Origin of the sequence: Variovorax sp. OK212 (assembly GCF_900112425.1) — a bacterium.
In the GTDB taxonomy this organism is placed as follows: Bacteria; Pseudomonadota; Gammaproteobacteria; order Burkholderiales; family Burkholderiaceae_C; genus Variovorax.
In genome coordinates, this window is record NZ_FOLP01000025.1 from 1 (window position 1) to 57,671 (window position 57,671).

Annotated in this window: 42 protein-coding genes and 1 pseudogene (1 of these 43 running past the window's edge); 23 read left to right on the forward strand and 20 right to left on the reverse strand. The window is 68.3% G+C overall.

The genetic code is table 11. From position 1 onward, the window contains the following. The 9 genes from BM004_RS35550 to cydX form a co-directional block, all read left to right on the forward strand. The coding region (locus BM004_RS35550; RefSeq protein ID WP_218152769.1) for an electron transfer flavoprotein subunit alpha/FixB family protein at window positions 1-384 on the forward strand (384 nt) is incomplete at its 5' end. 74 nt (window positions 385-458) lie between these two features. Continuing rightward, window positions 459-2,249, forward strand: a complete 1,791-nt coding sequence (locus tag BM004_RS35555; RefSeq protein WP_093220772.1) for an acyl-CoA dehydrogenase — start codon at window positions 459-461, stop codon at window positions 2,247-2,249. A 104-nt stretch (window positions 2,250-2,353) separates the two neighbouring features. Further along, a complete protein-coding gene (locus BM004_RS35560) occupies window positions 2,354-3,316 on the forward strand; it encodes an NAD(P)H-dependent flavin oxidoreductase (RefSeq protein ID WP_093131709.1) in 963 nt (320 codons plus the stop codon). A 56-nt stretch (window positions 3,317-3,372) separates the two neighbouring features. Next, on the forward strand, window positions 3,373-4,500 hold the full coding sequence (locus tag BM004_RS35565) for an acyltransferase family protein (protein ID WP_093220775.1): 1,128 nt from the start codon (window positions 3,373-3,375) through the stop codon (window positions 4,498-4,500). 156 nt (window positions 4,501-4,656) lie between these two features. Next, window positions 4,657-6,363 (forward strand): thiol reductant ABC exporter subunit CydD, encoded by a 1,707-nt coding sequence (gene cydD / locus BM004_RS35570; protein WP_093220777.1) that lies wholly within the window; start codon window positions 4,657-4,659, stop codon window positions 6,361-6,363. After that, window positions 6,360-8,069 (forward strand): thiol reductant ABC exporter subunit CydC, encoded by a 1,710-nt coding sequence (gene cydC, locus BM004_RS35575; RefSeq protein ID WP_093220780.1) that lies wholly within the window; start codon window positions 6,360-6,362, stop codon window positions 8,067-8,069. Before cydD ends, cydC begins: the two co-directional genes overlap by 4 nt. A gap of 39 nt (window positions 8,070-8,108) precedes the next feature. Then, window positions 8,109-9,737 carry a cytochrome ubiquinol oxidase subunit I gene (locus BM004_RS35580; RefSeq protein ID WP_093131717.1) on the forward strand — a complete coding sequence of 543 codons (1,629 nt, stop codon included), beginning with the start codon at window positions 8,109-8,111 and terminating at the stop codon, window positions 9,735-9,737. Further along, complete coding sequence (gene cydB / locus BM004_RS35585) at window positions 9,734-10,888, forward strand: cytochrome d ubiquinol oxidase subunit II (protein ID WP_093131719.1); 1,155 nt, start codon at window positions 9,734-9,736, stop codon at window positions 10,886-10,888. Before BM004_RS35580 ends, cydB begins: the two co-directional genes overlap by 4 nt. A gap of 14 nt (window positions 10,889-10,902) precedes the next feature. Further along, window positions 10,903-11,052 (forward strand): cytochrome bd-I oxidase subunit CydX, encoded by a 150-nt coding sequence (cydX, locus tag BM004_RS35590; protein ID WP_093131721.1) that lies wholly within the window; start codon window positions 10,903-10,905, stop codon window positions 11,050-11,052. A 25-nt stretch (window positions 11,053-11,077) separates the two neighbouring features. On the opposite strand, the gene BM004_RS35595 is transcribed toward cydX, so the two are convergent. Then, complete coding sequence (locus BM004_RS35595) at window positions 11,078-11,656, reverse strand: GbsR/MarR family transcriptional regulator (RefSeq protein ID WP_093131723.1); 579 nt, start codon at window positions 11,654-11,656, stop codon at window positions 11,078-11,080. Between the two features lie 285 nt (window positions 11,657-11,941). Between BM004_RS35595 and BM004_RS35600 the strand changes: the two genes are divergently transcribed. Then, window positions 11,942-18,022 (forward strand): autotransporter outer membrane beta-barrel domain-containing protein, encoded by a 6,081-nt coding sequence (locus BM004_RS35600; protein ID WP_093220782.1) that lies wholly within the window; start codon window positions 11,942-11,944, stop codon window positions 18,020-18,022. On the opposite strand, the gene BM004_RS35605 is transcribed toward BM004_RS35600, so the two are convergent. Beyond that, complete coding sequence (locus BM004_RS35605) at window positions 17,988-19,091, reverse strand: AraC family transcriptional regulator (RefSeq protein ID WP_093220785.1); 1,104 nt, start codon at window positions 19,089-19,091, stop codon at window positions 17,988-17,990. The two genes, BM004_RS35600 and BM004_RS35605, sit on opposite strands and share 35 nt — an antisense overlap. Window positions 19,092-19,201: 110 nt before the next feature. Here BM004_RS35605 and BM004_RS35610 point away from each other — a divergent pair, with 110 nt between their 5' ends. The 8 genes from BM004_RS35610 to BM004_RS35645 all read left to right on the forward strand — a co-directional run bounded on the left by BM004_RS35610 (window position 19,202) and on the right by BM004_RS35645 (window position 25,852). Further along, a complete protein-coding gene (locus tag BM004_RS35610) occupies window positions 19,202-20,761 on the forward strand; it encodes a long-chain-fatty-acid--CoA ligase (protein ID WP_093220787.1) in 1,560 nt (519 codons plus the stop codon). Between the two features lie 73 nt (window positions 20,762-20,834). Then, window positions 20,835-22,019: a lipid-transfer protein gene (locus BM004_RS35615; RefSeq protein ID WP_093220790.1), complete on the forward strand. Its 1,185-nt coding sequence runs from the start codon at window positions 20,835-20,837 to the stop codon at window positions 22,017-22,019. A 19-nt stretch (window positions 22,020-22,038) separates the two neighbouring features. Beyond that, window positions 22,039-22,479 (forward strand): MaoC family dehydratase N-terminal domain-containing protein, encoded by a 441-nt coding sequence (locus BM004_RS35620; protein WP_093131734.1) that lies wholly within the window; start codon window positions 22,039-22,041, stop codon window positions 22,477-22,479. Between the two features lie 17 nt (window positions 22,480-22,496). Continuing rightward, window positions 22,497-22,916: a MaoC family dehydratase gene (locus BM004_RS35625; RefSeq protein WP_093131736.1), complete on the forward strand. Its 420-nt coding sequence runs from the start codon at window positions 22,497-22,499 to the stop codon at window positions 22,914-22,916. 29 nt (window positions 22,917-22,945) lie between these two features. Further along, a complete protein-coding gene (locus tag BM004_RS35630; RefSeq protein ID WP_093220793.1) occupies window positions 22,946-23,776 on the forward strand; it encodes an SDR family NAD(P)-dependent oxidoreductase in 831 nt (276 codons plus the stop codon). Next, window positions 23,776-24,570: an enoyl-CoA hydratase-related protein gene (locus BM004_RS35635; RefSeq protein ID WP_256220201.1), complete on the forward strand. Its 795-nt coding sequence runs from the start codon at window positions 23,776-23,778 to the stop codon at window positions 24,568-24,570. Before BM004_RS35630 ends, BM004_RS35635 begins: the two co-directional genes overlap by 1 nt. A 116-nt stretch (window positions 24,571-24,686) precedes the next feature. After that, entirely contained in the window at window positions 24,687-25,313 is a 627-nt protein-coding gene (locus tag BM004_RS35640; protein WP_093334584.1) for a hypothetical protein, read from the forward strand. A 98-nt stretch (window positions 25,314-25,411) separates the two neighbouring features. After that, window positions 25,412-25,852 carry a hypothetical protein gene (locus tag BM004_RS35645; RefSeq protein WP_093220798.1) on the forward strand — a complete coding sequence of 147 codons (441 nt, stop codon included), beginning with the start codon at window positions 25,412-25,414 and terminating at the stop codon, window positions 25,850-25,852. A gap of 203 nt (window positions 25,853-26,055) precedes the next feature. Here the strand turns inward: BM004_RS35645 and BM004_RS35650 are convergent. The 11 genes and pseudogenes from BM004_RS35650 to BM004_RS35700 form a co-directional block, all read right to left on the reverse strand. After that, window positions 26,056-26,331: pseudogene (locus tag BM004_RS35650) on the reverse strand (IS30 family transposase); the annotation flags it as partial. Between the two features lie 525 nt (window positions 26,332-26,856). Beyond that, a complete protein-coding gene (locus BM004_RS35655; protein WP_093220800.1) occupies window positions 26,857-27,366 on the reverse strand; it encodes a GNAT family N-acetyltransferase in 510 nt (169 codons plus the stop codon). A 30-nt stretch (window positions 27,367-27,396) separates the two neighbouring features. Beyond that, window positions 27,397-28,635 carry a PP2C family protein-serine/threonine phosphatase gene (locus tag BM004_RS35660; protein ID WP_093220803.1) on the reverse strand — a complete coding sequence of 413 codons (1,239 nt, stop codon included), beginning with the start codon at window positions 28,633-28,635 and terminating at the stop codon, window positions 27,397-27,399. Continuing rightward, window positions 28,595-29,485, reverse strand: coding sequence for a patatin-like phospholipase family protein (locus tag BM004_RS35665; RefSeq protein ID WP_093220804.1), 891 nt, complete (start codon window positions 29,483-29,485; stop codon window positions 28,595-28,597). The genes BM004_RS35660 and BM004_RS35665 overlap by 41 nt, the downstream gene beginning before the upstream one ends. After that, window positions 29,482-29,826: an STAS domain-containing protein gene (locus tag BM004_RS35670; RefSeq protein WP_177206724.1), complete on the reverse strand. Its 345-nt coding sequence runs from the start codon at window positions 29,824-29,826 to the stop codon at window positions 29,482-29,484. Before BM004_RS35670 ends, BM004_RS35665 begins: the two co-directional genes overlap by 4 nt. A 16-nt stretch (window positions 29,827-29,842) precedes the next feature. Continuing rightward, window positions 29,843-30,322 carry an ATP-binding protein gene (locus tag BM004_RS35675; protein WP_093220808.1) on the reverse strand — a complete coding sequence of 160 codons (480 nt, stop codon included), beginning with the start codon at window positions 30,320-30,322 and terminating at the stop codon, window positions 29,843-29,845. Then, window positions 30,319-31,653 (reverse strand): ATP-binding protein, encoded by a 1,335-nt coding sequence (locus BM004_RS35680; RefSeq protein WP_093220810.1) that lies wholly within the window; start codon window positions 31,651-31,653, stop codon window positions 30,319-30,321. Before BM004_RS35680 ends, BM004_RS35675 begins: the two co-directional genes overlap by 4 nt. Further along, on the reverse strand, window positions 31,650-32,012 hold the full coding sequence (locus BM004_RS35685) for a response regulator (protein WP_093220812.1): 363 nt from the start codon (window positions 32,010-32,012) through the stop codon (window positions 31,650-31,652). The genes BM004_RS35680 and BM004_RS35685 overlap by 4 nt, the downstream gene beginning before the upstream one ends. A gap of 4 nt (window positions 32,013-32,016) precedes the next feature. Beyond that, a complete protein-coding gene (locus BM004_RS35690) occupies window positions 32,017-33,345 on the reverse strand; it encodes an ATP-binding protein (RefSeq protein WP_177206723.1) in 1,329 nt (442 codons plus the stop codon). A 99-nt stretch (window positions 33,346-33,444) separates the two neighbouring features. Further along, window positions 33,445-40,917, reverse strand: coding sequence for an autotransporter outer membrane beta-barrel domain-containing protein (locus BM004_RS35695; protein WP_177206722.1), 7,473 nt, complete (start codon window positions 40,915-40,917; stop codon window positions 33,445-33,447). Between the two features lie 148 nt (window positions 40,918-41,065). Beyond that, complete coding sequence (locus BM004_RS35700; protein ID WP_177206721.1) at window positions 41,066-42,049, reverse strand: Bug family tripartite tricarboxylate transporter substrate binding protein; 984 nt, start codon at window positions 42,047-42,049, stop codon at window positions 41,066-41,068. 93 nt (window positions 42,050-42,142) lie between these two features. Here BM004_RS35700 and BM004_RS35705 point away from each other — a divergent pair, with 93 nt between their 5' ends. Further along, complete coding sequence (locus BM004_RS35705; protein ID WP_093220824.1) at window positions 42,143-43,231, forward strand: LacI family DNA-binding transcriptional regulator; 1,089 nt, start codon at window positions 42,143-42,145, stop codon at window positions 43,229-43,231. Window positions 43,232-43,930: 699 nt separating this feature from the next. Here the strand turns inward: BM004_RS35705 and BM004_RS35715 are convergent. From BM004_RS35715 to BM004_RS35730, 4 genes are read right to left on the reverse strand one after another with little or no spacing between them, the layout of a single operon-like run. Continuing rightward, on the reverse strand, window positions 43,931-44,659 hold the full coding sequence (locus BM004_RS35715) for a site-2 protease family protein (RefSeq protein ID WP_093220827.1): 729 nt from the start codon (window positions 44,657-44,659) through the stop codon (window positions 43,931-43,933). A gap of 34 nt (window positions 44,660-44,693) precedes the next feature. After that, complete coding sequence (locus BM004_RS35720; RefSeq protein ID WP_093131757.1) at window positions 44,694-45,710, reverse strand: DUF2167 domain-containing protein; 1,017 nt, start codon at window positions 45,708-45,710, stop codon at window positions 44,694-44,696. 52 nt (window positions 45,711-45,762) lie between these two features. After that, window positions 45,763-46,449, reverse strand: a complete 687-nt coding sequence (locus BM004_RS35725) for a Fe2+-dependent dioxygenase (protein ID WP_093220829.1) — start codon at window positions 46,447-46,449, stop codon at window positions 45,763-45,765. Window positions 46,450-46,469: 20 nt separating this feature from the next. Continuing rightward, complete coding sequence (locus tag BM004_RS35730; protein ID WP_093220832.1) at window positions 46,470-48,791, reverse strand: TonB-dependent receptor; 2,322 nt, start codon at window positions 48,789-48,791, stop codon at window positions 46,470-46,472. Window positions 48,792-49,101: 310 nt separating this feature from the next. Between BM004_RS35730 and BM004_RS35735 the strand changes: the two genes are divergently transcribed. From BM004_RS35735 to BM004_RS35750, 4 genes are read left to right on the forward strand one after another with little or no spacing between them, the layout of a single operon-like run. Beyond that, window positions 49,102-50,226, forward strand: coding sequence for an AAA family ATPase (locus BM004_RS35735; protein ID WP_093220835.1), 1,125 nt, complete (start codon window positions 49,102-49,104; stop codon window positions 50,224-50,226). Then, on the forward strand, window positions 50,223-50,669 hold the full coding sequence (locus BM004_RS41675) for a bpX5 domain-containing protein (protein ID WP_093220838.1): 447 nt from the start codon (window positions 50,223-50,225) through the stop codon (window positions 50,667-50,669). The genes BM004_RS35735 and BM004_RS41675 overlap by 4 nt, the downstream gene beginning before the upstream one ends. Further along, a complete protein-coding gene (locus BM004_RS41680) occupies window positions 50,666-52,561 on the forward strand; it encodes a hypothetical protein (RefSeq protein WP_177206720.1) in 1,896 nt (631 codons plus the stop codon). Before BM004_RS41675 ends, BM004_RS41680 begins: the two co-directional genes overlap by 4 nt. Next, window positions 52,545-55,508, forward strand: coding sequence for a bpX6 domain-containing protein (locus BM004_RS35750; protein ID WP_093334583.1), 2,964 nt, complete (start codon window positions 52,545-52,547; stop codon window positions 55,506-55,508). Before BM004_RS41680 ends, BM004_RS35750 begins: the two co-directional genes overlap by 17 nt. Before the next feature lie 5 nt (window positions 55,509-55,513). Here the strand turns inward: BM004_RS35750 and BM004_RS35755 are convergent, their stop codons facing one another. The 3 genes from BM004_RS35755 to BM004_RS35765 all read right to left on the reverse strand — a co-directional run. After that, window positions 55,514-55,936 (reverse strand): cupin domain-containing protein, encoded by a 423-nt coding sequence (locus tag BM004_RS35755; RefSeq protein WP_093131771.1) that lies wholly within the window; start codon window positions 55,934-55,936, stop codon window positions 55,514-55,516. Window positions 55,937-56,053: 117 nt separating this feature from the next. Then, a complete protein-coding gene (pip, locus tag BM004_RS35760) occupies window positions 56,054-57,007 on the reverse strand; it encodes a prolyl aminopeptidase (protein WP_093220846.1) in 954 nt (317 codons plus the stop codon). 66 nt (window positions 57,008-57,073) lie between these two features. Further along, window positions 57,074-57,671, reverse strand: the 3' portion of a protein-coding gene (locus tag BM004_RS35765) for an IclR family transcriptional regulator (protein WP_093220848.1). 239 nt of this gene lie beyond the right edge of the window; only the last 598 of its 837 coding nucleotides appear in the window; its start codon lies beyond the right edge, outside the window; the stop codon is at window positions 57,074-57,076.

Genomic DNA, 57,671 nt, shown 5'->3' on the forward strand with positions numbered 1-57,671 from the left:
ACGAAGAGCGAACGCCCTGAACTGACGGCCGCCAAGATCATCGTCTCCGGTGGCCGTGCCTTGGGCAGCGCAGAGAAGTTCCAGGAAGTCATGGCTCCCTTGGCCGACAAGCTCAACGCAGGCCTGGGCGCGAGCCGAGCAGCCGTCGACGCGGGCTACGCCCCGAACGACTGGCAAGTGGGCCAGACCGGCAAGATCGTCGCCCCCCAGCTCTACATCGCAGCGGGCATCTCCGGCGCGATCCAGCATCTGGCCGGCATGAAGGACTCCAAGGTCATCGTCGCAATCAACAAGGACGAAGAAGCACCGATCTTCTCGGTGGCCGACTACGGCCTCGTCGCCGACCTGTTCGTGGCCGTGCCCGAACTGGTGAAAGCGCTCTGACCGCACTGACGCAATGAGCCAGAGGGCATCGTTCGCGATGCCCTTTTCGTATCCGCTGTATCTGGAGACAAGACATGAGCTACACCGCCCCCCTCAAGGACATGCTGTTCGACATCGAGCACCTGGCCAACATCGGCGAGATCGCCAAGCTGCCGGGCTTCGAAGACGCCGGCCTTGAAACGGCACAGGCCGTGCTCGAGGAATGCGCGCGTTTCAACCAGGACGTGGTGGCGCCGCTGAACGTGGCGGGCGACCGCGATCCTTCGTCCTTCAAGGGCGGCGTGGTGACCACCACGGCCGGCTTCAAGGAAGCCTTCGCGCAGTACGTGTCGGGCGGCTGGCAGGGCCTGCAGCATCCGGCGGACTTCGGCGGCCAGGGCCTGCCCAAGACCATCGGCGCGGCCTGCGGCGAGATGCTCAACTCGGCCAACATGAGCTTCGCGCTGTGCCCGCTGCTGAGCGACGGCGCCATCGAGGCGCTGCTCACGGCCGGCTCCGACGAGCTCAAGGCGGTGTACCTCGAAAAACTCGTGAGCGGGCAGTGGACCGGCACGATGAACCTCACCGAGCCGCAGGCCGGCAGCGACCTGGCCATGGTGCGCAGCCGCGCCGAGCCGCAGCCCGACGGCACCTACAAGGTGTTCGGCACCAAGATCTTCATCACCTACGGTGAGCACGACATGGCCGAGAACATCGTGCACCTGGTGCTGGCCCGCGTGAGCGGCGCGCCCGAAGGCGTGAAGGGCATCAGCCTGTTCGTGGTGCCCAAGTTCATGGTCGGCAAGGACGGCGCACTCGGCGAGCGCAACGACGTGCACTGCGTGAGCATCGAGCACAAGATGGGCATCAAGGCCTCGCCCACCGCCGTGCTGCAGTACGGCGACAACGGCGGCGCCGTCGGCTACCTGGTGGGCCAGGAGAACCGAGGCCTCGAGTACATGTTCATCATGATGAACTCGGCGCGCTACGCCGTGGGCATGCAGGGCATCGCGATTGCCGAGCGGGCCTACCAGCACGCCGTGGCCTACGCCAAGGACCGCGTGCAGAGCCGCCCGGTCGACGGCTCCATCAACGCCAGCGCGCCCATCATTCACCACCCGGACGTCAAGCGCATGCTGATGACCATGCGCGCCTACACCGAAGGCTGCCGTGCGATGGCCAGCGTGGCCGCTGCCGCCTACGACGCCGCGCACCACAGCGCCGACGCCGACGCGCGCAAGCAGAACCAGGCCTTCTACGAATTCATGGTGCCGCTGGTGAAGGGCTACAGCACCGAGATGAGCCTGGAGGTGACCTCGCTGGGCGTGCAGGTGCACGGCGGCATGGGCTTCATCGAGGAGACGGGCGCGGCGCAGTACTACCGCGACGCCAAGATCCTGACGATCTACGAAGGCACCACCGCCATCCAGGCCAACGACCTCGTGGGCCGCAAGACGGCGCGCGACGGCGGCCAGACGGCCAAGGCCATCGCCGCGCAGATCGAGAAGACCGAAGCCGAGCTCGCCAAGAGCGACCACCCCGCAGCCGCCGCCGTGCGCAAGCGCCTGACGGCCGCGCGCCTGGCGTTCATCGACGTGGTCGACTTCGTCGCGGGCCAGACCAAGGCTTCGCCCAATGCGGTGTTCTCGGGCAGCGTGCCCTACCTGATGCTCGCGGGCAACCTGGTGGCCGGCTGGCAGCTGGCGCGCTCGCTGATCATTGCGCAGGACCTCGCCTCGCGCAGCTTCGACACCGACTTCATGCTGGCCAAGATCGCCACCGCGCGCTTCTATGCCGAGCACATCCTGAACAAGGTGCCGGGCCTTCGCGACAGCATCGTCGACGGCGCCGAGAGCGTCACGGCGATGGCGCTCGACGCGTTCTGATAACGGCCATGCGCCTTTGAGCCCGCGCGCCGCTTGTCGCTAAGTCGACCGGTGCGCGAGCCGATTCCTCTTATAAAACCGCACACACCAAACCCGGAGACACCATGTCCAAGCTGCCCCCCGTGCTCGCGAACCTGCCGCTGCCGATCATCGGCTCGCCGCTGTTCATCATCAGCAACCCCAAGCTCGTGATTGCGCAATGCAAGGCCGGCGTGGTCGGCTCGATGCCCGCGCTCAACGCGCGCCCCGCGGCGCAGCTCGAAGACTGGCTGGCCGAGATCACCGAAGAGCTCGCGGCCTACAACAAGGCCAACCCCGACAAGCCCGCCGCGCCGTTCGCGATCAACCAGATCGTGCACAAGAGCAACGACCGCCTCGACCACGACATGGAGATGGTCGTGAAGTACAAGGTGCCGATCGTCATCACCTCGCTGGGCGCGCGCACCGACGTGAACGACGCGGTGCACAGCTACGGCGGCGTCACGCTGCACGACATCATCAACAACAAGTTCGCGCAGAAGGCGATCGAGAAGGGTGCCGACGGCATCATCGCCGTGGCGGCCGGTGCCGGCGGCCACGCGGGCGTGAAGAGCCCGTTCGCGCTGGTGCAGGAAATCCGCCAGTGGTTCGACGGCCCGATCGCGCTGTCGGGCTCCATCGCCACCGGCGGCGCGGTGCTCGCCGCGCAGGCCATGGGCGCCGACTTCGCCTACATCGGCACGGCCTTCATCGCGACCGAGGAAGCGCGCGCGAGCGACGACTACAAGCAGGCCATCGTCGACGGCAACTCGGACGACATCGTCTACTCGAACCTTTTCACCGGCGTGCACGGCAACTACCTCGCGCCCAGCATCGTCGCGGCGGGCATGGACCCCACGAATCTGCCCGAAGGCGACCTGAAGACCATGAACTTCGCCAGCGGCGACGGCAGCAAGGCCAAGGCCTGGAAGGACATCTGGGGCTCGGGCCAGGGCATCGGCGCCGTGACCGAAGTGGCCAGCGCCGCGGTCTTCATCGAGAAGCTCAAGCGCGAATACCAGGAAGCAAGGCAGCGGCTCGCGCTTTGACTTCGATAGCGAACGGCGCGGCGCCTGCCGGCGCGCCGTCGTCATCGCTGGGACGGATGCCGTTGCTCGACGCGGCAAAGGGCATCGCCTGTGCGGTGATCGTCGGACATCATCTTTCACGCTACGGCCCGATGCCGGCCGGCGCGTACACGCTCGCGCCTGACCTCTTCGCCTGGCTGTCCGACCAGGGGCGCCTGGCGGTGCAGGTGTTCCTCGTGATTGCCGGTTTCCTGGCGGCCGCCAGCCTCGCGCCCGATGGCATGCTGCGCGTCGACCGGCCGGTGGCGCGCATCCTGCAGCGCTACGGGCGGCTCGTGATGCCGTACCTGGCCGCGCTCACGGTCTGCGTGCTGGTTGCGGCGGTGGTGCGTCCCTGGCTCGACGAAGAGGTGGTGCCTGCGTCACCCACCTTCGGGCAGCTGATCGCGCACGGCCTGCTGCTGCAGGACCTGCTGGGCTACGAGTCGCTGTCGACCGGCGTCTGGTATGTGGCCATCGACTTCCAGTTGTTTGCCTTGGCGCTGGCGCTGGTCGGCTTGCCGACGCTGCTGCAGCGCGCGAGCGGCGCCAGTGGCACTGGTGGCGCGCCATTGAGTGCATCGGCACGCTGGCTGCCGGTGGCGCTGGTGCTCGGCCTGGCCATCACATCGCTGGCGCTCTTCAACCGCAATGCCCGGTTGGACGACACGGCTTTCTACTTCTTCGGCACCTACGGCCTCGGCATGCTGGTGTTCTGGATCGGGCGCGCAACGCGCTTCAGCACCTGGCAAAGCGCCCTCGCGCTGCTGGTGCTGGTGGGCGCGGGCGCGCTGGCCATCGACTGGCGCAGCCGCATCGCGACCGCGCTCGTCACGGCGCTGTTGCTGGCCATCGCGCAGCGCCGGCATTGGCTGTCGCCGCCGCACTGGCCGACGGTGGCGGTGCCGTTGCAGCGGCTGGGGCGCATGTCGTACTCGCTGTTCCTGATCCACTTTCCGGTGCTGCTCGCCATGAACGCGGCGGTCGCCAACGCCGGGCCGCACGGCGCGTGGTTCGATGCCGCCGGTCTGGTGGCCACCTTCGCGCTGTCGGTGGGCGCGGCGGCGCTGCTCTACCGCTGGGTGGAAACACGCCAGGCCTCGTGGCGCGCGGTGTTCGCGCTTTTTGCCGCACTGGTCATCAGCGGCCTGGTCGTTTCGCACTAGGCGTCCCGGCGCCCGTCGCGGCGCCGTGGCTTGATTTTTCTCAAACGGTTGCTTTCAAGTCCCGGAGCGCGCACGCTCCGAGGCTCGTCAGCCGTGTCCGCCTCCGATAGAATTGTGGAAATTTCAGTAAATACTGAAAATTCACGAAACCAAGGAATGACCAAGCACCCGCCATCACGATCGCCATTGCGTGCTTTCGCGTCGCCTGACATCGGCGGGGTGGTGCAGGGCGCCGCCGCGCTGTTCTGGCTGCCGCAGGCCGCACTGCTGGCGATGGCGGTGCAGGGGTTGGCCTCGGGGCGGGGTTTTTCAGCCGTGGTCTGGCCGGCCGGACTGATCCTCTTGCTAGGCGTGTTGCGGGCGGCTTGCGAGGCCTGGGGCTCGCGCCGGACCTTCGGCCGCGCACGGGCGCAGCTCACGGCGCTGCGTGCGCAGACCACCGCGGCGCTGGCGGCCGGTTCACCACTGGACCGCAGCCGCGCTCCTTCGGGCCTCGCCGCCAGCGTGCTCGCCGAGCAGGCCGAGGCGCTCGTGCCGTACCTCGTGCGCTACCAGCCGGCGCGCTGGCGTGCCACGGCCGTGCCGCTGGTCATCCTGGTCGCAGTCGCTGCTTTTTCGTGGGTGGCGGCGCTGGTGCTGCTGGTCGCGGCGCCGCTCATTCCCATCTTCATGGCCATCGTCGGCTGGCGCGCCAAGGCCGCGAGCGAAGCGCAGATGGTCGAACTCGGCGGCATGAACGCCTTTCTGCTCGACCGCCTGCGCGGCCTCGCGACCCTGCGCGCGCTCGATGCGGTGGACGCCACGGCGCAGCGGCTCGGCGATGCCGCGCAATCACTGCGCACGCGCACGATGGCGGTGCTGCGCATTGCCTTCCTCTCGTCGGCCGTGCTCGAACTGTTCTCCGCGCTGGGCGTGGCGATGGTCGCGGCGTACGTCGGCTTTCACCTGCTGGGCACGCTCGGCTTCGGCACCTGGGGCCACCAACTGAGCCTCGGCGAAGGGCTCTTCGTGCTGCTGCTGGCCCCGGCCTTCTTCGAGCCGCTGCGCGAGTTGTCGGCCGTGTGGCACGACCGCGCGGCGGGCGAGGCGGCCTTGCAATCGCTCGAACAGCTGCAACACAACGCGCTGCCGCTGCCGGGCGCGAACGCCTCGCTGACCCGCGCGGCCACAGGCGCGCCGGGCGCCGCACCGGCGCTTGCGATCCACGACCTGCACTTCGCCTGGCCCGGCGAAGAGCGGAAGGTCGTCGACGGCTTCGAGCTGCGCGTCGCTCCCGGCGAGCATGTCGCGCTGATGGGCGCCAGCGGCGCGGGCAAGACGGCGCTGCTGTCGCTGATCGCGGGCCTGCTTCCGGCAGACCGCGGCGAGATCGTGATCGGCGGCGTGCCGCTCACCGGCCACACCGTCGCGGCATTGCGCCAACGCATCGGATGGATGGGCCAGGCGCCGCACGTGTTCGCCGGCTCGGTCGCGGCCAACGTGGCGCTGGGGCGCGCGGACATCGGCACCCCGCGGGTCGCCGACGCGATGCGTTTCGCGGCGCTCGGTGACGTGACACAGGCGCACCCGGGCGTGTCCTTGGGAGAGGGCGGGCACGGCCTCTCGGGCGGCGAAGCCGTGCGCCTCGCGCTCGCGCGCGTCGCCGTTCATTCGCATGCCGACCTGCTGCTGGTGGACGAGCCCACAGCGCACCTGGACACCGAAACCGCCGCGCGCGTGACCGACGCACTGGTGCAACTGGCGCGCGGCAAGACCCTCGTCGTTGCCACGCACGACCCGGTGCTCGCCTCGCGCATGCACCGCGCGGTGTGCCTCGGTGCCGGGTCGATCGAGAAGCTCGACAAGTTGAGGGAAGCCGCATGAAGACGCCCGCTTCCACGGCCACCCACTGGCGCGAGCTGCGTCTCGTGCTGCGCCCCTTCCTCGCCGAACAGCCGCGCCCGCTGCTGCTCGGTTGCCTGCTCGCAGCCCTGACCGTGCTCACCGGAATGGCGCTGCTGGGCCTCTCCGGCTGGTTCATCACCGCGACCGCGCTGGCCGGCCTGCATGCCGCCACGGCCTTCACCTTCGACGTGTTCATGCCATCGGCCGGCATTCGCCTGCTGGCGCTGGGCCGCACGGCATCGCGCTACGGCGAGCGGCTCGTGACGCACGACGCCGCCTTCGCCGTGCTCGCCGCGCTGCGCGTGCGGCTGTTCCGCGGCTGGGCCCGGGCCGAGGCCGCGCGTGAACTGCTGATGCGTCCGGCGCGGCTGCTGTTTCGCCTCACGTCCGACATCGATGCGCTGGAGTCGCTCTACCTGCGCCTGTTCGTGCCCGCCGCCGCCGCGCTGGGCGCCGCGTTGCTGGCCGGCACGGTGCTCGGCTTCATGCACGCCGGAATGGGCCTGGCGCTGACGCTCTGGCTGATTACGGCCGGGTGGGGCATCGCCTTCGCCGTCGCGCGGCGCGCGCGCCGGCCGGCCGTGCAGAGGGCCCATGCCATCGAGGCCTTGCGCGCACGTGCCGTCGACCTCGTGGCGGGGCAGACCGATCTCGTCATGGCGGGCCGCATCGATGCGCAGCGCAATGCGGTGATGAGCGCCGACATGCATCTCGCCAAGGCCGACCTGGCACTGAACAAGCTCGAAGCCGTGGCCGGTCTGGCCTACGGCAGCGCCGGCACGCTGACGCTGGTGGGCACGCTGCTGGCCGTCGGTGCGCTGGTGAGCGAAGGCGTGATCGGCGCGCCGGCTGCTGCGTTGGCCTTGCTGATCGCGCTCACCGCCACCGAGCCGTTCGCGGCATTGCGGCGAGGCGCACTCGATGCAGGGCGCACCTGGCTGGCGGTGCGCCGTCTTGCGCCGCGCATGGCAGACAACGCGCAAGAAGCCACGAGCATCGAGGAAGAAACCTCTTTCGCGCTGCGCGTCCAAGGCGTCAGCGTGGCGCACCCTGGCAGTCGCACGCCGGTGCTGAGCGACCTGTCGCTGACCGTCATGCCCGGCGAGCGCGTCGCGCTGATCGGCGCGAGCGGTGCCGGCAAGTCGACGCTGCTCGCCGCCATCGCGGGCGAGATCACGCCGCAGTCGGGCCATGCGAGCGCGCAACGTGGCTGCCTGCTGACGCAACGCACCGAACTCTTCCAGGACCGCCTGCGCGACAACCTCCGCCTCGCCGCGCCCGGCGCCACCGACGAACAACTGCACGCCGTGCTCCATGCCGCGGGCCTCGACAGCGACGTGCGCGCCATGCCCGCAGGGCTCGCCACGCGCCTCGGCGAAGGCGGCCTCGGCCTGTCGGGCGGCCAGTCGCGGCGCCTCGCCCTGGCCCGCCTGCTGCTGCGCCCCGTGCCGCTCTGGCTGCTCGACGAACCCACCGAAGCCCTCGACGCCGCCACCGCGCACGACGTGCTGCAGCGCCTCGCACAGCACGCCGGCGCGCGCACCTTGCTGATCGCCACGCACCTGCGCCGCGAGGCCGCGCTGGCCGACCGCCTCGTGTGCATGCGGCAGGGCCGCATCGTTTCCGACATCCGGCGCGGCAGCGATGCCTTCGACGCCGCACTGCGCAGCCTGCGCCCCGATTGATTTCAGAAAAAAGAAACAGGGACCACAAAAGGAAGACCCATGGACCTCGACATCGTTGCGCTATCGCGCCTGCAGTTCGCCGTGACGGCGCTGTATCACTTCCTGTTCGTGCCGCTCACGCTCGGGCTCTCGATCATCCTCGCCATCATGGAGACGGTCTACGTGATGACCGGGCGCGTGATCTGGCGCGACATGACGAAATTCTGGGGCGTGCTGTTCGGCATCAACTTCGCGATGGGCGTGGCCACCGGCATCGTGATGGAGTTCCAGTTCGGCATGAACTGGAGCTACTACAGCCACTACGTGGGCGACATCTTCGGTGCGCCGCTGGCCATCGAAGGGCTCATGGCCTTCTTCATGGAGGCCACCTTCGTCGGCCTGTTCTTCTTCGGCTGGGACAAGCTCTCCAAGGTCGGCCACCTCGTCGCGACCTGGGCCGTGGCCATCGGCTCAAACTTCTCCGCGCTGTGGATCCTCATTGCCAACGGCTGGATGCAGAACCCCGTGGGCGCGGCCTTCAACCCGCAGACCATGCGCATGGAAGTGACCGACTTCGCCGCGGTGCTGACCAACCCGGTGGCGCAGGCCAAGTTCGTGCACACCGTGTCGGCGGGCTATGTGTGCGCCGCCGTGTTCGTGCTCGGCGTGTCGGCCTGGTACGTGCTCAAGGGGCGTCACATCGAGCTTGCCAAGCGCTCGATGACGGTTGCCGCTTCGTTCGGTCTCGCTGCCGCGCTGTCGGTGGCCGTGCTCGGCGACGAGAGCGGCTATCTCTCGGGCGAACACCAGAAGATGAAGCTGGCCGCCATCGAGGCCATGTGGGAAACGCAACCCGCGCCCGCCGCCTTCACCGTCATCGGCTTCCCCGACCAGGAGGCGCGCGAGACGCACTACGCCATTCACATCCCGGGGGTGATGGGCCTGATCGGCACGCGCTCGCTGGACACCGTGATGCCCGGCATCGACGAGCTCGTGAAGCGCGCCGAAGCCCGCATCCGCGAAGGCCTGAAGGCCTACGACGCGCTGCAGAAGATCCGCGAGGCCGGCAAGACGCCGGTGACGCAAGGCGTGCGCGACGCCTTCGAGGACAACGGCATCAACATGGGCTACGCGTTGCTGCTCAAGCGCTACGTGGACGACCCGCGCACCGCCACCGACGAGCAGATCACCAAGGCCGCGTGGGACACCGTGCCGCAGGTGGCGCCGCTGTTCTGGCTGTTCCGCGTGATGGTGGGCATCGGCATGCTGCTGATCGTGCTGACCGGCACCTTCTTCGTGCTGTCCGCGCGCCGCAAGCTGGACAACTACCGCTGGTTGCTCAAGCTCGCCGTGCTGGCGATTCCGCTGCCGTGGATCGCCATCGAGGCGGGCTGGCTGGTGGCGGAGTTCGGCCGCCAGCCGTGGGTGATCGAAGGCGTGCTGCCGACCGCGGTGGCTGTGTCCAACCTCGGCGTGAAGACGCTGCTGCTCACGCTCGGGGGCTTCATCGCGATCTACACCGTGCTGCTCGTCATCGAGATGAAGCTGATGCTCAAGGCCATCCGCAAGGGGCCGCAGGCGGAGCACGCGCCTGACGAAGGCGACACGCTTTCGCACATTCCGCCGGCACATGCGGGTACGGGTTCGACCGCGGGTGCCGCCATTCCCTCCACCGGGAGCGCCGCATGACTCTTCACACACTCCTCGACTACGACACCCTGCGCTTCATCTGGTGGCTGCTCATCGGCGTGCTGCTGGTGGGCTTCGCCGTGACCGACGGCTTCGACCTGGGCAGCGGCATGCTGCTGCCCTTTGCGGCGCGCAACGACATCGAGCGGCGCGTCGTCATCAACAGCGTGGGCCCGGTGTGGGAAGGCAACCAGGTGTGGCTGATCCTGGGCGGCGGCGCGATCTTCGCGGCGTGGCCGCAGCTGTACGCTGTGTCCTTCTCGGGCTTCTACCTGGCGATGTTCGTGATTCTCACGGCGCTCATCCTGCGGCCCGTGGCCTTCAAGTTCCGCAGCAAGCGCGAGTCGGCGCAATGGCGCGCGCGCTGGGACTGGGTGCTGTTCTTCAGCGGCTTCGTGCCCGCGCTGATCTGCGGCGTGGCCGTGGGCAACGTGCTGCAGGGCGTGCCGTTCCGCTTCGGCGCGGACATGCACATCTTCTACGACGGCGGCTTCTTCGGCCTGCTGAATCCGTTTGCCATCCTGTGCGGGCTGGTGTCGGTGGCGATGCTGGTGATGCACGGCGCGGCGTGGCTGCTGCTGAAGACCGCGGGGCCGGTCGCCGAGCGTGCGCGCACCTACGGCGTGGTCGCGTCGGTGCTCACCATCGCGCTGTATGCGCTGGCCGGCGTGCTGCTCGCCACGAGCATCGGCGGCTACCGCATCAGCAGCGTGGTCGATGCGGTGGGGCCGTCGAACCCGATGCTCAAGACCGTCGAGCTGCATGCCGGCGCATGGACCGCCAACTACGCGGCGCACCCGTGGACGCTGGCCGCGCCGGCCGTGGGCTTCATCGGCGCATCGGGCGCATTGCTCGGCCTGCTGTTGCGCAAGCCGGTGCTCGCGCTGCTGACCGCCGCGCTCGGCATCGCCGGCATCATCCTGAGCGTGGGCGCCTCGATGTTCCCGTTCATCCTGCCGTCGTCGATCGATCCGCGCGCCAGCCTCACGGTGTGGGACTCGTCGTCGAGCCACCTCACGCTGTTCATCATGCTGGTGGTCACGGGCTTCTTCATTCCCATCATCGTGGCCTACACCACCTGGGTGTATCACGTGCTGTGGGGCAAGGTCGACGAACAAGCGATCCGCGACGAGAGCGGACACGCGTACTGAACGGAGAAAAAAAGATGTGGTACTTCGCCTGGATCCTCGGCCTGCCGCTGGCAGCCGCCTTCGCCGTTCTCAACGCCATGTGGTACGAACTGATGGACGACGACGCCGTCCGCAAGGCCAAGCTCGAGACGCCCGAGCCGCCTCACGGGCAGGAGCGGCTCTAGTTCTTCAGAGGCCCGGGCCCGGGCCTCAATCGGCCTTCTTCTTCGACGCTCCGCCGCCCGTGATGCGGTCCTTGAGCGTCAGCACCTTCGTCACGGTCGCGCCCATCCCCATGAGCTTCATGGCGGTTTCGGGCGCGAGCCGCTGAACGTCGTCGAACCACTTCATCAGCCGGTCGATCAGGTCGTGCATCTCGCGCATGCGCTCCTGCGCGTGACGTTCGGCGTCGCTCGTCGGTGACTCGAGCAGCGCGTTGCGCAGCATCGAGAGCGTGGGTTCGATCTCGCGGCGGCGCCGCTCCTCGGCCAGCACGCGAAAGATTTCCCACACGTCCGACGGCGCCTCGAAGTATTCGCGCCGGTCGCCGGGGTGGTGGCGCAGGTGCACCAGGCGCCAGGCCTGCAGTTCCTTCAATCCCATGCTGACGTTCGAGCGCGAGAACTCGAGCAGCTCGGCGATCTCGTCGGCGTTGAGCGCGCGCTCCGACAGGTAGAGCAAGGCGTAGATCTGACCGACGGTGCGGTTGATGCCCCATTTGCTGCCCATCTCGCCGAAATGGGCGACGAACTGGCGGTTGAGAGGGGGAAGGTCGATGGAAGAGGCCATGCGCGGATTGTCGCGCCGACTTGCTGTGATTCCGGAAGTTTCCGAAAACTCCAGAAGCAAGAAAAACCGGACGAATACCCTGTTCTGGGGATGTTGTTGAAACACTTAGTTAACAAAAATTAACACTCCCTGACTGGTTGCGCTGTTTCGGTGCGCGGCAGGCGCTCGCGGCGAGCGCGTCAGGGGACAAAACGTGGCGCGTTGCCGGCGGATCAGCCATGCGGCATTCGGCTTTTGCCATGGCCCTGATTTTGGGGCGCAGAGAAAAACGACGGGGGAGATCAGATGAACACGAATTTCCGCAGCATGTGGAATGCATCCATCGGCGCATGGGTGGCCGTTTCGGAAACCACCAAGGCGCGAGGCAAGCGCAGCGGCTCGAGCGCAACCACGAAGGTCGGCGCGTCCGGCGTGCTGCTGGCGGCAGCGCTGTTCGGGTCGGCCGCTCCTGCATTCGCCAACTGCGCACTGAGCGGCAGCATCAATGTGTGCACCGGCGCCTCCGCCAGCAGCATCCTTGTCGCGACCGGCACCGAACTGCGCAACGAAGGCACCATCGGCCTCCTGAGGGAGAGTGGGTACGGCGCCTATTCACTTTCAACCGATTCGAACGTGACGGTCACCAACACCGCCAGCGGCGTCATTCAAAGCGATGCCATCGTTTCTCTGACCGGCGCCAACAGCAAGTTCCAGAATTTCGGCGGCTATGCCTACGGCTTCAACGGCGGTGTCGTCCTTGCCAACACGGGAAGCTCCGTCATCAACCAGCAGGGCGGCACGATCGGCAGCACGGGGAGCTACGGCATCCTGCTGCAAGACGGCGGGGAGATACTGAATACAGGAGGCAGCAAGATCATGGGAGGCGCCTTGAGCGCCATCATTTCGAAAGGCGGCACCACCAAGATCACCAACGAGAGCGGGTCGCTGATTTCCGCCTCCAACACCGCCATCGGCACGCTCGGCTCCACGACCCTGATCAATTCAAGCCAGATCAGCGGCAACGTGATCCTCGGCGCCGACGGTGCCAACGACGTCCGCCTGGCCGCCGGGGGGCAGATCGCGGGGCACCTCAACATCGCGGGAGCCGACTCGGTGCTCACGCTCGACGGCGCGAGCGGTACCACCGGGGTGTACTCCAATGCGGTGACTGGAGACACGACGTTCACGGGCAATCTCGTGAAAGTCGGCGCCGGCCGCTGGGAACTGGATCGCACGACCTCGCCGGGCAGTTCGTCGTTCGCACCGGGCAACGTGTCGGTCGCGCAGGGAACGCTCAGCGTCGGGGCCGCGGTCAGCCTTGGCGCCGCCGCAGCCGTTCAGGTCGATTCGGGGGCCATCCTCGAACTCAAAGGCGCCAAGCTCGCGAACGTGATCAGCGGCGCGGGCTCGCTGGTGGTGAACGGCCTCACCACGAGCAGCCTTTCGGGCAACAACACCGGCTTGGCGGGCGGCGTCACGCTGGCTACCAGCGAGCTCTTGCTCGGCCATGAAGCCGCACTCGGCAGCGGTGCGCTGACGGTTTCGGGCGCCGGCGGCCTCGACTGGACTTCGGCCGTGACTTCCCTGAACAACAACGTGAGCATCGCCGCCGGCGGGAACCTCGCGCTGCAAGGCAAGAGTTCGCTGGCGATGCTCGGCGCGCTGTCGGGTGACGGCTCGCTGACGAAGAACGGCAGCGGCACGCTGGTGCTGGCGGGCGCCAACACCTACAGCGGCGGCACGACCGTCAGCGCGGGCACGCTGCAGGTCGGCAATGGCGGCACCACCGGCAGCATCGCCGGCAATGTGCTGAACAACGGCGCGCTGGCCTTCAATCGGTCGGACGACATCAGTTTCACCGGCGTCGTCAGCGGCACAGGCCGTGTGACGCAGTCGGGCGCGGGCACGCTGACGCTTTCGGGCACCAACACCTACGGCGGCGGCACGACCGTCAGCGCGGGCACGCTGCAGCTCGGCAACGGCGGCACCTCCGGCAGCATCGTCGGCAATGTGCTGAACAACGGCACGCTGGCCTTCAATCGGTCGGACAACACCAGTTTCACAGGCGTCGTCAGCGGCACAGGCCGTGTGGCGAAGTTTGGCGCGGGCACGTTGACGCTCTCGAGTGCCAACACCTACGCAGGCGGCACGTCGATCAACGCCGGCACGGTGAACGCCGCGGTCAGCGGCGCGCTGGGCACCGGCGCGGTGGCCGTGAGCTCGGGCGCCACCCTGAACTTCAACGGTACCGCGGACGCGCGCAATCTGCAGATCACCCTGGCAGCGCCCGTCGGTCCCTCCATCGACATCGGCAACGTTGCGTTCAACAACAACAGTTCGGCGGGCAACGCCACCTTCGTCGCGAACTCCTATTCCAGCGTGACGTTCAATCACGACTCGACCGCGGGCAACGCCGTCTTCGAGAACCGCGGTGGTGACACCATGTTCGTGTTCAGCGCCACCGCCGGCAACGCGCGCATCACCAACTTCGCGGGCGGCGCGACCTACTTCCGGGACACCTCCTCGGCCGGCCAGGCCACGATCACCAACGAGACCGGCGGCCAGATCGACTTCAACTACAGCGCCACGGCCGATCAGGCCACCATAGTGAACAAGGCGGGCGGCAAGGTTCACATCAGCAGTCTGAGCGCAGCAGCCGGCACGGCGATCGGTTCGCTCGAAGGCGCCGGCGATGTGCTCCTCGGCACGAAGGCGCTGACCACGGGCGGGCTGAACACCAGCACCGAAGTCTCCGGCGTCATCTCCGGCGTGGGCGGCTCCCTCGTCAAGGTCGGCTCCGGCACGCTGAGGCTCTCGGGCGTCAACACCTATACCGGCGGCACACAGGTGAACGCCGGCACGCTGAGCGTGAACAACACCACCGGCAGCGCCACCGGCACGGGCAACGTGCAGGTCGCAAGCGGCGCCACGCTCGCCGGCAGCGGCATCGTCACGGGTGCGGTCACCATCGCCGACGGCGGTTCGCTCGCCCCCGGCAACAGCCCGGGCACCCTGACCACCGGCGACCTGACCCTGAACAGCGGCTCGTTCCTGGTCTACGAGCTGGGTGCCACAGGCGAAAGCCTGCTGAGCGACCTGGTCAAGGTCAACGGCAACCTGGTGCTGGACGGCACGCTCAACGTGACCCCGTCGACCGGTGGCAGCTTCGGCCCCGGCCTGTACCGTCTCATCAAGTACACCGGCACGCTGACCGACAACGTCCTGAACCTCGGCACCACGCCGGCCCTGCCGGGCGACCTGTACGTGCAGACCTCGATCGCCAAGGAGGTGAACCTGATCAACAGCACGGGCGTGAGCCTCACCTTCTGGGACGGCAGCGACGCAAGCAAGTACAACGACGGCACCGCCGGCGGCGGCAGCGGCACCTGGCGCCTCGGCGCGCCCAACGACGGCTGGGCCAATGCCGACGGCAAGCTCAACGCCGCCTGGAAGCAGAACGGCTTCGCCATGTTCGGCGGCACGGCCGGCACCGTCACCGTGGACAACGGCGGCGGCAACATCGTCATCGGCGGCGCGCAGTTCTTCACCGACGGCTACGTGGTGACCGGTGACGCGCTCACGCTCGGCAACGCCAGCACCATCGTCAAGGTCGGCGACGGCACCACGTCCGGCGCGAGCATGAAGGCCACCATCAACGCCGTGCTCACCGGCGCGGGCGGCCTCACCAAGGACGACTACGGCACGCTGGTGCTCACCGGCGCCAACAACTACACCGGCGGCACGCACGTGAAGGGCGGCGTGCTGCAGGGCGACACCACCAGCCTGCAGGGCGGCATCGTCAACGATGCCAACGTCACCTTCGAGCAGGCCGCCAACGGCAGCTACGCCGGCACCATGAGCGGCACCGGCAGCCTGCGCAAGACCGGCACGGGCGAGCTCAAGCTCACCGTGGCCAACAGCTACGGCGGCGGCACGCGGATCGACGGCGGCACGATCGACGCGGCCGTGAGCGGCGCGCTGGGCACCGGCGCGGTGGCCGTGAACGGCGGCGGCGGCCTGAGCTTCAGCGGCAACGCCGACGCGGGCAGCCTGCGCATCTCGATGGCGGCGCGCGACGGCGTCGTCAACGGCGGCTACGTGGAGTTCAAGGACAACAGCTCGGCCGGCAGCGCGACGCTGGTCACCGCCACCGACGCCAACGTGACCTTCGCGGGCAACTCGACGGCCGGCGGCGCCACCATCGAGAACCGCGGCGGCGGCACCACCGTGTGGAACAACGCCAGCGCGGGCAATGCGCGCATCACCAACTTTGCCGGCGGCCACACCGACTTCCTGGACAACGGCTCGGCCGGGCAGGCGACGTTGGTCAACCAGGGCGGCGGCCTGGTCGACTTCTTCGACAACACCACGGCCGACAAGGCCACGGTGGTGAACAACGCCGGCGGCACCGTGCGCATCAGCAAGCTGGGCGCCACCGGCATCAACATCGGCTCGCTGCAAGGCGCGGGCCGCGTGCTGCTCGGCGCCAAGACGCTGACCACCGGCGGCCTGAACACCGACACCGAAGTTTCAGGCGTCATCTCGGGGGTGGGTGGCTCGCTGGTGAAGGAAGGCACGGGCGCGCTCACGCTGTCCGGCGCCAACACCTACACCGGCGGCACGGCCCTGAAGAAGGGCCGGCTGAACATCGCCAACGCGCAGGCGCTGGGCACCGGCGAACTGGCGATGGACGACGGCACCACGCTGGGCTTCAGCGTGACCGGCCTGGTGCTGACCAACGCGATCCGCTTCACCGGCAACAGCGACCCGGTCATCGACACCGGCGCGATGGACGCCGGCCTGAGCGGCGCCATCAGCGGCGCCGGCTTCATCACCAAGCAGGGCACCGGCACCCTGACGCTCTCGGGCGCCAACAGCTACACCGGCGCGACCGACGTGGCGCAGGGCACGTTGAAGGCGGGCGCGGCCAACACCTTCAGCGCTGCTTCGGCGCACAGCGTGGCCGCGGGCGCCACGCTCGACCTCGCGGGCTTCAGCCAGACCGTGGCCTCGCTCGCCAACAGCGGCACCGTGTCGCTGGTGGGCACGGTGCCCGGCACCACGCTGACCGTGAACGGCAACTACGTCGGCAACAACGGCGTGCTGAAGCTGGGCACCGCGCTCTACTTCAACGGCCCGCCGTCCGACCGCCTGGTGATCAACGGCGGCACCGCCAGCGGCAAGACCAGCGTGCAGGTCACCAACACCGGCGGCCTGGGCGCGCTGACCAACGGCAACGGCATCGAGGTGATCACCGCGCAGAACGGCGGCACGACCACCGCGCAGACCACCAAGGACGCCTTCAGCCTCGCAGGCGGCCACGTGGACGCCGGCGCGTTCGAGTACCGCCTGTACGCCGCCGACTCGGCGGGCCAGGGCGAGAACTGGTACCTGCGCTCGGCGGAGAAGGGCGTGACCTACTACCGCCCCGAGGCCGCGCTGTATGCCGCGCTGCCGAGCCAACTGCGCCAGGGCAACCTCGCGATGCTGGGCGACGTGCGCAAGCGCGTGGGCGACGACGACGTGAAGGGCACGGCCACCGCGCCCAACGGTTCCGACCGCCGCGCGTGGGCCCGCGTGCTCTCCACCGACATCGACATCCAGCAGGGCGGCGCCGTCTCCCCGACCAGCAAGGGCCGCCTGACCGGCTTCCAGGCCGGCACCGACCTGCTGGCCACGCCCAACTGGCGCGCCGGCATCTACGTCGGCCAGCTCGACGGCGACGTGCGCGTGCGCGGCTACGCCAGCGGCGTGCAGAACCTGCACGTGGGCCGCAACGACCTGCGCAGCCAGTACGTGGGCATCTACGGCACCTACACCAACGACAGCGGCTTCTACGCCGACGCCGTGGTGCAGTCGGGCCGCCACCGCTACACGGTCGAGCCGCTGCTGAGCGCCGGCGTCGGCGGCAAGGGCAACAGCCTCTTGGGCTCCATCGAAGTCGGCCAGGCCTTCCCGATCGGCGCCAGCGGCTGGAGCGTCGAGCCGCAGCTGCAGCTCATCAGCCAGCACATGGACCTGAGCAACTCGGCCATTGCCGGTGCCATCGCGCAACCGCAGGCCGACAGCGGCTGGATCGCGCGCGCAGGCGTTCGCGTCAAGGGCCAGATCGACACCGGCATGGGCACGCTGCAGCCGTACGGCCGCTTCAACGTCTACAAGACCTCGAGCGGCGCGGACATCGCGCGCTTCGTCAACGGCACGACCACGACCGACATCGCGGCGCCAACCGGCAGCACCAGCACCGAGCTGGCCGGCGGCTTCACGCTGGCCCTGAGCCAGTCGACCAGCCTCTACGGCGAAATCGGCAAGCTCTGGTCGTCGGGTGGCGACGCCAAGGTGAAGAGCTCGATCAACGGCTCGCTGGGCGTGCGGGTGAAGTGGTAACCGCCGCCAGGGGCTGAACCGCGGGCTCCTCGTCGGAGCCCGCCGAGTCGGCCTCGCGGCGCCGCCGGTAGGACCCCGGCGCGCCGCCCGTCCAGGCCTTGAAGGCCCGCTGGAACGCCGCGCTGTCGGCAAAGCCCAGTTCCTCGGCCAGCGCCGCCAGCGGCACCGTGCTGGTGTTGAGCCGCACGATGGCCAGGTCGCGCCGCAGCTGGTCCTTCAGCGCCTGGAACGAGGTGCCTTCGGTTGCCAGGTGCCGCTGCAGCGTGCTGAGCGACATGTGCAGCACGCCCGCCGCCGTCGGCAGGTCGGCCCATGCGGGGCGGTGCTGCTGCAGCACCGCGCGCACGCGTGCGCTCACCGCCTGCTCGGCCTGTCGCGGCAGGATCACGTTGGCCGGCGAGGCCGCCAGGAACGCCTGCATTTCCTGCGCGTCGCGGTGCACCGGCGTGTCGAGCGCGCTGGCGTCGAACCACACGGCCGACAGCGCCTGGCCGAACTGCAGCGGCCCCGGGAACACCTTGGCGTAGCCGTCCGCGTAGGGCGGCAGCGCAAAGCCGAAGTCGAACCGGCGCGCCACCAGCCGGCCGCCGTGCAGCCATGCGAACAGCCGCCAGTACACGCGCAGCATCAGCTCGTGCAGAAAGTTCTGGTGCAGGGCCGGCGGGTTGTTCAACTGCAGCCCGAAGCCCGCCAGCGGCCCTTCGCGCAGCAGCACCAGCGACAGGTCGTCCTGCAGCAGGCTGAAGGTGTGGGCCACGCGGCGCAGCGCCACCTCGAAGGTGCGCGCGCCCAGCGTGGAGCGCGTCATCAGCGCGAAGCTGCCGCAGCGCAGGCGCCGCGAGAGGAAGCCCAGCGCCTCGTCGTCCATGCGCGCCATCAGCAGCGCGAACAGCGCCACGTACTGCTCGGCCGTGACGCGCGCGCCCGCCTCCTCGAGCAGCGCGGGCGCGATGCCCGCGTCTTCCAGCGCCGTTTCGATGCACACCGCGCCCGCCTCGCCGCGCGCGCGAAGGCCCGACAGCATGCCGCTGACGAAGACGATCGGAATGGTGACGGGCGGTTGCAGCATGTATCTGTCGATTGACGTTTTCTGCCATGCGATCGAAGCGAAGTGCAATCGCCGGCCAGTGGGCGGATTTCTACCATGCGAGGGCACAAGAACGAGACGGAGACAAACCCATGTACCTGACCCAAGGCCTTCACCGGGCCGTGCAGCAGCGCCCCGACGCCATTGCCGCGCGCTTTGCCGGCCGCGCCCGCAGCTTCCGCGACTTTGCCGACCGTGTCGCGCGCCTGGCCGGCGCGCTGCAGCGGCTGGGCATGCAGGCGGGCGACCGCGTGGCCATGCTGTCGCTCAACTCCGACCGCTACCTGGAATACCAGATGGCGGTGCCCTGGGGCGGGGGCGTGCTCAACCCCTGCAACATCCGCTGGTCGGCCGCCGAGATCCTCTACTCGCTGGACGACTCCGGCTCGGCGATCCTGCTGGTCGACGAGGCCTTTCGCGGCGTGGTCGAGCAGATGCGTGGCCAGTCGAAGAGCCTGCGCGAGGTGATCTACTGCGGCGACGGCCCCACGCCCGCCGGCATGCACGGCTACGAAGGCCTGATCGACGCCGCCTCGCCGGTGCCCGACGCGGTGCGCCGCGGCGAGGACCTGGCCGGCATCTTCTACACCGGGGGCACCACCGGCTTTCCCAAGGGCGTGATGCTGAGCCACGCCAACATCTGCAGCTCGGCCCTCGCGGCGCAGGCCGAGGGCCTGGCCCCCGTCGGCGGCTGCTACCTGCATGCCGCGCCCATGTTCCACCTGGCCGACATGGGCCTGGCCACGCCGCACTGGTTCACGGGCAACACCCACACCATCATCCCGATGTTCACGCCCGAAGGCGTGCTCGACGCCATCGAGCGCGACCGCGTCACCAGCCTGTTGCTGGTGCCCACCATGATCCAGATGCTGGTCGACCACCCCGCCATGCGCCAGCCGCGCGACCTGAGCAGCCTGAAGGGCATCACCTACGGCGCCTCGCCGATCTCCGAGGCGGTGCTCAACCGCGCGATGGAGGCCTTCCCCGGCGTCGAGTTCGCGCAGGCCTACGGCATGACCGAACTGTCGCCCATCGCCACCTTGCTGCCCGCGTTCTTCCACACGGCCGAAGGCCGCCAGCGCGGCAAGCTGCGCTCGGCGGGCCGCGCCAGCGTGTGCATGGAAGTGCGCATCGTGGACGCCGACGGCAGCGAGGCGCCGCGCGGCACCGTGGGCGAGGTGGCCGTGCGCGGCCCCAACGTGATGCAGGGCTACTGGAACAAGCCCGAGCAGACGGCCGCGGCGCTGCGCGACGGCTGGATGCACACGGGCGACGGCGCCTACATGGACGACGACGGCTTCATCTTCGTGGTCGACCGCATGAAGGACATGATCATCAGCGGCGGCGAGAACGTCTACTCCGCCGAGGTCGAGAACGCCATCAACCAGCACCCCGCGGTGGCGGCCTGCGCGGTCATCGGCATTCCCAGCGACGAATGGGGCGAGGCCGTGCACGCGGTGCTGGTGCTGAAGCCGGGGCAGGACGTGGCGCCCGACGCGCTGATTGCGCACTGCAAGACATTGATCGCCAACTACAAGTGCCCGCGCAGCGTGGCCGTGGTCGAGGCGCTGCCGCTCTCGGGCGCCGGCAAGGTGCTGAAGACCCGCCTGCGCGAACCCTTCTGGCAGGGCCGCCAGCGCAGCGTGGCCTGAGCCCTCTCATCCTTCAACCAAGTTCGAGCAATTTCGAGCAGCAATTTCAAGCAACGATTCCAAGGAGCCTTTCATGAGTCAAGACGTCTACGTGGTCGGGGTCGGCATGATCCCCTTCACCAAGCCCGGCGCCAACCAGCCGTACCCGCAGATGGCCAGCCACGCCACCAATGCCGCGCTCAAAGACGCCGGCATCGGCTACGAGCTGGTGCAGCAGGCCTACGTGGGCTACGTGTACGGCGACTCCACCGCCGGCCAGCGCGCGCTGTACGAGGTGGGCATGACCGGCATCCCGGTCGTCAACGTCAACAACAACTGCTCCACCGGCTCCACCGCGCTGTTCCTCGCGCGCCAGGCGGTGGCCAGCGGCGCGGCCGACTGCGTGCTGGCGCTGGGCTTCGAGCACATGAGCCCCGGCGCGCTGGGCGCGGTGTTCACCGACCGCCCGAGCCCGTTCGACCTGTTCGAGAACATCACCGACGAGCTCGTCGGCAACGCGCAGGTGCCGCTGGCACTGCGCTACTTCGGCGGCGCCGGGCTGGCGCACATGGAGCAGTACGGCACGCAGATGTCGACCTTCGCGAAGATCCGCGCCAAGGCCAGCCGCCATGCGTCGAACAACCCGGTGGCGCTGTTTCGCACCGTGGTCACCGAAGACGAGGTCATGGCCGCGCCCGTCATGTGGCCCGGCGTCATGACGCGGCTCATGGCCTGCCCGCCCACCTGCGGCGCGGCGGCGGCCATCGTGTGCTCGCCGCGCTTCGCGCAGCGCCACGGGCTGGACCGCGGCGTGCGCATCAAGGCGCAGGCCATGACCACCGACCGGCCCATCACCTTCGAGAGCCGCGACATGCGCGAGGTGGTCGGCTTCAGCATGGCGCAGGAAGCCGCGCAGAAGGTATACGACGCGGCCGGCGTGGGCCCGCAGGACGTCGACGTGGTCGAGCTGCACGACTGCTTCGCGCACAACGAACTCATCAGCTACGAGGCGCTGGGCCTGTGCCCGGTGGGCGGCGCGGAGAAGTTCGTGGTCGACGGCGACAACACCTACGGCGGCAAGGTGGTCACCAATCCGTCGGGCGGCCTGCTGTCGAAGGGGCATCCGCTGGGCGCCACGGGCCTGGCCCAGTGCACCGAGCTGGTCCAGCAGTTGCGCGGCACCGCGGACAAGCGCCAGGTGGAAGGCGCGCGGCTTGCGCTGCAGCACAACCTCGGCCTGGGCGGCGCCTGCGTGGTGACGCTCTACGAACGCGTGTGACGCAACAGAGGGAGACGACATGATCGACAGGAAATGGATCGGCCACGAGCTGCCGTCTTCGGTGCTGCCCATCGAGCGCAGCCGGCTGCAGTTCTTTGCCAAGGCCATCGGCGAGACCGACCCCATCTACACCGACGCCGCGGCCGCGCGCGACGCCGGCTACCCCGACCTGCCCGCGCCGCCGACCTTTCTGTTCGCGGCCGAGCTCGACTCGGGCGCGTCCAACCGGTTGCTGGCCGACCTGCAGATTCCGCTGTCGAAGCTGCTGCACGGCGAGCAGGGCTTCAGCTACCACCGGCCGGCCTGCGTGGGCGACACCGTGACGGTGCGCTCCACCATCACCGACATCTACGACAAGAAGAACGGCGCGCTCGAGTTCGTCGTGAAGACCTCGCGTGCCACCAACCAGCGCGACGAGCTGGTGGCCGAGCTGCGCGCGGTCATCGTCTGCCGCCACTGAACGAAAGGCCTCGCGCAATGACCACCGTCACCTACGACGCCGTGCAAGTCGGCGACGAACTCCCCGCGCTGCAGCTGCCGCCCGTGAACCGCACCGCGCTCGCGCTGTTCGCGGGCGCCTCGGGCGACCACAACCCCATTCACATCGACACCGACTTCGCGCGCCAGTCCGGCATGCCCGACGTGTTCGCGCAAGGCATGCTGGGCATGGCCTGGCTCGGGCGGCTGCTCACGCAGTGGGCGCCGCAGTCGCAGTTGCGCCGCTTCGACGTGCGCTTCCAGGGCATCACGCACCTGGGCCATGCGGTGCGCTGCACCGGCCGCGTGGTCGAGAAGCTCGAGCACAACGGCGAGCGCTGCGTGCGCGTCGAGGTGCTCAGCGCCAACCAGTACGGCCAGGCGCGCATCGCGGGCGAAGCGCTCGTGGCGCTGCGCTGAACCTCACCCCCAAAAAAAGGACCACGGACATGACACCCAAGCTCGACGGCAAGGTCGCCCTCATCACCGGCTCGGGCCGCGGCATCGGCCGCGCCATTGCATTGAAGCTCGCGTCGGAAGGCGCGCGCATCGTCGTCAACGACCTCGATGCGGCGCCGGCCGAAGAAACCGTGCAGGCCATTCGCGACGCCGGCGGCCAGGCCGTGGCCTGCGTCGGCAGCGTGGCGGCGCCCGACTTCGCGGAGCGTTTCGTCGGCACCGCGGTGAACGAATACAAGGGCCTGGACATCGTCGTCAACAACGCCGGCTACACCTGGGACAGCGTGCTGCAGAAGATGACCGACGAGCAGTGGTACGCCATGATCGACGTGCACCTGACCGCCCCGTTTCGCATCCTGCGCGCGGCGCAGCCGGTGATCCGCGCGTTGTCGAAAGCCGAGACCGAGGCGGGCCGGCGCGTGGTGCGCAAGGTGGTCAACATCTCGTCGGTGGCGGGGCTGTTCGGCAACGCGGGGCAGGCCAACTACTCGACCGCCAAGGCCGGCATCGTCGGCCTCACGCAAACGCTGGCCAAGGAGTGGGGCCGCATGAACGTCACGGTCAACTGCGTGGCCTTCGGCTTCATCCAGACGCGGCTCACCGCGAGCACTGCCGAGGCGACCACCGCGAACATCGAAGGCCGCGAGATCAAGGTGGGCGTCAACCCCGGCCTGCTGGCGATGATGGAGCAATCGATTCCGCTGGGCCGCGGCGGCACGCCCGAGGAAGCGGCCGGCGCGGTGTACTTGCTGTGCACGCCCGAGTCGGACTATGTGAGCGGGCAGACGCTGATGTGCACCGGCGGGCTCACGGGCATCTGATGAACATGCAAGAGAGCGAAGGCATTGCCTGGGGCGTGGCCGATGGCATCGGCCGCATCGTGCTGAAGCGGCCCGAGCGCGCCAACGCCATCGGGCGCAGCAGCGCCCGCGTGCTGGTGCGCGCCATCGACGAGGTGATCGCGCAGCAGCCTCGCGCCATTCTGCTGACCGGCGAGGGCCGCGTGTTCTGCGCGGGTGGCGACATCGGCGAGTTCGTGGCGGCGGGCGAGGCCTTGCCCGCACTGGTCGACGACATCCTGAACCGTTTGCACCCCGCGTTGCTGCGGCTGTCGGCCCAACCCGCGCCGCTGGTGGTGGCGGTGAACGGCGCGGTCGGTGGTGCGGGCGTGGGGCTGGCGCTGTGCGGCGACTTCGTGCTCGCGGCCGAATCGATGAAGCTGCGCACGGGGTACGCGGCCATCGGGCTGTCGCCGGATGCGGGGGCTTCGTACTTCCTGGCGCGCCGTGTCGGGCTGGTGCGCGCGCAGCAATTGCTGATGCTGAGCGATGCCATCGACAGCCAGCGCTGCCTGGCCTGGGGCGCGGTCGATGCGCTGCACCCCGACGCCGAACTGGCCGGCGCCGCCGAAGCGCTAGCGGCGCGGCTCGCCCATGGAGCGAGTGCTTCGTTCGCGGGCATCAAGGCGCTGTGCGCGGGAGCGCCGGGGCGTTCGTTCGAAGACCATCTGGCGATGGAGCACCAACTGCTGCGCGAGCGCGCCGGCGGTGCGGATGCGCGCGAAGGCGTGGCTGCGTTTATCGAGAAGCGGGCGGCGCGTTTCACTGGCCGCTGAGCGGCGGCGCGGTTCGACCGACGCTCAGGCGGAGTTCTGCCTGCGACAAAATACTGCTGCATCAGACGCTCGCTCAACGAGCTCCCTTGGCCGCCGTATACCGCAGACCACCTCCCATGAGTGATTTCAATCTTCTGACCATTGCCGCTGTTCAGTCGCACGTTGGTCCTGCTGTTGCCGTCTTGCTCGGCACCGATCGGTTCATCGGGCTCAAGCCGCTCCAATGGGTCGACAGCACCGATGCACCGGTGCGCCGCGTCTTTGCGTACGCGCAACTCAAGGGCGGGGTGGTTGCCCCGCGCTGGGGATATTCGTTCGACTTCGTGCCCCACCTCGCAGCCGGAAAGATGCAGTGGCACCGCACTGAAAAATCGGTGATCTTCGATGCGTTCGTCGATGGGCAATCCCGCGATCTGAACCTCTCGTACATGTGGGGCGAGCGCGGGCTGCTCGAAGGCATGACGTCCCGGCTCGAGGAGGCCGTGCGCAGCGCAAAAGACTTCTGGCGGACCGGCGGGCAAGGGACCTCGGTGTATGACCAGGTCATTGCGTTGAACGACCGGCCCGAGGCACAGATGTACATACAGTCGCCGGTGGCCGCCGCGTTTTGCCATGCACTCTGCGGACGCGAACAAGATGCGCGTCGCGCGATGGCGGTTTACATCGACCGAAACAGGCCGCGCGAAGACACGGTCCCAAAGTTGTGGGCGGCGCTGGACGGCGCGCTTCGAGGCACGTCATGACGTTGGCACGATCAACTACAGTGAGCGGCCAGCCGACCCCCGCACCCGTTCTCAAGATCGACCGATGGGTCGGTCGATGTGCCCCGAAAGCCTGATTCATGACTCTGCAGAAAAAAGGAAAGTACTGGTACGGCTCAGGTCCGGAGGACCTTCAGGCTGAACTCGTTGCATACAGCAAGCGCAACAAATATGCGGCCGTGGCTTTTTCTGGCGCGCGCTGCGCGTGCGGCGGCGCATCTTTCAAGCTCGAAACCGACGAAGACGAAGGTGCAGGCCGGCGAACTTGCGTCGGCTGCGGCGCGGCTCACCTGATGGGCGACAGCGAGGAGTTCGCAAGCGACGCAAATTTCGAACGCCATGAATGCGTCTGCGACGCGGAAGAGTTCGAGCTCTTGTCGGGCGTTGCGCTCTATGCCGACAGCAACGACGTTCGGTGGTACTACATCGGCTGTCGATGCACCCACTGCCAGTTGGTCGGTGTGTTCGCGGATTGGAAGTGCGAGGCCGGGGATGCCGACCGGTTTCTGGCCAAGACCTGAGGGCGGTGAGACAACAACCTTGATACTGCGGTTGCAGCATCTTCAACACGATTTTTCTTGGTGCCGCCTCAGCAAGCATGAGCAGCCATTCACATCGCGCGCCTCCACTGTTTCAGGTCTGCTCGCTTGCCTTGCCTTGCGCATGCGGCATGTTCGTGTACGCCTGATTGCCTGGAGGCAAGCAACCCGATCAGATGGCGTATTCAACCGGTCGTCGCAACACCCGGTTGTCGAACGGATTTTAGGTACTCGTCCAAGGTCTCAGCTGGAGTCTTCCAGCCCAACGTTTTGCGCGGCCTATTGTTCAAGGTGCGGGCCACGGCTTCGATCTCTTGCTCGCTCCAGCGAGACAGATCAGTGCCTTTGGGGAAGTATTGGCGCAGCAGGCCGTTCGTGTTCTCGTTCGTGCCCCGCTGCCAGGGGCTGCGAGGATCGGCGAAGAAAACGCGTACCCCCGACTCGATGGTGAACCGGGCATGGCGCGCGTTTTTGCTGGCATCGACCGCAGCACCGCGGATGGCGAGATGGAGATCCGGGGCAGCGACCTGCGTGAGCTGTTGAACGCCTTGCCTGGCGCGACCCCGACGGGCTTGCGAGAGTTTCTACGGGCGCATCGGGCGGCGATTCTGCGGGCATAACGCTAAAGGGCCTTCCGGAGCGGAAGGCCCTTTTTACTGCTGTGGAATATTTCAAGTGACAGCGATGGAGCGCATACGCGACCATCGCTGCAGCCCGGACCCGGTCAGCAGCCGGCGTCGCCGTTGCCGCTGCCGCTGCTGCGTCGATTCTTATGCCGGATCAACGTTTTCTCTGCTGGCTACCAGCGCACCTTCACCCCCAGGCTCCCATTGAGGCCACTGCCGGTGCGCGCGTTGCCACCGGAGGGCCCAGAGCTTGCCGATTTCTCCGTAGAGACAGAAACTGTCGAGCACCAGCGGCAAGTCGCTCTCGACGTGTTTCAACCTGGTGTCCAAGCGATATGCGCCGTCATGCCAGCTCACAACTCACAGCTCACAGCTCACACGCTCCACGCCCCGGTCGGGTGGCTCGTCGAAACCTGGCTCCAGCCCGTGTTTTCGCATGAAGGCCAGCATTCGCAGATTGGCGTCGAGCACATCGCCGTAGAGGCGGCGCAAGCCCGCGTCGCGTGCGCCCGCCATAAGGGTCGTCATCAGCCGGCCGGCCACACCGGAGCCCTGCCATCCATCCAGCACGCTCAGGGCCAACTCGGCGCTGCCGCCTTCGGGGTCCACGACGAACCAACCTGCCTCACCGACGATTTCCTCGCCGTTCGCTCCCCAGGTGCAGGCCACCCAAGCCGCATGCCGGATGCCATCGGCATTGACCAGGTAGGCCACCAACTTGGGCGAGGCGCCGCTCACGCCGCCATGGAAACGGTTTCGCCGCGACGTCACGCTCAGCCCAGACAAAAAGCCCTGCATGGTTTGCGCGTCTTCCATGCGCACACGGCGGACGAAAACGGCGGGTTGCATGGGTTGCGTGAGTTGCGTCATGGTCGAGTCTTCCGGGTTGGTCGGGCATCTTCACTGCTCGGGGAGCTCACGCGTCAGGCCGAGCAAGGTCACGTCATCGTGCGGCTCGAACGCACCCACGTGCACAGCCAACTGCGCACACACGTCGTCGACCAGGGCCTGTGCAGAGCCGGCTTGGCGGGCCAGTGCGTGCCCCAATGCCTCTTCGCCAAAAGGTCCCGACATGCCCAGCGCTTCGCTGGCCCCATCGGTGTACAGGAGCAACCGGGCGCCCGGCTGCATCGTCAAGGTCCGCACGGCGCAGCGGTTGCCGGGCATCAACCCGACCGCCGGACCGGTGATGCCGAGTCGCGCCGCGGTCTCGCCCTCTGCCTGCAGCACGAACGGCGCTTCATGGCCGGCATTGAGGTAGTGCATGCGCCCGCTGTCCGGCTCCAGCAGCGCGAAGAACAAGGTGGCGAACATGTTCTCGTGTCCGTGCACGGTGGCGATGTAGTCATTGGCGAAAGCCACGCTGCGCACGAGCGTCGTGGACGGGGCCTCCGTGGGTTTTTCCTGGCAGGCCATCGCGCGCAGCAGTGTGCGAAATAGCGCCATGTAGAGCGCCGCCCCCACGCCCTTGTCGCACACGTCGGCTACCACCAGCGCGAGCGCGCCGCCAGGCAGCAAATAGGCATCGTAGAAGTCGCCTCCAACCTGCCGGGCCGGCGTGCAGCGGGCGCCCAGAGACCATCCCTGCAGGCTCGGCAGTTCCGCAGGAAGAAAGCCTTGCTGGATGCGCTGGCCGATCTGCAATTCGCGCGAGAGCGCCTGCAGCAGCTGGCTCTTCTGGTCCTGCAGGCGCTTCTTGGCCAGCGAAGATTCGATGCGCGCGTGCAGCACCACGGGGTTGAAGGGCTTGGGCAGGTAGTCGTCGGCCCCCAGCTCCAGGCAGCGCACCACGCTTTCGCTCTCGTCGATGGCCGAGACCATCACCACGGGCAGCTGTGCCAATGGGGGAGTGGCTCGGATGCGTTGCAGGGTTTCGTAGCCATCCATCTCCGGCATGGTGATGTCCAGCAGCACCAGGTCCCAGTCCTGCCGATGCAACTTGTCGAGCGCATCGCGGCCGTTCACGGCAACGCCGGCTTCATGGCCCAGGCGCCGAATGCGGCGCACCAGCAGGTCGCGATTGATCTCGAGATCGTCGACCACCAGAATGCGCATCTGGCGCTCCTGCGGCTGCGTTGGCGTCGGCATCGGCATCGGCTCAGGCCGCGACGGATTCAACGCGGGCGCGGCGATCCGCATCGAGCAACGCGCGCAGGTAAGGCAGTTGCTGCAGGGCGGCCTGCTCGCCCTCTTCGATGAGGTAGGGCACCTTGTCGGTGTCGAACAGGCGCACGCGCTGCTTGAATTGCGGCAGGATCAGGATCATCTCGGAGTGGTGCGCCGCGCTCTGGAAAGCCAGGCGTGACTGGAGCAGGTTGTTCGCGAGAATCGCGCTGAGCTGGGCCGCAAAGCGACTCGCGCTGCGGATGTTGTCCTGGTACGGGCTCTCGAAGCCCACCGCGACGATCACGCGGCTGCCGTTCTTCATCGCCACGCTGACCGGCAGCGGGTCGGACATGTAGCCATCGACCAGCAGCCGGCCGCCCAGCTTCACGGGCGCAAACGCCAGGGGCAGCGAGACACTGGCGCGAATCGCATCGACCATGTCGCCGCGGGTGATGTCGACCAGCTCGCCATTCATGAAGTCGGTGGCCGTGATGTGCAGCGGAATCGGCGTGTCCTCGATGCGCCGCTGCCCGAAGACATCGCGAAAGGCCGCGAGCATCGAGCCATCGTCACGCAAGCCGAAGTTGTCTGCCCGAAACCCGAAGAGCCTGGGTGCCAGCAGGCGCAGGAAGCCCATGTGGTTGCGTTTGGAGGTCATCTTGCGGGTCCAGGTGCGCAAGGTGATATCGGTAATCCTGGCGGCGTCGAAGCCAAGTGCAACGCCGGCTGCGAACAAGGCGCCACCGCTGCACCCGACCACGCGATCGATGCCGATGCCCGCATCGGAGAGCGCCTTGACCACGCCGATGGAGGCTGCGCACTTGACGCTGCCCGAGCCGATCACCAGCGTGACCGCAGGTCCCTGAACTGGCGCGTGTTTCATGCGGCCTCCGTGAAGCTTTCCACCGCGTGGCGCACGTCGGGAAATATCTTGAGGATGCTGGTGAAGCCGGCGATCTCGAGCACCCGCCTGACCTGAGGTTGCACCGCGGCCATGCGCAGGTCGCCGCCGGCAAGACGGCAGCTCTTGACGGTGCCGAGCAAGGACCTCAGGCCGGCGCTGCTGGTGTAGTTCACCAGCGAAAAGTCGGCCACCAGGCGCACGTTGCCGCCGGAAATCGACGCCGCAAAGCGCTGGGTCAGCGCATCGGCGTTGAGGCTGTCCACGCTGCCGGTGATGGCCAGCACGGCCACCGTATCGTGTTGTGTGATGTTGATCTGCACGAGCTTTCTCCAGGGGTCAATAGGATGCGAGCGGCACCAGGTATTTCTCGATGGTGAGGACGTTGCCTCGGCGCGGGCGGCATTGGTAGTGCTGGCGGTCGGAGAGCTCACGGATCAGGTGAACGCCCAAGCCGCCCGGTGCTCGCGCCTGCAGCGCCGCGGTGGCGTCCACAGGCGCGACGGTCAGCGGGTCGAAGGGCTTGCCCTGGTCTTCCAGCGTCAACACGATGCGGCGCGGGCCGCGCTGATGCACGATCCGCAACTCCAGCGTCAGCGGGCCGACCTGGCCTGCGGGGTAGGCGTGGTGCATGACGTTGACGCAGGCCTCCTCGGCAATGAGCCGAAGGTCGTGGCATGTCTGCTCGTCGATCAACTCACGACTGCACATGGCGGCAACCATCGCCAGCAATGCCGGCAGGTTGGCGAGCTCGGCACCGCACGTGATGCGATCGAGCGCGCTGGCAAGCCCGAGGGGGAAGGTGCGCTGCTCTGTCATGCCCGGCTCTTCGACGGCGCGTCCGACGACGGCGGCTGGGGAAGCCAGACGGTGAAGCACGAACCCGCGCCGGGCGTGCTGGTCACCTCGATGTCTCCGCCCATCAGGCGACACAGGCGGCGGCTGATCGCCAGGCCCAGGCCGCTGCCGCCGAAGGCCCGGGTGCTGCCCTCGTCGGCTTGCAGGAAGGGCTGGAACAGCTTGCCGATCTCCACGGGGCTCAGGCCGATGCCGGTGTCCTCGATATCGAAGCGCACCTCCAGTGCGCCGGCTTGCCGCTCGCGCGCAGCCGCGCGCAGCCGCACGCGCCCTTGGGTCGTGAACTTGGCCGCGTTGGAAACCAGCGCAATCAGCACTTGCCGCAGTCGAAGTGCGTCCACATGGACCAGGGCCAGACCCGGCTGCACGTCTGTCCGCATGAGGTTGCCGTTGGCGGTCAGCAGCGGCTGCACGGCGGCCTCCACGGAGGTCAGCAGGCCGCGCAGGTCGCAGTCCTCGAGGTGGAGCTGAATCTTGTCGGCGTCCAGCCGGGTCAAGTCCAGCACGGCATTGATCATCGACAGCAACTCCTTCGCCGCATGCTTGATGCGTGCCAGGTCCGCGCGGGCTGCGGCGGGCACGCTGTCGGTCAGTTCTTCTTCCAGCAGCTCCGCGTAGCCGATCACGGCGTTGAGCGGCGTTCGCAGCTCGTGGCTCATGTTCGCCAGGAAGGCGCTCTTGGCCTTGTTGGCCGACTCTGCCTCCTGTCGCGCCTGTTCGAGGTGCAGGGCCTGGGCTTCGATCTGGCGATTGCGCTCCTGCAATGCAGCACGCGTGCGGGCGATGCGCAGCGATTCGGCATGAATCGCGTGGCCGAAGAGCGACAGGTAGAGCGCCGCGGCCGCAGCCGACAGCGAGATCGTCAACAAGGAAGTGTCTGGACGAAACTCGAAACCTGTTGCGGCGGCGCCCGTCACGATGCCCATCGCAATGGCAAGCAGGCCACGCAAGGCGTGGCGCACGCCGCCTGAACCCACGTTCGATGCATGCATGGCACCCCCCAGCGCGACGATGATCCAGGGGTTGATGCCCGAGAGGCCGCCGTAGATTCCGATCAGGAAAGAATCGACCAGCAAGGCGCGCATTTCACTGCGCCTGCTGTCGGCGGCGCGGCAGCTCAGCCAATAGGCCAGATGCGGCCACGTCAGCATGACCACGCCCGCCCACCACAGCGCGGTCGGCGGCTGCGTGGTGAAGACCGAGCCGAGCAGCAAGCCGGCGGCCAGATGGGCGCCGATACGCACCGGGTAGTTCACCCGCACCCCGCCGTACAGGCGCCGCGGCGCCGTCATGGCAGCAGGCCCTCGATCTTCGTCAGCAACCGTTCGAGTTCGATCGGCTTGGTGTCGAAGTCGTCGCAGCCCGCGTCCATCGCGCGCTGGCGGTCTCCGTCCATGGCATGCGCGGTGAGTGCGATCACCGGGATGTCGCGCAGATCAGGGTTGGCCTTCAGGCGGCGCGTGGCCTCCCAGCCGTCCATGACCGGCAGGCTCATGTCCATCAGGATCAGCGCCGGCCGAGCGCTCGTGGCCGCGATCAGCGCATCCGCGCCGTCGAAGGCCATCACCATGTCGTAGCCGCGCCGCGACAGCCGCCGCGACAGCATGTCCCGGTTCAACTCGTTGTCCTCGACCAGCAGGATCTTCGGCATGTTTTCAGTCCTCGGCTGCATTTTCGGCAAGGGGCAATTTCGCCAGCACGACTGCCCGAAACCGGCTGCCCGCGCCGAGTGTGCTGATGGCGGTCACGTCGCCGCCCATCAGGCGGCACAGACGGCGGCTGATGGCCAACCCGAGGCCCGTTCCACCGTATGTCCGCGTCGTCCGGGATTCGGCTTGCACGAAGGGCTGGAAGAGGCGGCCCAACTGCGAAGGGGTCATGCCGATACCGGTGTCGCTGACCTCGAAAACCACGACAGGCTGGCCACTCGCATCGACGTCGCCGGTGGTGGCTATCGAGATGCGGCCGTCGCTGGTGAACTTGGCCGCGTTCGACACCAGGTTGATCAGCACTTGCCGCAGCTTCGTCAGATCGGACTGCATCAGGCTCAACCCCTGCGCGCACTGCACCTGCAAGCTGTTGCGGTTCACGGTCATCAGAGGCTGGGTGGTCGAGAGCACTTGGTCCAGCAGCTCGGCCAGCTCGAAGGACTCGACATGCAGCTCCATCCGGTCGGCCTCGATTTTCGACAGATCGAGCACGTCGTTGATCATTTGCAGCAGGTGCCGCGCAGCGCCCTTGATGCGGCCCAGGTCGGCGAGCGCGGTGTCGAGTTCGTCGCGCTCCGCCAGGTCCTCCTCCAGCATCTCGGTGTAGCCGATCACCGCATTGAGCGGCGTACGCAGTTCGTGGCTCATGTTTGCCAGAAAGGTGCTCTTGGCGAGGTTGGCGGTCTCCGCCTGTTCGCGGGCCTGCTCGGCAATCACGCGGGCCTGCTCGAGATCCGCCTTCTGGTGCTCGATGACCTGGTTGCGGGCATGCACCTCCCGCTTCGCGCCGATGGCCTGGCGCGTCCTGAAATGCGACGCCAGGCCGAACGCGGCCGTGTAGGTGATGACGGCGAGCGCCGTCATCACGTGCGCCAACAGCGGGACCGGCAACACATCGAAACCGGCGTTGAGTCCCACGGCCAGAATCCCGAGCACGAAGCACCCGGCGCCTGCCAAGCCCAGGCGCAGCCCGCCGATGCTCAGGTTGGCAGCGTTGATGGCCGTGAAGGACACCACGCAGATCCACAGATCGAGGCCGGTCAGCAGCGTGAATGCGCCCATGAGGAAGCTGTCGATCAGCAGGTTGCGCCGCTCGGCGGCCTTGCTGTCGCGGGCGCGGCTCGCCGCCAGGTAGGCCAGGTGCGGCCACAGCAAGGCAGTGCCGCACATCAGCACCAGGATGCCGACAGGCATCGACCGCAGTTGCAATACCGAGAGCGCCACGGCACCGAAGAACCCGTGTCCCACCACGCGCAGGCCATAGTCCAGGCGCACGGTCGGATGGACGCGCGGCCGCGGCCTCGACCTCGGGGATGGCAGGACCGGTGCGGCGGTCATCGAGCAAAGACTCCGTGCAGTTCCATGGCCGGGCCCTTACCAGCGCATCTTCAAGCCCACGCTCGCGTTCACGCCACCCTCGGTGCGCGTGTTGCCGCCGCTGGCGTTCAGTTGCCCGATTTCGCCATACAGGCTGGTGCGCTCGCTCAGCGCCAGCGTGGCGCCCATGGCCACTTCCGTGCGCGTGCCGCCGGTGGGCGTGCCGATCACGGTGAGCGCAGCCGGCGTGCGGTAGCTGGCGCTGTCCGTGCCGTTCGGGCTCTTGTAGACATTCAGGCGGCCATAGGGCTTCAGCGTGCCGATGGCGGTGGCCAGTTCGCCTTGCACCCGGATGCCGGTGCGCAGGCTCCAGCCGCTCTTCGTGTTCTGGCCCACGGTGGTGAGGCCGCCCAGGGCGAGATCGTTCAGGTCGAGCGATTGGTGAATGAGCTGCAGCTGCGGCTCGACGCGCCAGCCCGGCGCGAGCTCGAAGGACTGCCCAACTTCCAGCGAGGCGAGCAGGCTCGACCCCTTGCCGTTGGCACTGCTGCTCGTGATCGCCTCCACGCCATAGCGGTGGCGTGCGGCCTGCAGCACGGCTTCGGCGTACAGACCGCTGCTGCCCTGGTAGCTGCCGTAGGCGCCCAGGTACTGGTTCCTCAGGGTGTTGCGCCCGGCCTGCAGGTTCGCGATGCCGCGTGCGAAACCGCTGGCGCTCATGTCGCCGTCGAGCTGGCCGACGTAGACGCCGACCTGCCATTGCGCATCGGCGCTGCCGCCGACGAAGAGGTCGGTGCCGGCCTGGAAGCCGGTGAGGCGCCCGCGGCTGTGCGGGCTGACGGCGCCGCCCTGGGCGATGTCGCGCTGCACGCTGAGGACGCGGCCCCAGGCCTGGCGGGAGCCTGCAGGCGCATTGGCGCCCACGCTGTCGCCCACACGTTGACTGCGGTTGGCCAGCATCGCGAGGTTGGCTTCGCGCAGTTGCTCGGGCAGCGCGGCGATCAACGGGACTTCGGCGCGGTACAGGGGCGCGGATGGTCCGGGCGTGCCGGAGCCCACGGGGTTCGCGGGGCTCACGGGGTCTGCGGGGTTCATCGGGTCCACGGGGGGGACGTTCGAGTTCAGCCACGCACCGCTGGCGTTGGCGGTCAGGCGGTATTCGAAGGCGCCGGCATCGACGTGGCCGCCAGGCAGGCTGAACGCGTTGGCCTCTATGCGCGCGCCCTTCTCGGTCACGACCACCGGGATGCCGTTGCCCGTGGTGAGCGCGCCCAGGCCGGCGACGTTCGTCACCTTCACCTGGGTGCTGCCGCTGGCCACCGCGCCGGCACCGCTCAGCAGGAGCCGATCGCTGATGCTGGTGCTGTCGCCCAGCGCTGTGGCGACCTGCAGCACGCCGTTGTTGCCCACGTAGGGGCCGGTGACGGTGAGCGTGCTGCCCACGGCACCGCCAGCGCTGCGCAGGTTGACGGTGCCGGCATTGGCGAGAGCGGCGACGGTCTGGTTGAAGCCGTCCGTATCGAGGGTGGCGCCGGCGGCCACGCTGTGCGCGCTGCTCGAGGCGAATGTGTTCGCGGCGCCTGCCCTCAAGGTGCCTGCGGCCACGTTCGTGGCGCCGGTGTAGACGTTCGCGCCAGCAAGGGTCAGGGTGCCCGTGCCCTGCTTGGTGAGAAAGCCGCCACCCGAGATCACGCCGGCGAGGGTTTCGTTGAAGGCACCGGTGTCGATCACCGGATCGTTGCTGCCGGTCATGTGGATGGCGTTGGCGATGGTCAGGCCATCGGCAGCAAAGCCAAGGGTGGTGCCGTCGTCCATGGACAGCGTGCCCGTGCCCAGGGCCATGCTGTCGCCGAGGTTCAAGCGGCCGGCCTTGAGGGACGTGCCGCCTGAACGCGCGCTGGCCCGGTCCAGCGTCCAGGTGCCGCTGCCCTGCTTGATGAGGGTGCCGTTGAAAATGGTGGCGCCTGTGACGGCATCGGAATACCGCTGCGACCCTGCGCCGTCCAGCGTCAGCGTGGTGGCGGCGTTGGTGCCGATGCGCAGGTCGCCCGTGACGCTGGAGCCGGTATACAAGGTGATCTTGTGGGTGCCGGTGCCATCCAGGAACACATTGCCGAACATCTGGCCTGAGTTGCTGAGCGTCACATCGCCTCTGAACGCATGGACCGCTACGCCTTGTCCCTTGATGGTCGAGCCGACGCCGTTGATCACCGTCGCTGTGTTGGTCGAGGTGTTGATGCCCGTGCCCCCCCCTTCGATGCGTCCGCCGCCGGTGTTGCTGACGATGGCGTCGCCCCCTTCGATATAGACGCCTGAAGCGGTCTGCATGTCGGCAAAGATCGTGCTCGCGATGTTGCTGACCTTGCCGCCCGCGTACATCGCCACACCCGCAAACCGGCCCGAGACCATGCCGCCGCCCGTGTTGTTGACCGTTCCTGCTGCGCCGCTTGTCTCGATGGCGTTCCCAGTGGTGAGGGCGCGGACCTTGCCGCCCTGGTTGTTCACCGTGCCGCCCTGATCCATCATCACCCCCTGCGAGTATCCGGAAATCACCCCATCGGCCAGGTTGTTGACGATGGCGCCGCCAGTTTGAGAGTGCACGGCCGCGGAATCTGGGGCCGTGCGTTCGATCAAGCCAGCGTTGTCCAGCCTGCCCAGGTTGTTCAGGATGATCTCGTTGGCGATGCTCAGCCCCGAGGCAATCTGCAGCCTGGCGCCGAAATCGCCTGCGTTGTCCACCGTCACGGTGCCGGTGCCCAGCGCCGTGTTGCTGCCGGCCACCAGCGTACCGCCATGCACGGCGGTACCGCCGGTGTAGCTGTTGTTTCCGCTCAGCACCAGGGTGCCGCGGTCGCGCTTGTCCAGCTGGCCGTCGCCATCGATGGCTACCGCGATGCGGGCCGTCACGCCTGGGTCCACGCGGATCTGTGCATAGCCGTCGCTGTCATTGAGCGCCGTCAGTTTCCCGCCGGCGCCGCTTACCAGTTCATAGCCGTCCACTGCGAATTGCAGGCCACTGAATTTTTGCGCACCGTTCATGGTGACGGTGCCACCGGTGCCGTTGAACACGCCGAAGTCGTGCGCCCAGGCCTGGCTCGCCGTGCCGTCGGTCGTGGTCCAGTTGCTGTCGCCTGCATTCCAGACGCCGCTGCCGCCGTTGACCTTGCCATTGGGCTGCAGCACATTGCCATTCCAGAACCGCAAGGTGCCGGAGCTGGAGCCCACCACCAGGTTGACCTGCTTGTCGACGCTGGTCTGCACCGCCATGTCGCCGGCCTTGTAGCCCAGGGGCAGGTTGCCCAGGTCCAGGCCGTTGTCGGTGAGGCTGCCGCCGTAGTCGATCAATCGGTAGGCACCACGCCCGAAGCCGCCCGCGTCGGTGACGTTCAGCTTGCCATCCAGCGTCAAGTCGCCGGCGAGGTTGAGCAAGCGGGTGTCCGACGGCGCGCCCAGGGCCACGTCCAGGTTGCTGTTCGCACCAAGCACCAGCGAGGCTGCCGACAGGGTGCTGCCGCTGAGCAAGGCCAGATGGCCGCCGTCGGCGATTTTCACTGCCCCGGCCAGGGTGCCACCACCGGCCAGGGTCGCACCGCTGAGGACGTTGACACTTGCACTGTCCAGCCGGGTGCCGACATTCAACGTGCCGCCTTCAACGCGGGCGTTCCCGGTGGTCAGGCCGTTCTGGGTCTGGTCCAGCGTCCAGTTGCCAAGACCTCGCTTGACGAGGCTGCCAGTGAAGGTGGTAGTGCCGGTGACGGCCTTGGCGTAGAGCTGATCACCCACACCGTCCAACGTCAGCGTGGAAGCCTGGGAATTCGCCTGCAATCGGCCCATGATGCTGGAGCCCGTGTACAGCGTGACCTCGTGGGCTTCATTGGCCTCGGAGGAGGGCAGGTTCACGTCGCCAATCAGCTTGCCTGCATTGCGTAGCGTGACGGCGGTGCCTCCGGCGTTCGAAGCCACCGCCACGCCTGCTGTCCCCTCGATCGTCGAATCGGCATCGTTGATCAGCGTGCCGCCCGAGACAAGGAACACGCCGCTCGCCTTGCCGGTGATTTTTCCGCCGCCCCTGTTGGTGACTGTTGTCCCGCTGTTTTGGACGTACACGGCATTGCCGATGGAGGCCGTGATAGCGGCCCCGTTGTTGTCTACCGTGTTGCCGCCGCTGCCCCACACCGCTACGCCGGCTTGTACGCCCGAGATCGTGCCGCCCAATGTGTTGTTGACCGTGGCGGCTACCCCCCCCGTCACGGCGCCATAGCTACCTGCGGCGTTGGCTTGGATCGTGCCGCCTGTGTTCGTCACCGTGCCCCCATCGGCCAGGTCCACGCCACGTTTGTCGCCCTCGACCCGTCCGGTGGCCGCGTTGTTCACCGTGGCACCGCCTGTCTCTGAAATCACTGCCTTCTGGCCCGCAGCCGTTTGCGAAATGGTGCCCGCGTTGTTCAGCGTACCCGTGTTGTTGACGATGACCGCGTTACCGATGCTGACACCCGAGTCGACCGCCAGGGTGGCGCCGAGACGGTCTGTGTTGTCCACGGTCACGGTGCCGCTGCCCAGACCCGAACCGTGGGCAACTGCCAGCGTGCCTGCGGCGACCTGCGTAGCGCCGCCGCGCGTCATGGCCTTGTCCAGTGTCCAGGTGCCCATGCCCTGCTTGACGAGGGTGCCGGCGCTGAAGCTGGTGTTGTCGCCGACAGCATTGGAGTAGAACTGCTGGCCCGTACCGTCCAGGGTGAGCGTGGACGCGGCGTTGCTGCCTATGCCCAGGCTTCCGGTGATGCTGGAGCCAGTGAACAGCGTGACCTGATGTGCTTGGGGCGGGTTCCGGAAATTCAGATTCACGCCGCCGATCAGCTGGCCCTTGTTGGTGAGCCTGGTGCCTCCGGACATGACGATCACCGCCGTATTGGCCTTGATCACTGAACCGACATCGTTGAGTATTTCGCCGCCGTTGTACAGGACGACGCCGCCATTGACGCCCTCAATCGTCGCGCCGTTCAGGTTGTTGACGACGCCCAATGCCGTGCTGCTCAATGCGCCGATCGACACCCCCACGCTGCCGTTCGCGTCGGCGCTGATCTTGCTCGCGAGACCGTCATTGATCACGCTGCCCCCGGCGCCGAGGTAGACGCCCGATGCCTTGCCGGCGATGCTTGCGCCGGCCTCATTGGTGACAGTCACGGAGGCTGTGGCAGATGTCGCGTACACGCCGTAGCCGAGGCTTGCGTTGGCGCCCGAACTGATGGCGCTGCCGGCGCCGGTATTGCGTACCGAGCCACCGCCGGTCAGCCAGATGCCGGCCTCCCCGCCTGCGATCGTGCCGCCTGTCTGGTTTGTCACCGTGCCAACGCCGTTGGTGACCTTGACACCCATGGTGTTGGTGCCTGTGGCCGCAAGACGGCCACCGGTATTGTTGATGGTGCCCCCTCCGGCCTTCGTTTCGACGGCAATCTGGTTCGCACCCGTGCGCGTGACGGTGCCCGAATTGTTCAGCGTGCCCCCGTTGTTGACGACGACCTGGTTGGTGATGCTGAAGCCAGCGTCGACCTGCAGCGTGGCAGCGGCCTTGCCCGTGTCGTCCACGGTGACGCTGCCCGTGCCCAGCGCCGTGTTGTTGGCGACAACCAGCGTTCCCGCGGCGACCTGCGTGGCGCCGCTGCGCGTCATGGCCTTGTCCAGGGTCCAGGTGCCGCTGCCGACCTTGACCACGCTGCCCGAGCCGAGCGTGGTGGTGCCGGTCACGGCGTTCGAATAAAGCTGATCGCCCAGGCCGTCCAGCGTGAGCGTGGAGGCGGCGTTGGTGCCGATGCCCAGGTTGCCCGTGATGCTGGAACCAGTGAACAGCGTGACCTTGTTGGTGCTGGCGCCGCGCAGCACCACATTGCCCACGAGGGCGCCAGCGTTGCTGAGTGTCGCGTTCCCGGCAATGACTTCCACCGCCGACTTGCCCTGGATGGTGGCGCCGGCGCCGTTGATCACCGTGCCCCCATTGATCAGGCGCACGCCTGCCGCGGGGCCCTTGATGAGGCTGCCCGCGCCGGTGTTGGTGACCGTGCCCGGCGCGCCACTGATGCCCACGCCAGCGGCAAGCGGGTCCATCCCATCGGCGCTGATCGTGCTGGCGGTGTTGGTGATCGTGCCGCCGTCGGCAAGGCTCACTCCGTAGAGCTTGCCCATGATGGTGCCGCCGCCCTGGTTGGTGACGGTGCCCAGGCCGCCGACGATCGCCACGCCGTGGCCGCCATCGAGGTTCTTCCCGTCCGTGGTCGCGCGGATGGTGCCGCCGGTGTTGGTCACGTCACCACTGAAGTCGAGCAGCACGCCGGCGGCCCCGCCCGTGATCGTTCCGGCCTGCGTGTTGACGACCGCTCCTGCGGCGGTGCCGAAGTACACGCCCATTCCATCCGCGGCAGTTGTGCTGATCTCGCCGCTGTTGGTCACCGTGCCATTGCCATTGAGCTGCACACCGGTTCCCGCGCCGGTGATCTTCCCCCCCGCCTGGTTGTTCACCGTGAGGGTGTCGCCCGGGTCCGCATACAGGTAGATGGCCCGTCCGCCGCTGCCAGGCGCCTGGATGGTGCCGGAGTTGGTGACCTGCGCAGTTCCGCCGCCGATGACCACTCCCTGGCCGTCGACGCCGCTGGCCTCGATCGTGCCGCTGTTGGTCACCGTGCCATTGCCGCCGCTGATGGCCACGCCTGTACCCCCAACACCGCTCGCGCCGATGACGCTGCCTGCGCCGATGTTGCTGACCGTGCCACCGGCTTCCATATTGACGCCGGACCGGACACCTGTGATGAGGCCGGCATTCTTGTTGGTGACGTCCCCCGGCGCGTCGTGGATGTACACGGCCGAGCCGTCACTGCCAGTGGCCTCGATGGTGCTGGCATCGTTGGTCACGCTGCCGCCTGCGGCGAGTTGCACGCCGATGCTTTGCGCCGTGATCGTGCCGCCGGCCTCGTTGGTGACGGTGCCTGTCTTGCCCCAGATGTACACACCCTTGTCGTCACCATCTGCGGCCGCGGCGCTGATGGTGCCACCCGTGTTGGTCACCGTGCCGCCGTCGCTCAGGCTCACGCCGATATATTCGCCGACGATCCGTCCAGTGGCGGCGTTGTTCACCGTGGCGCCGCCCACATCGGAGCGGACCGCCGTATCGTCCACGGCGGTTCGCGAGATGGTGCCCGCGTTGTTCAGCGTGCCCCCGTTGTTGAGGATGATTTCGTTGCCGATGCTGACGCCGGAATTGATCTTCAGCGTGGCATTGCGATTGAGCGTGTTGTCCACGACGACGGAATCGGCGCCAAGCTGGGCGTCGGAGCCGACCACCAGAGGTCCGTCATCCACGATGGTCTGGGCATGGCTGCCCGCGCCTGTCAACGCCAGCGCCGCAACGGCCAGTGCACGCACCGCCGCGCCGCGACTGCGACCGCCGCGCCCGCGCTTGCCGCGACCACGGACGACTTCCGATACGGCAACCCACGCGCCGATGGAACGGTTCCAGACACTCCGATAGCTGATGTTCATGACAGGAAATCTCTCCAGATGCGCGAGCTGCCCACGCATGAGGAGCAGCCGCAAGACAAGGACTGGAATTATTGTAATACGTATTACTTTGATGATTCAGTCGATCCCGAAGCAATCATCTGGCTGGCTGAAACCGGCTTGAGGCCAGTTACATCGGCTCGACCTGCGCAGCCTTTGCGAGCGCCTGCAGCTTCAAGGTGTCCGCGGCATAGAAACGCGCGGCGTCGAGCAGTGACATGGGCAGCGGGACGGCCCCCCCAGCAGCACCGATGGTCTTGCGCACGTCCGCATTGCCGAGCGCCCGCGTGACGATCTTGTGCAGCTGCACGCTGGCACTCTCGCTCATCGCGGCAGGCACCAGCAGGCCGACCCAGATGCTCGGGCGACCGATGGCAGGTGCGGCTCGGCTTTCGTCGAAGGTCGCAGCGGCGGGGAACCGCTCGAGCCGCCGCGCGGACGAGACGCCCAGCACCTTCAACTTGCCGCCGGCGACCATGCTGCCCAGCAGCGCGTCGACGGGCATCACCGCGAAGTCGATGACGCCGCCCTGAAGGTCGGTCAGCATGGGCAAGCCCCCGCGGTAAGGCACGTGCGTAGCCTGGATGCCCGTCGCGGACAGCAACGTCTGCGTCACGAGGTGGAACAACGAGCCTTGCCCCGTGCTGCCGTAGCTCATGGGCCCTTCGCCGCCTTTGCGCGCCAGTGCAATGAGTTCGTCAAGATTGTTTGCAGGCAAGTCACGGCGCGCGTACAGCGCCAGCGGCGAATCGTTGATCAGGCCCAGGAGCCGGAAATCCGTGGGCTTGTATCGGACAGCGCGCAGGGTGAGCGGTGCGAGCACCGTCTCGGAGGGCGATCCCACGAAGAGCGTGCTGCCGTCGGGCACGGCCGCCAGCAAGCGGTTGGCGGCAATGGAGCCGCTGGCCCCGGCGACGTTTTCCACCACCGCGACACGCCCCAGCCCCTGACCCAGCGCCGGGGCAACAGCCCGCGCGAACACATCCGTCACGCCTCCGGCAGGCTGCGCCACCAGGATGGTGAGAGTGCCGGTACCGGCGAGGGCGCGGGGGGCGCCGGCGAGCAGCGCTGCGCCCATGCCCGACAAGGCGATCGCACGGCGCGAGATGGTCATGGCGGAATCCTTCGTTTTTCGGGGCATCATCCGGACTGATACCTCTTGGAATCGGAGGTTGGAAATAATACGTATTATTGGTGACAGTCAAGCATGAAAAATCCCACGGCCGGCAAACCCGCTCCCATCGGGGCCGGCCCCTCGGGGGTATCCGGCAGCAAGGCCAAGGCGCCTGCGCGGGGCCAGCGACGCCCCACGCAGCGTGACATTGCCCTTGCCACGGGCTTGTCGCAGACCGCCGTGTCCCTGGTACTCAACCGCGTGGAGCCGTCCACGGTGTCGGCCGAGGCGCGCGAGCTGATCTTGCAGACCGCACAGCGGCTGGGCTATGTGCCCAACCGCATGGCCCGCAACCTCCAGTCCGCGCGAACGCACACGCTGGCGTGCATCATCCCGGACATCACGAACCCGACTTTTCCCGCCCTTGTGCGGGGTTTCCAGTCCGCTGCCGACGCGGCAGGCTACGACACGATGATCTTCGACACCGACGGCACGCTCGAGCGCGAGCGCCGGGCGTTGCAGTGGCTGTCGCAGGGGCATGTGGACGGCGTGATGGCGCTGTTCTTTCACTTCGACGCAGCCGATCTGGCGCAGGCACTGCACGGTCGCGTTGCCGTGGTCCAGATGGTCAGCGAGTACCGGCCGTCCGGCGACATCGACCAGGTCTATATCGACAACGCAGCGGCCGCGCAGGCCATGACACAGGCCCTGATCGACAAAGGGCATCAGCGCATCGCCATGCTGTCCTGCCCGAGGGGCCCGGGCGCGGAACGCCAGCGAGGCTTTCATGCCGCGATGCAGAAGGCGGGGCTTTCAGCCAGTCTCATTACCGCCGACGACTTCACACAAGCGGCGGGCTTGCGTGCCATGCAAGCCGAGTTGGCAGAGCACTTCCATTGCAGCGCCGTGTTCGCGGCCAACGATCTGCTGGCGATCGGAGCCATGGCAGCGTTGCGCGCGGCAGGCCGACGCATTCCCGACGATGTCGCGGTGGCCGGCTTCGACGACATTCCCTCTGCGCAATTGCTGCACCCCGCCTTGACCACGGTGCGCCGCTTCGAACACGAGATGGGCCACTTTGCAGCCGAGTTGCTGATCGCACGGTTGGACGGCCTCGACGCGGACCAACCGGGCCGCGGCTTTGAGCGACCTTTCGAACTGGTCATGCGCGACTCGGCCTGATGGCTTCTCGGAATTGAAGCCGCGTGATTCCTGAATCTTCCTGGATCACTACTGTTGGGTGCACCCTGCGCTGAAGACGGGCCGCGAAACTCGCAGCCCGCCAGACCAGCTGCTAACCGCCGTTCTCAGGCATTCCATGCCGCGCCTTCTCGCTCAACTGAAACAGCTCCCCCGCCTTGCGCGCTAATTCAGCCGCAAGCCAAAGCACGTTGTCCAGTTGTCGCGGCCCCGTGCCGCTGCACCAGTCGATGTTTTCCCCGTGGCAGACTCACAGCAGGGCTTCGAGTTGAGAAAGTGTGTTTGCGAGCAGGTCCGCCGGGTCTTGCGCGGTTGCGTCGGGGGAAGTTCGAGGCGAGGGGGCCGCGGCTATAGTCTTGGCAGCCATTTTTGTGCGGTCCTTTAGAGGTTGTTGCACTTCTTTGGTTAGCCGGTCGGGGTGTTACTAGCACCCCGGCCGTCGCCTTTGATACCTCGCGTCTGCGTCGCTGCTTGTTCAGCACCGACAACCCGCCGCGAGGCGCGCGGTTCTTCAGTTATTCATTCATCCGGTTGGTGGTAGCGGCTCCTTGTTCCCCTTGCTGGGACAGTGAGTGACTGGGGCATTCGCTGTAGACAACGGCGCCCGCCGCGCGGCGATCGCGCCAACAAATGCAGCTTCGGCTGCATGGCGCGCCACCCGCACGCATCGCGCGCGCCGCCTCACCCGCCCAGCAAGCGCGCGCTGCCCAGCATCTCGTGCGTGTCGTGCGCCATCACCGCGAGGAACGCGAGCAGGCCGATGTAGTAGACGCTGTACGTCAGCCGCGTCTCGCTCGACACCGCGTAGTACTGCTGGTTGGCCGGGTCCTTGGGGTCGTACTTCCATGCGCGCATGACCTGCGGCGCGGCCAGCACGGCCACCAGGATCAGCATCGGGCTCGGCCGCCAGAAGAACAGCGCCACCAGCACCGGCACGCCCAGCAGCCACACGCGCGGCGTGAGCACCGCGGTGATGCGCCCGCCGTCGAAGGGCGACAGCGGGATCAGGTTGAACAGGTTGATGAAGAAGCCCGCGTACGCGAGCGCCAGCAGCAGGCGGCTGTCGGTTTCGCGCGCCGCGAAGTAGCAGGCCAGTGCGGCCAGGCTGCCGAGCAGCGGGCCGCCCAGGCCGACCCAGGCTTCGGTCTCCACGTCGTGCGGCTGCTGCTTGAGGTCGATCCACGCGCCCACGAACGGAATGAAGGTGGGCAGCCCCACGTCGAGGCCGCGCTGCCTCGCGGCCAGGAAGTGCCCCATCTCATGGATGAAGATCAGCGCCACGAAGCCCACCGCGTAGCGCCAGCCGAACACGAAGGCATAGGCCACCACGGACACCAGCATCGTGCCGCCCGACAGCAGCAGCTTGCCGAGCTTGCCGGCGCTCAGCAGCAACAGCAGCAGCTTCACCATGGCGCCTGCTTGCGTGAGGCCATGCGGCTGTGCCTCAGGCCGTGGGCGGCTTGGGCGGTTCGTTGAAGGCGGGGGTGTCGTTCGCGGGCGGTGCCACTGCGGCAGGCATGGCCACCACCGCCGGTTCCTTCTTCTTGAAGAGCTTGGAGACGCCCCACAGCGCACCGCCCACCGCCACGATGGCCAGCTTCGCGAACTTGGCCACGAAGGCCAGGATGATCGCGAACAGGCCCAGCTTCTTCACCGCCACGCCGGCCACCAATGCGGCCAGGCCGTAGGCGGCGACCTTGTCGGTGGACGAGTTGAAGTCGGCGTACTTCTTGCCGTCGTCGTACTGCAGCGCGCCGAGCAGCTTGGCGGCGTCGGGCTTGTACTTGTCGAGGTCCTTCGCGTTGGTGATGAGGTTCAGGCTCAGGTAGCCGTCGCGGCCCAATGCGTAGGTGTTGTAGTTGACGCCCTGGTTGTCGTCCGTGCCGCCCTTGCGCTTGGACAAGGCCGACCACACGAGGCGGTGCGCGCCGGCTTCGTACTCGGGCTTCTGCGCCCAGCCCGTCACCTCGATGGACGGAATGCCGCGCTTGGCGCGTTCTTCGTTCGCGGCCTCGGTGCCTTCCTTCAGGCTCTTGAGCAGGTCGTCGGCGTTCCAGTCCTTGGCGTCGTCGTCCTTGATGTAGCCCTCTTTCACGAACTTCACCACCGCCATCCAGTCGGCGTCGTCGGCGGGGAAGACCGCGCCGAGGAAGGTGTCGTCGGTGCGGTTGCCCATGGCGCGCATCAGCTGCGCGGCGGCGGGCATGGGCACCCACACGTAGCCTTCGGGCAGCTTCAGGTGGGCCTGGTCGCGCAGCGTGATGTCGGCGGGACCGGCCTTCTGCGCGGCCTTGGCGGCCTTGAAGGCCGCCTCCTGCTCGGCTTCCACCGAGTCGGCGGACGGGCCGGGTGCGGCCGTGGTCGAAGGGGTGGTCGGCGATGCGGCGTGAGCGGTGTGGGCCACGAAAGCGGCGCACGCGAGCAGCAGGCCGGCCGTCAGGCGGGCGGTTTGAATACGCAAGTTCTCTCTCCTCGGTTGTTATCGGTTTGGCGAGTCAAGAGAGTGTAAATACCTAGGTGTCGCTCCACTTGCGCAGGAGGTTGTGGTACGTGCCCACGAGCGTGCGGCGCGCCGTTTCGTCGGCGCCGCTCTGGTTCAGCCGCTGGATCGCGTTGTCCATGTCGAACATCAGCGCGCGGTCGCCCGCGTCGCGCACGAGGCTCTGCACCCAGAAGAAGCATGCGACCCGTACACCGCGCGTGATGGGCGTCACCTGGTGCAGGCTGGTGGCGGGGTACAGCACCATGTCGCCGGCCGCGAGCTTCACGGTCTGCATGCCGTGCGTGTCTTCCATCTGCAGCTCGCCGCCGTCGTAGCTGTCGGCGTCCGACAGGAACAGCGTGGCCGACAGGTCGGTGCGCAGCTTGCGGCCGCTGCGCGGGTCGATGCGCACGCCGCCGTCCACGTGCAGGCCGAAGCGCATGCCTTCGCTGTAGCGGTTGAACATCGGCGGGTACAGCAGGTTGGGCAGCGCCGCGCTGATGAAGGTCGGGTGGCGCTCCAGCGCGCTCGCCACGATGGCCTGGCACTCGTGCGCCACCGCCGAGCCTTCGTCGATCTGCTGGTTGAACTTGACCGGCGCGCCCTGGTGGCCGGCGGTGACGCGGCCGTCGACCCACGCGTCGCCCGCGGCCTCGAGGCGCGCGCGCACCGCGGCGAGCGCTTCGGCGTTGAGCACGCCGGGAATGCAGACCAGCATGTCGAAGCTTCCTCTCGAACTCAGAGCCGGTAGGTGAACGACAGCGTGGCCGCCCGGCCCGAGCCCGGCACCGCACGGCCGCCGTCCGATGGAATCAGCGCGTCGTAGTAATGGCGGTTGGCCAGGTTGAACAGGTTCAGGCGGATGTCGTACTTGGGCTGATGGTAAGCCACCATCGCGTCCAGCCGCGCGTAGCCGCCGACCTGCACGAGGTCGGTGTTGTTCGCGAAGCGCTTCGCGCTGTAGGTGGTGCCGCCGCCGATCTCCCACTCGGGCGTGATGGCGTAGGTGGCCCACAGGCTGGCCGCGTCCTTGGGCGTGTTGGCGGGCACCTTGCCGAGCGTGCCGGGCGCGATGCCGTCCACGATGGTCGCGTCCAGGTGCGTGTAGGCGCCGAACAGCTGCAGCTTGTCGGTCACGCGGCCCGCCACGCCGGCGCGCGCGCCGTTCACGCGCACCGTGCCGGTGGCGCTGTAGGTGCCGTCGCTGTTCTGCGAGCGCGCGTTGGTCTGCGTGATCTGGAACGCGGCGGCCGTCAGCGAGAGGTTGCCGTCGTTCATGTCCCACTTGCCGCCGACCTCGTAGGCCTTGTTCTTCTGTGGCGGCAGCGGCTGCGTGGCGCCCGTGGTGGCCACCAGCTGCTCGAGCGACGGGTTGAACGACGTGCTGTACGACACGTAGTACGACTGCTCGGGCGTCGGTTGCCAGATGGCGCCGGCGCGCACGCTGGTGAAGTCGATGGTCTGGCTTTCGGCGGCGAGCGTGGTCGCGCTCGAAATGCTGTTGGCGATGCTCGCGCGGTAGTGGTCCTGCCGCACGCCGCCCACCAGCTTCCACTGCGGGCTCAGCTCGATGGTGTCGTTCACGTAGCCCGCCACCGTCGTGGCGCTGGCGGTGGCCAGGTTGCCGGGCAGTGCGGGTGCGGTGCTCGGCGTGTTGCCCTGGTAGGGCGCGAGCAGCGGCGAGCAGGTGGCATAGCCGCTGGTGCTGCCCGCCGGGTTCAGCGCCACGCCCGCGCAGGTGCCGTTGCGGTAGTAGGCCTGGTTGTCGTAGGTGTCGTGGCCCAGCTCCAGGCCCGCGAGCAGCGTGTGCTTGATGGCGCCGGTCGTGAACTTCGTGTTGAGCTCGGTCAGGTTGAACAGCGACTTGTCGTGGATCGTGCGGTCATGGCTTTGCTGGCGCACCCACAGGCTGCTCAGCGGCAGCGAAGAGAAGGCCGCGGCGGGCACGGCGGTGGTGCCGGTGGAGAAGGGCGTGAACACGCCCTTGGCCGACAGCGTGCCAATGGCTTGCGGCGCGGTCTCGCGCGCGTCGGTGGTCACGTCGTTGTACTGCGTCTGGTTGCGGATCGACGTGTCGGGCGTGAGCTTGTGCTGCACCACCGCGCTGAAGGCCTGGATGTCGGAAATCGTGCGGTCGTCGCTGAAGCCGAAGGCCGTGTTGCGGTCGACCTTGGCCGGGTGGCCGTTGAGCGGCGGCACGCCGTAGTCGGGCTGGTCGCGGTTGTGCTGCACCAGCGCCGACAGCGTGACCTGCGTGGGCGTGTTGATGCCGAACTTCAGCGAGGCGTCGAGGCCGAAGTCCTTCAGCCTGGTCTGCTCGCGCGTGCTCGCGTCGCCCTGCTGGCCCATGGCCGCGATGCGAAAGGCCGAGGTGTCCGACAGCGGCCGGTTGATGTCGATGGTCGATCGCACCAGCCCCGTGGTGCTGGCCGACACCGAGATCTCGCCCGCGGGCGTGAGCGACGGCTTCTTGGTGACCTGGTTGATCACGCCGCCCGTGGAGCCGCGGCCGAACAGCATCGACGACGGGCCCATCAGCACCTCGACCGATTCGAGCGCGAAGGTGTCGCGGTAGTACTGCGCGCGGTCGCGTGCGCCGTCCAGGTAGATGTCGGTGCGCGCCGAGAAGCCGTTGAGGTTGATGTTGGTGCCGATCTGCCCGCCCTCGGCGCCGCCGATGGTCAGGCCCGGCACGTTGCGCAGCGCGCTCGCCAGCGAGGTGGCGCCTTGCGACTGCATCACGGCCTGGTTGATCACGGTGATCGACTGCGGCGCGTCGCGCAGGTCGGCGGGAAGGCGGTTGAGCGACGAAGGGTTGGCGCCGAAGCTGGTCCTGTCCTGCGCGCCCTGCACCTGCACTTCGCGCAGCGTGCCGGGAACGGAGGTGCCGTTTGTGCCGGGCGCGCTCGTTGCCGTGGCAGGCGCGGCAGATGCCGCAGGCGCGTCGGCCTGCTGGGCGAAGGCGGTGGGCAACGAAGCGCAGAGGCCGAGCAGGGCAAGGGCCACGGGGGTGTGGCGCGAGAAGCGGGAAGCGGGGAGGGAAGGGGAGGAACGGGTCATTGCGGCGGCTTTCCGAAAGGTGCGCGGGGAGTGCCCCGGCGTTGCGGTGCAAACCAAAGCAGCACCGGCGGAAATTCTCACCGCGAATGACTCTTATTTGGAAAATTTGCCGAGAGGTGTTTGGCCGGCGAGACACGCGCGTGTCTTTACGTGAAAAGTCAGGTGGCAGGCAGGTTCGCGGGTGCATGCGGCTGAGAAAAACTGCGCACGCAGCGGCGCGAAATCGCCGTGCGCCGGCCAATTGTCTGTTGATGTAACCGCACTTTGGCACACTGGCGGCCCTGTCAACACCGGCCTTGCGCGCATTCCGATGACTCTCTCTTCGCTCCAGACTTCCGCAGAACACGTGCGCCAGGCGATCCGTGCCGCCACCACAGGCCTTGTCGGCCGCGAGCAGCTGGCCGAACTCATCGTGCTGTCGGCGGTGGCGCAGGAGCACCTGCTGGTGGTCGGCCCGCCCGGCACCGCCAAGAGCGCGGTGGTGCGGCGCGTGGCGCAGAGCCTGGGCGGGCGCTACTTCGAATACCTGCTGGGGCGCTTCACCGAGCCTTCGGAACTGTTCGGCCCGGTCGACCTGAACAAGCTGCGCGCCGGCACCGTCGAGACCGACGTGAGCGGCATGCTGCCCGAGGCCGACGTGGCCTTTCTCGACGAAGTGTTCCTCGGTTCCACCGCCATCCTGAACACGCTGCTGGGCGTGCTCAACGAGCGCCGCTTTCGCCGCGGCCACACGCAGCTGAACTGCCCGCTGCGCGTGTGTGTGGGCGCGGCCAATGCGTTGCCCGACGACGAAGGGCTGGCCGCCTTCGGCGACCGTTTCCTGCTGCACGTGTTCATCGAGCCCGTGCCCGATCACCAGCTCGAAGCGATGCTCAGCGGCGGTTGGCAGTCGGACCACACGGCCGTCGCCCCGGGCGGCGCGCTGGCCGATCTCGACGTGCTGTGCCGCCAGCTGAAGCAGGTCGACCTGGGCGGCGTGCAGCCCGCGCTGGCCAACGCCATCCGCAAGCTGCGCCAGGCCGGCGTGCAGCTGTCGGACCGGCGCATCGTGAAGTCGCAGCGCCTGCTGGCCGCCGCCGCCGTGCTGGCCGGCCGCCTCGAGACCACCGAAGCCGACCTGTGGCCCCTGCTCTACGTGCTGCCCACGCAGGAGGCGCAGCAGAGCGCGCGCGACGTGCTGCGCGACGCCTTCGCCAACGCCACGCATCCCCATTTGCTGAGCGCGGTGGAAGAGGCCACGCTGCAGCCGCTGTCGCGCGCGGTGCGGCTGGCAGAGACGGCGCGCGCCTGCCTCGCGGCGGAACCCGCATCGGGGCGCACGCAGGCCGAGAGCGTGCTGCGCGAGATCGACGCCAACTTCAGCAGCGAGCTGCTGCCGGAGAACTTGACTGCCTTGCGCGGCCAGCTCGTCGAACGCCTGGCTGCCGCCGCATGAGCGTGGCGGTTCCGCTCGAATGGCGCTGGCGGCCCTGCGCCGAGCCGCTGCCCGCGCAGGCGGCCGTGGCCTGGGGCGCGGCGGCGCATGCATTGCACGCGCGCTTGCTGCAACTGGCCCCTGATCAGCATGCGGGCCTGAGCGCAACCGCCGGCCCCGACCTGCTCGTGGTGACGGGCGAGGCCGATGTCTTGCCCTGGGTCGACGGCGTGGCCTATGCGGGGCCGGCCGCGGAGGCGCACGGCCTGTGGCTGCCCACCGTCGAGGCACCCGACCTGCCGCTGGACCTGGTCGCGCGCAGCCTGCAGCGCGAGCACCCGAACCGGCAGCCGCTGCTGCTGTGGCCGCGCCCGGAATTCGTGCTGCCGCTCGACCGGTTGCTGCCGCTGTCGGCCGCGCTGCTCGCACGCATCGGCACGCAGTGGACCGCCGCCCGCGCATGACAACGAACACCACCGAACTCCCCGACGCGCTGCAGCCATGGGGCCCCTGGCTTGCGTGGTTCGCGCCCGACATGGCGGCCGAACTCGGCGCGCTGGTGCAGCGCATGCAGCCGCTGCTGGGCCGCTTCCGCGGCCACACGCGCGGCGGCGTGCCCGAGCCCGACGGGCTCGACGACCTGCGCCGCCGCGGCCCCTACGAACGCCTGCTTGCCACCGAATGGCTGCTGGCCGACGAGCTGCCCGACGAGTTCCTGCGCCGCGCCGCGGCCAGCGAGCACCTGTTCCTGGCGCCGCGCCCGCGGGCGCGCGAGGCCGAGAAAAGCATCGTCGCGATCTTCGACGCCGGGCCGCTGCAGTTCGGCGCGCCCCGGCTCGGGCAGATCGCGCTGTGGATCCTGCTGGCCCGCCGCGCCGCGCAGATCGGCGGCGTGTTCCAGTGGGGTGTGCTGCAGCTGCCGGGCGGGCTGGACGGTGGAAACGAGGCGAAGAACCTGCGTTCGCTGCTCAAGGCGCGGGACTTCGAAGTGGCGAGCCCCATGCACGTGAGCGGGTGGCAGGAGGTGCTGTCCAGTCTCGAGAGTGCGCCGGGCGAAACGTGGCTGATCGGCGCGGCGCCGGCGGAGCAGCCCGCCGGCGAGCGCTGGACCAGCCACCGCGTGTGCCTGCAGCGCGCGGTGCTGGGCGACGTGCTCGAGGTGTCGCTGGGCGAGCGTGGCGGGCTGCGTCGCGCGCAACTGCCGCTGCCTTCGGCGAAGGCGGGCGCGCTGCTGCTGCGCGGCGAGTTCATGGAGCGTGTGCCGCAGGCGGTGCACCGGCAGCACCGCGGGCGCATCTCGCTGCAGCGGCCACCGGTCATTTCGCACTCCGGCCAGCACGTGGCGGTGCAGTTGCTCGACGAGGCGGGTTTGCTCGTGTTTCCCGTGCCGGTCGAGGGGCAGCGCAAGGCCGCCAGGCCCAAGTACCAGCATTGGGGTCAGTCGCTGGTGCCGCTGTCGGTCATGTTCCTGGGCAAGCGCTCCGGCGCGCTGTTGAGCAACGCACACTCGATGCATGCCGGCGGCGAGCGCTCGATGCATTTCTGGCAGATGCCCGGGCTCGGCAGCTTCGCCGCACCCGAGCCCGCGGAATTTCGTGCGCCGCCCGGGTTGGCGGTGTGGCTGCCTTCCGCATGGCTGCGCGATGGAAACAGCCAGCGCGTCTGCATGCTCGACCGCGACCGCCGGCTCGTGGCGTGGAACCTGCAACCCGGCGTCGCGCCGAGGCCCGAAGAAGGCGCGCCGACGCTGGTCGACGCCGAGGTGCTCGGCATGTCGCAATGGTCGGAGTCGCACCTGGTCTACGCCGCCGTGCACGGCAACCAGCTGGTGCTGCGGCGCCTGGGGGCCGCGGGCGGGCAGAGGTCCGAGACGGTGCTGTGCGCGCGCCCTGACGAAACCGCGGTGCTCTTTGCCAGCGGCTGGCAATGGAAGAGCGGTGTGGGCGGTGTCGCCGTGCGCACCACGGCCGAACCGGCGCGGTCCGCCGAGACCTGGCGAATCCACGAGCCCGACCCGGCATCCGCCGGTGGACGGCACGGCGCGTTTCCGCAGAAGTGGCGCGTCTTCGATGTGCGCGCCTTGCGTGCGCTGGCACTCATCGACGACTTCAAGCACTCTCGCCATGCCTTGCTGAGCCTCTCGCCTTCGCTCGACGGGCTGGACCTGCATTCGAAGGACGGCACCGAGACCGTCTACAAGGCGCCCGAGCGCATCGAGAAGGTCAGCGTGAGCCCCTCCACGGGCCTGGCGGTCATGCTGACCGTGCACAAGAAAATCATCGTCTACGCGGTGCCCCAGCGGGCCTTGCGCGCGGTGCTGCATGGCGAAGGAGCAAGCGATGCCGACGCCGCCTGAGGTCTCCGCGATGCCGGCCGCGCAGGTTCGCCACCCCTTGCTGAAGGGCCGGCAGCAGGTGGCCGCGCTCTGGTTTCCGTCGGACTGGTTCGACGAGGCCGCGCGTGCCCGCCGCATCGTCGATGCATGGCGCACGGGCGCGCAGGCGTTGCGGTTTGCCGAGGGCGATCTGCTTCGCTTCGCGGACCCGATGGCGCTCGACTGCGACCATGCCACCGGCTGGCCCCTGCGGCGTGAAGGACAGTCGCTTTGCTCCGCCGAACTCGACCGCGGCGAACGCGCCGCGCTGCCGCCGGCCGACATCTGGCTCGTGAATGGCGGCGAAGTGCTGGCCCTGCGCCTGGCGCAAGCCACGCCGCTCGATCCTTCGCAGTGGCTGGCCCCGGGCCCACCCCTGTTCGACACCTTCGATTGCCGCGAGACGCTGCCTGAGCCCGTGGTGCTCGATACAGACGGGCGCACGCTGCGCGAGGTGCTCGGTGACGCCGTGCCACCCGCCAGCGTCGAGCAGGCCGCGTTCCTCGAGACCTTGCGCGAGCGGGCGAAGCGCGAGGGCGCCCTGAAGCAGCAGACGCGGCCCGGCACGCCTTCGGGCGCGCGCGACAGCCGCGGCAACACAGGCGTTTCGTCGACCGTGCGGTGGGTCCTGGGTGTCGGCGCGTTCGTGCTGTTTGCCAGGATGCTGTTCGAGCACCTGGGTGCGCCGGGCCCGTCGGGTGTGGCGGGTGCGGCGTGGCCGACCCGGTCCGCCTCGGTGTCGCATGTCGACGCGTCCGCGTTGTGGCTTTCGCTGATCGTCTTCGCGCTCGTGGTCCTGATCGCCTGGGGAATGCGGCGCTTCAACTCGGGGAATGTGGGCAGGGCGTCCCGCCGCCCTGGCAGTGGCACGTCGGCGGCCAGGCCCGCACCCGCGCGCCCGGCCGCAACGCCGCTGAAGCAACGCGGCAGCGCGCAGCCGGGCCGCTCGCGCTGGCGCGACTGGGTGGCGCGCCTTGCCATCACCTCGCGCCTGTCGAGGCTGCTGGGCCGCCAGCAGGCGGCCTATCTGAACCGCATGCTCAAGATGTTCGACGACGGCGATCTCGAGCAGGCGCTGCGCCACGCGATTCCGCTGGGCGGCGACGTGCAGTCGCTCGGGCAGGCCTTCGGCACGCCGGGGCCGCGCGGCGACCTGTCGCTGAGCGGTTCGCTGGCACAGGGGCCGAGCATCAACCTGGGCAACGACTTCGAGGCGCACCTGCGCCAGCTCTACCGCAAGACCTTCGAGAAGCTCGACCGCGAAGGCCGCATCGACGAGGCCGTGTTCGTGCTGGCCGAGCTGCTGCAGGCGCGCCAGGAAGCGCTGGACTACCTCGAGAAGCACCAGCGCCATGCGCAGGCCGCCGAGCTTGCGCTGTCCTGGGACTGGCCGCCCGCCACCATCGTGCGCCTGCTGTGCCTGGCCGGCGACTGGCGCCGCGCGCTGGCCGTGGCGCGTCGCGACAACGCCTTTGCCAGCGCCGTGCTGCAGCTGCAGGAGCGCTGGCCCGACGCCGCGAACCGCCTGCGCGAGGAGTGGGGCCAGGCGCTGGCGCAGCAAGGCGAGTGGTTGAAGGCCGTGGACGCCGTGTGGCCGGCCGCCTCGTTGCGCGAGCAGGCCGCCGCATGGTTGCTGGCCGCGGAGACTTCAGGCGGCCAACTGGCGGCCCGTGCGCTGGTGCAGCGCGCGCTGTTGCTGCCCGACACGCTGCAGGCTTGCATGGCGCGGCTGCAGGCGCTGCGCGACGACGCATCGCTGCACGGCGAACGCGCGGCACTGGCGTTCGCGTTGAACGCGGTGACGGGCCATACCGATGCGTCGCGCGGGCTGGTCGCGGTGTTGCTGCCCGCGCTGCTGGCCGATCAGGCCCGAGGCGTGGGCCGGCTGGAAAAGAAGGCATTGCAGGCCTTGCTGCGGTCGAGCGCGGATACGTTGCTGCAGGCCGATCTTCCAGGCTCCGAGTTGCCGGCCGTCGAGGCCAGGCCGCTCGCGAAGCAGTCCGCGGCACTGGCGTTCGAAGCACCGGAGGCGGGCGCCCACGCAGTGCTCGATGCCGCACTGCTCGACGAAGACCGCTACCTCGTCGCCATCGGCGAGGCCGGCGCGCTCATGACCAACAGCGTCGGCCGCGTGCTGGCCCGCTTCGCCGTGCCGGCCTACCGGCTGGTGGTGGCGCACAGCGGGCAGGTGGCGCTGGCACTGGCGCAGCGCGACGGTCTCTGGCGCGTGAGCCGCATCGACCTCGTGCAGCGGCAGGTCAGCGACCTGGGCCTGGGCGCGTTCGATCATTTCGCCACCGCCTTCGACGGCATCGCGTGGACGGTGGCGCGTGGGCGCCGCGTCCAGGTGATCGATACGGGGCGCTCGCTGCAGGACGTGCTCTGGCAGGTGAACGACCTGCCGGGAGAGGTGCAGGAGTTCGCGGCCACGCAGCACCTGGAACAGTTCATCGTGCACGACGACGTGCTGGGCCCGTGCCTCTGGCGCTACCAGTGCCCGCAAAGGCGCTTGCTGAGCCGTGAACAGATCGACGTCAGCGCGATCCCGCGGTCGACGCACCTGCTGCATCCGCAGCACGGCCCGTTCCGCCTGATCTGCGCGGCGCCGGAAGAGCGCGGCGTGCACATGACGTGGAAGGTCGTGCATGGCGTGGAGGGCGATGCCTGGCTGTCATCGCGCGATGGCGGCGCGTTCCAGCTGTGGGCCGACCAGGAATGGCTCGTCGTCGCGCAAGCCGCGGCCGTGGGCTGGCGCGTGCGGTGGCTGTCGCTGCGCGGCGGCGGCCTTGCCGCTTCGGTCGACTGGCCCGGCGATGCGCCGCCGGTGGCGCGTCCCGTGCGCAACGGCTGGCTGCTGCACGACGGCGAAGGCCGCGTGCTGCACCTCGACGTGGAACGCAGCGTGACAGCGGGCTTTGCCGTGCGCTGAAGGCGCTACTTCCAGGGCGTAGCCGGCGGAATCTCGCACACCGGCTCGACATCGATGCTCTTGAAGTCCGCCGGCGAGACGATCTCCAGGTACTCCATGTCGGGCGAGTAGTCGAACAGGAAGTGCCGGATGCCGGGGCGCTGGTGCACCACGTCGCCGGCCTCCACCAGCGTCTCCTTGTCCTCGTACATGAAGCGGGCCCAGCCCTTGACCATGATCACGATCTGGAAGTCCGCCTCGTGGCGGTGCCAGCCGGTGCCCGTTTCCGGTGCCATGTTGGCCTTGACCAGATGCGCGATGACCTTGCCGTTGGTCGCCTCGGCAATGCCCAGGTCGCGATAGAGAAAGAAGTCGCGCAACCCGCCCGAGACGAATTCCGTGTCGCCGGGTTTCACATGGGAGAACTGGGTGGCCGTACGGTCCAGCATGGGGCGCTCCTTCGCAGGGGTGGTGGTGCGGTGCGGCACGCATAAAGCGTTCCCGCCGCACGCGCCCTTCGTGCATCCCTCGTGCGCCCCTCGTGCACTTTCCGTGCGCCCTGCGGCTCAGCGCCCCGCGAAGCCGTCGGTCGCGCGCACCAGCCGGTCGAGGATGCCGGGCTCCGAGTAGGCGTGCCCCGCGCCTTCGACCAGGTGGAACTCGGCCCCGGGCCAGGCCCGGTGCAGCGCCCAGGCATGGCGCGCGGGGCAGGGCATGTCGTAGCGGCCGTGCACGATCACGCCGGGAATGTCGTGCAGCCGGTGCGCGTCGCGCAGCAGCTGGCCCTCTTCGAGCCAGGCGTCGTGCACGAAGTAGTGGTTCTCCAGCCGCGCGAAGGCCAGCGCGAAGTGATCGTCGGCATGCGTGTCGGCCAGCGCCTGGCTCGGCAGCAGCGTGATGGTCTCGCCCTCCCACACGCTCCAGGCGCGCGCCGCCTCGATGCGCGCCACCGGGTCGTCACCGGTCAGGCGCTTGCGGTAGGCCGCGATCATGTCGCCGCGCTCGGCCTCGGGAATGGGCGCCTGGAACTTCTCCCACTTGTCGGGGAACATCTCCGACACGCCGAACTGGTAGTACCAGCGCAACTCGGCCCGCGTCACGGTGTAGATGCCGCGCAGCACCAGTTCGCTCACGCGCTCGGGGTGCTTCTGCGCATAGGCCAGGGCCAGCGTGGAGCCCCACGAGCCGCCGAACACCAGCCAGCGATCGACGCCGGCCAGTTCACGAAGCCGCTCGATGTCGGCCACCAGGTGCCAGGTGGTGTTGGCCTCCAGCCCGGCGTGCGGCAGCGACTGCCCGCAGCCGCGCTGGTCGAACAGCATCAGGTCGTAGCGCGCCGGATCGAACAGCCGGCGGTGCTCGGGCGAGATGCCGCCGCCCGGCCCGCCGTGCAAGAACACCGCTGGCCTGGCACCGGGCGTGCCCACGCGTTCGTAGCGGATGCGGTGGCCGTCGCCCACGTCGAGCATGCCGGTTTCGTAGGGTTCGATGGGGGGATACAGCTGGCGCAGTTCGGTCATTGGCGGGTCCTTCGTCGGTAGATCTGCATATCGTCGGTGCGTGCCGTACGGTAAGCGATGCGCGGCTCAGGCCGGTCCGCGTGCCAGTGCGCGCTCCACGTCGGCCGCGAGCGCGAGCAGGGCGGGCGACAGCTCGCGCACCACGCTGTCGAGCGACTCGGTGCTCGACACGCTGAGGTTGAGCACATAGGCTGACGCGCCGGGCGCGGCGCCGCCCGGCGAACGGGTGGGCGCGGCGTCCCCCGGCGCGCGGATGGGCGCCGCGAGCGCCACCACCTCCGGCTGCCACGAGGCCGCGCAGAAGCCCCGCTCGGCCACGCTGGCCATGGCCAGTTCGATCTCGTCGCGCAGCGCGGGCCATTGCGCGCGGCGGCGCTGCTTGAAAAGCGCGTACAGCGCCTTGCGCCGCGCCTCGCCCGCGGTCGCCAGCCAGGCGCGGCCGAGCGAGGTGAGTTCCATCGGCACGCGCTGCCCCGACACCACGTTGCGCAGTGACACGCGGCGGTTGTAGCGGATCGATTCCAGGTAGACCATCTCGTCGCGGTCGGGCGCGGCCAGCCCGACGTTGATGCGGCGGGCCTCGGCCAGCGCGCGCATCTTCGGCGCGGCCAGCGCCAGCACGGTGGAGCCCGAACGCATCGCATGCGCCAGGCTCAGCACCGCG

Excerpts from the sequence above, each read along its gene's own strand:
- BM004_RS35555 (WP_093220772.1), top strand. The coding sequence starts at position 459 with ATGAGCTACACCGCCCCCCTCAAGGACATGCTGTTCGACATCGAGCAC.
- BM004_RS35560 (WP_093131709.1), top strand. The coding sequence starts at position 2,354 with ATGTCCAAGCTGCCCCCCGTGCTCGCGAACCTGCCGCTGCCGATCATC.
- BM004_RS35565 (WP_093220775.1), top strand. The coding sequence starts at position 3,373 with ATGCCGTTGCTCGACGCGGCAAAGGGCATCGCCTGTGCGGTGATCGTC.
- cydD (WP_093220777.1), top strand. The coding sequence starts at position 4,657 with ATGACCAAGCACCCGCCATCACGATCGCCATTGCGTGCTTTCGCGTCG.
- cydC (WP_093220780.1), top strand. The coding sequence starts at position 6,360 with ATGAAGACGCCCGCTTCCACGGCCACCCACTGGCGCGAGCTGCGTCTC.
- BM004_RS35580 (WP_093131717.1), top strand. The coding sequence starts at position 8,109 with ATGGACCTCGACATCGTTGCGCTATCGCGCCTGCAGTTCGCCGTGACG.
- cydB (WP_093131719.1), top strand. The coding sequence starts at position 9,734 with ATGACTCTTCACACACTCCTCGACTACGACACCCTGCGCTTCATCTGG.
- cydX (WP_093131721.1), top strand. The coding sequence starts at position 10,903 with ATGTGGTACTTCGCCTGGATCCTCGGCCTGCCGCTGGCAGCCGCCTTC.
- BM004_RS35595 (WP_093131723.1), bottom strand. The coding sequence starts at position 11,656 with ATGGCCTCTTCCATCGACCTTCCCCCTCTCAACCGCCAGTTCGTCGCC.
- BM004_RS35600 (WP_093220782.1), top strand. The coding sequence starts at position 11,942 with ATGAACACGAATTTCCGCAGCATGTGGAATGCATCCATCGGCGCATGG.
- BM004_RS35605 (WP_093220785.1), bottom strand. The coding sequence starts at position 19,091 with ATGCTGCAACCGCCCGTCACCATTCCGATCGTCTTCGTCAGCGGCATG.
- BM004_RS35610 (WP_093220787.1), top strand. The coding sequence starts at position 19,202 with ATGTACCTGACCCAAGGCCTTCACCGGGCCGTGCAGCAGCGCCCCGAC.
- BM004_RS35615 (WP_093220790.1), top strand. The coding sequence starts at position 20,835 with ATGAGTCAAGACGTCTACGTGGTCGGGGTCGGCATGATCCCCTTCACC.
- BM004_RS35620 (WP_093131734.1), top strand. The coding sequence starts at position 22,039 with ATGATCGACAGGAAATGGATCGGCCACGAGCTGCCGTCTTCGGTGCTG.
- BM004_RS35625 (WP_093131736.1), top strand. The coding sequence starts at position 22,497 with ATGACCACCGTCACCTACGACGCCGTGCAAGTCGGCGACGAACTCCCC.
- BM004_RS35630 (WP_093220793.1), top strand. The coding sequence starts at position 22,946 with ATGACACCCAAGCTCGACGGCAAGGTCGCCCTCATCACCGGCTCGGGC.
- BM004_RS35635 (WP_256220201.1), top strand. The coding sequence starts at position 23,776 with ATGAACATGCAAGAGAGCGAAGGCATTGCCTGGGGCGTGGCCGATGGC.
- BM004_RS35640 (WP_093334584.1), top strand. The coding sequence starts at position 24,687 with ATGAGTGATTTCAATCTTCTGACCATTGCCGCTGTTCAGTCGCACGTT.
- BM004_RS35645 (WP_093220798.1), top strand. The coding sequence starts at position 25,412 with ATGACTCTGCAGAAAAAAGGAAAGTACTGGTACGGCTCAGGTCCGGAG.
- BM004_RS35655 (WP_093220800.1), bottom strand. The coding sequence starts at position 27,366 with ATGACGCAACTCACGCAACCCATGCAACCCGCCGTTTTCGTCCGCCGT.
- BM004_RS35660 (WP_093220803.1), bottom strand. The coding sequence starts at position 28,635 with ATGCGGATCGCCGCGCCCGCGTTGAATCCGTCGCGGCCTGAGCCGATG.
- BM004_RS35665 (WP_093220804.1), bottom strand. The coding sequence starts at position 29,485 with ATGAAACACGCGCCAGTTCAGGGACCTGCGGTCACGCTGGTGATCGGC.
- BM004_RS35675 (WP_093220808.1), bottom strand. The coding sequence starts at position 30,322 with ATGACAGAGCAGCGCACCTTCCCCCTCGGGCTTGCCAGCGCGCTCGAT.
- BM004_RS35680 (WP_093220810.1), bottom strand. The coding sequence starts at position 31,653 with ATGACGGCGCCGCGGCGCCTGTACGGCGGGGTGCGGGTGAACTACCCG.
- BM004_RS35685 (WP_093220812.1), bottom strand. The coding sequence starts at position 32,012 with ATGCCGAAGATCCTGCTGGTCGAGGACAACGAGTTGAACCGGGACATG.
- BM004_RS35695 (WP_177206722.1), bottom strand. The coding sequence starts at position 40,917 with ATGAACATCAGCTATCGGAGTGTCTGGAACCGTTCCATCGGCGCGTGG.
- BM004_RS35700 (WP_177206721.1), bottom strand. The coding sequence starts at position 42,049 with ATGACCATCTCGCGCCGTGCGATCGCCTTGTCGGGCATGGGCGCAGCG.
- BM004_RS35705 (WP_093220824.1), top strand. The coding sequence starts at position 42,143 with ATGAAAAATCCCACGGCCGGCAAACCCGCTCCCATCGGGGCCGGCCCC.
- BM004_RS35715 (WP_093220827.1), bottom strand. The coding sequence starts at position 44,659 with ATGGTGAAGCTGCTGCTGTTGCTGCTGAGCGCCGGCAAGCTCGGCAAG.
- BM004_RS35725 (WP_093220829.1), bottom strand. The coding sequence starts at position 46,449 with ATGCTGGTCTGCATTCCCGGCGTGCTCAACGCCGAAGCGCTCGCCGCG.
- BM004_RS35730 (WP_093220832.1), bottom strand. The coding sequence starts at position 48,791 with ATGACCCGTTCCTCCCCTTCCCTCCCCGCTTCCCGCTTCTCGCGCCAC.
- BM004_RS35735 (WP_093220835.1), top strand. The coding sequence starts at position 49,102 with ATGACTCTCTCTTCGCTCCAGACTTCCGCAGAACACGTGCGCCAGGCG.
- BM004_RS41675 (WP_093220838.1), top strand. The coding sequence starts at position 50,223 with ATGAGCGTGGCGGTTCCGCTCGAATGGCGCTGGCGGCCCTGCGCCGAG.
- BM004_RS41680 (WP_177206720.1), top strand. The coding sequence starts at position 50,666 with ATGACAACGAACACCACCGAACTCCCCGACGCGCTGCAGCCATGGGGC.
- BM004_RS35750 (WP_093334583.1), top strand. The coding sequence starts at position 52,545 with ATGCCGACGCCGCCTGAGGTCTCCGCGATGCCGGCCGCGCAGGTTCGC.
- BM004_RS35755 (WP_093131771.1), bottom strand. The coding sequence starts at position 55,936 with ATGCTGGACCGTACGGCCACCCAGTTCTCCCATGTGAAACCCGGCGAC.
- pip (WP_093220846.1), bottom strand. The coding sequence starts at position 57,007 with ATGACCGAACTGCGCCAGCTGTATCCCCCCATCGAACCCTACGAAACC.